The sequence below is a fragment of the Hydrogenophaga sp. ZJX-1 genome, from assembly GCF_048590325.1.
GTDB lineage: Bacteria > Pseudomonadota > Gammaproteobacteria > Burkholderiales > Burkholderiaceae_C > Hydrogenophaga.
The window spans coordinates 563,340-619,133 of sequence record NZ_JBMBRA010000004.1; the positions used below are offsets into that span (position 1 = coordinate 563,340).

Genomic DNA, 55,794 nt, shown 5'->3' on the forward strand with positions numbered 1-55,794 from the left:
CCGCGAGGCTGCGCCTCTTCGGACGGACCCCGCTCCGCACGCGGGCCACGAGGCGTCACGCCGGGGGGGATGGGAATCCCAAAGCGGCGGAAGAACTCCAGCATCTGCTCATCTGTTCCGGATGCCCCTTCTTCAGGGACACTGGCGCGCTCCAGCGTGCGGATGTTCACCACCGAGGGCCCGACCAGATCGACCAGATCGGTGAAATCAGGCAAGCCACGCACACTCGGCGCAGAGAAGACGCCCTGTGCTGACAACGGCACAGGCGACAGCAACGCCATGGCGCCGGCCAGCGCCACCATACCTGCGGTGGCCACGCTGACGAAGGAAGTGCGATTCGATTTACTGAATGTCATGATGATTTTGTTCAGACGGGCAAAACAGCTGAAAGCACAAGGACAAAGGGAACATACGGGGAACACTCCATCGGAGCAGCCGATACTTCAACGCGTTCGCTGAAGTGCCTGGGCAAACCGCTGAAGGGTGGCCGGTGGCACCTCGCCCAGGACGGTCAACCAATGGTTGCCAAGCCGCATGCCCAGAGAATGGGTGGCGCCCATCATGGCGCTGGTTTCAGCGCCATGCCGGCGGGCGTCGAGTGGCTCGACAAACAGGGAGACCGAAGCCAACCCGTCCGAAAAAATGCACTGCATCGGCACGGAAGAAACTTCGCTGCCCTCACTGGTGTCCCGGGTGTGGCAACTCATGCGCAGGAAGCCTGGAACCGTATCCTTGAATTGCCAGCCTTCGGCCTCGGGCGTGGTTTTTTTCACCACCGGTCGATACACCTCATAGCCGCGGGTGTCTTTCATCATCTTGCGCAGCTTGTCCATGCGCACAGGTGCATCCAGCTGGAGTTCGGAATAGGCGAGCTGCTCCAGCACGACATCCTTTTCACCCAAGGTCTGCAGCTTCACGACCAGACCGGTTTTCTGTTCAGACCAGATACGAAAGCCAAACCGCAAAGGGTCTCTGGGGAGAATCTCGACCACATCGGCCAGATGCCCGGCAACACGCTGCACCCCGGTTTCACGCACCTCGTAGTATTTGGGGATGGCGTTGGCGGGCGTGCGCAACAAATCGGGAAACAAACCCAGCGACTCGCGCTCCTCGATCCACGCGGTTTTGGCGTCGGGAACAAAGGTGATCACTTCGTTGTTGCGGCGGATGGTGGTCCGCGGTGCGCCGGTGAGCGTCTCGATGCGCTCCATCTGCTGCACGCCATCACAGACATGCCAGATGCGCGAGGCCGACATCACCGAGCCCGCCGACACCACCAAGGTGCCGGTGTAAGCCCTTTGCCGCGACGCTTCCTGCATTCGGGTGAGCCATTCATTGACACTGCGCGTCGGCACCGCGGCACCGCCCTGCGACTGTGCCTGCACCAAGGGCTGCCAGAGTCCCAGAACCAGCGCCACCAGGACCAGCCCGGACCAAGGTTGCAGCCGTGCGCCCGGGTAAGCGCCCCGACCTGAACGGGACCGGGTTGAGTCCACGCCACGCGACAGAAGCCGACCGAACGACAGATGAAGAGCCATGGGCATCAGCGCTGCGGGGCGGTATCGTAGGTGGCGTTGCGCAGGAAACCCGCCGGCATCTGCAGCGCAGACATGCCGCCATACTGCCGATGCTCCGCCAGCATCTGCTCAAGCCGCGCATCGCGAATCAAGATGCCCTGCCCGGTGCTCACCGCCACATTGGTTGACCCGGTATCTGAGGCGGCAACCACCGGTCTCGCCGGATCTGTGGACGGCGCGACCTGTGCCAGTTGGGGCGCTGCAACGGCTGGGACACCCGGAACCGACGCGCCCTGCATCACGTTCCAGCTCACCGCGACAACGGCCGCCAAAGAGGCCAGACCCGCAGCCATCTTCCAGCGCATTACCGGGTCGTTCGCCGCCGCTCCACGCACCTGCGCCATCACGCCCGGGCTCGCTGGCCGGCTCTGGGGCCGCTCGGCAAGCTGGAGTCGCGCACTGATACCGGCTACAAAGCTCTGCGGCGCGACGCTCGACACGGCAGGCGCCGTGCCACGCAGCACATCGCCAATCACTTGGTAGGCATGCCAGTCGGCGTGCAGCTCGGAACGGTGGTCGGCATCGGCCAGAAGGGCATCCAGCTCGCCCGCACCGATCTCACCATCCGTCAATGCAGACAGTGCACCCGCCAGATCGGTATCCGGAACGGAGTGAAATGGCGCACCAGGCCTTGCAGACTGGCGCACACTCATGTTGTCTTGTTCGGCATTCATGGTTGACATCCAAAAAAACTTGAGGGTTCAAGCCCCGTTCACACCGTGCCACATTCGGCGTCACCAGCGTTTGCCGGACTGTCGCTCCAACATCGGCTTGATGCGGCCCGATATCGCCTCGCGCGCCCGGAAGATGCGAGAGCGCACCGTACCGATAGGGCAATCCAGTGCCACCGCAATCTCTTCGTAGCTCAAACCGTCCATTTCCCGCAAGCTGATCGCCATGCGCAGCTCTTCAGGCAAAGCGTCCATGGCAGCGTTCACCGCCTCGGCAATTTCCTTGCTGGCCAACACCGCTTCGGGCGTCTCGTGATCAACCGCGTTGGAATTTAGTTCGCGTTCGGAGGAGGAAGTTTCATCATCCTCCGCTGATTTCATCTGGGACTGGAAGATCAGCGGGTCGCGCTTGAGTTCCAGCAGCTGTTTTTTCGCCGTATTGACCGCGATCCGGTAAAGCCAGGTGTAGAACTGGGCATCACCCCGAAACTGCGCCAGCGCCCGGTAGGCCCGGATGAAGGTCTCCTGGGCGATATCCTGCACCAGATCAACATCGCGCACCATGCGCCCGATCAGGCGCTCGACCCTTCTCTGGTATTTGATGACCAGCAGTTCGAACGCGCGCTGCTCCCCGGCAAGCGTGCGTTGCACCAGCATGACATCGCTGTCGGGCGGCGGGGGGGCGGTGTGATCTTCGGGTTGTGTCATGCGGCAGGAGCGGGCCGCAGAAATATACCCCAAGCCTGATGACGCCTGAGTGCACGGTCACGCGGGACAGGGAAGTCAAGGCGCCGGCAAGGTCTGAACGCGCAGCAATCCGTCATTGGATCGCACAGCCCTGCCGCTGGTGCGCCATCAACGCGCGACGAAACTCGTTCCAACGCAAAGGATCGCGAGCCCGCTCGACCCAGGCCCAGCTGCTGGCGGCGTCTGGATTGTGCAAACGCAGCAGCACACGGTCTTGCAGATCCAGCACGGTATCGACCCGACGCAAAGTCACACCGTCTTTGTATGCTTCGCTGTGCCAGACCCAGGCACCTGCAAGGGACGGTCCGGCCGCTGAATCGGCCAGCGCATCCCACCGCAACAAGCCATCCGGTGTTCGCTGCCAGCTCCAAATGGCGAAGCCCGTCCAGAGCAGCCACAAGACAACGCCCGTCGTGAGACCGCCCGCCTCCGCCGTGGTTCCGCTCACCCACCATCCGCCGGCCAGTGCCAACAAACCCAAGGCGCCCAGGCCCAGCAACCACCAGCCGTACAAAACACAACGCCCCACCGGATACCGAACCGATGGGGCGTTGCGCATGATCAGGCCGTCAGAGCCCTATGGCTGTCAGCAGACTCAAACGCGTTTGAAGACCAGCGTTCCGTTGGTGCCACCAAAACCAAAGTTGTTCTTCATGGCGAAGTCGATCTTCATGTCACGCGCGACGTTGGCGCAGTAATCGAGATCGCACTCAGGATCCTGATTGAAGATGTTGATGGTTGGTGGACTCTTCTGTTCTTTCAGCGCCAGGATGGTGAACACGCTCTCGATACCACCAGCACCCCCCAGGAGGTGCCCGGTCATGGATTTGGTCGAGTTCACCACCGTCTTCTTGGCGTGATCACCCAAAGCGGCCTTGATGGCGTTGGTCTCGTTCACGTCACCGAGCGGCGTGGATGTGCCATGGGCATTGAGATAGTCGACCTGATCGGCATTCACACCCGCGTTGCGCAAGGCATTGATCATGGCGCGGCGTGGGCCGTCCATGTTGGGCGCCGTCATGTGACCCGCGTCAGCGCTCATGCCGTAGCCGACCAGTTCGGCATAAATCTTGGCACCACGTGCTTTGGCGTGCTCGTACTCTTCCAGCACCACCACACCCGCACCTTCACCCAGCACAAAACCGTCACGGTCCTTGTCCCAAGGGCGGGACGCCGTGGCAGGATCGTCATTGCGGGTGGACAGCGCACGCATGGAGGCGAACCCGCCCACGCCCAGCGGCGAAACGGTGGCTTCTGAGCCGCCAGCCACGATCACGTCGGCGTCGCCGTACTCAATCTTGCGCGCGCCTTCACCGATGCAATGCAACCCGGTGGTACAGGCTGTGACGACCGCGAGGTTGGGGCCTTTGAAACCAAAGCGTATCGATACATGACCCGAGATCATGTTGATGATGGAGGCCGGCACAAAGAACGGCGAAATGCGGCGGGCGCCACGGTTCGTGAACTCGGTATGCGTCTCTTCGATCATCGGCAGACCGCCGATCCCGGAGCCAATGATGCATCCGATCCGGGTGGCTTCTTCCTCCCCCAGCGCATCGCCCGTGGGCAGACCGGCATCAGCAACCGCCTGAGAAGCAGCAGCAATACCGAAATGGATGAAGGTATCCATCGTGCGCGCTTCTTTCGAAGACATGTACGACTCGACACTGAAGCCCTTGACCTCGCCTGCGATCTGGCAGGCAAAGCTGGACGCGTCAAACTTGGTGATGCGGTCGATGCCGGACTTGCCGGCAAGAATGTTGGCCCAGGACTCAGACACCGTGTTTCCCACGGGGCTGATGCAACCCAGGCCGGTCACGACAACGCGACGACGACTCATTGAATTCCCCCACGCATCAGAGTGCGTGAAATGCGTTGCCCTCCCCGGGGATCCATGCCCCAAGGGAAGACCCTGCGTTGGACCATGAAGGATCAGGCCTTCTGGTGCGCCATGGCGTAGTCGATGGCGTTTTGCACCGTGGTGATCTTCTCTGCGTCTTCGTCCGGGATCTCGATACCGAATTCGTCTTCCAGGGCCATCACGAGTTCCACCGTGTCGAGCGAGTCAGCGCCCAAGTCGGCCACGAACGATTTTTCATGGGTGACCTGACCTTCTTCAACACCGAGTTGTTCGGCAATGATTTTCTTAACACGTGCTTCGATATCGCTCATAAGTCCCTCTGAGGGTGGTTGGATGACAGACCGTCATTTTAGCCGGGCTAGGGAGAGGCCCCTAGGCGGCCCGCCGGACGGCTTTGTCGGCGTCGAAAATGAAATGGGATGCCCTGCCCGTCAGGACATGAACATGCCACCGTTGACATGCAGTTCCTGACCGGTGACATATGCGGCCTGAGGGCTCGCAAGATACGCCACAGCGTGCGCAATGTCGGCCGGCTTGCCCAGATGCCCCAGCGGGATCTGGCCCAGCAGCGCCTTTTGCTGCTCTTCCGGCAACGTTGCCGTCATGTCGGTTTCGATGAACCCCGGCGCCACGCAGTTGACCGTGATGTTGCGGCTGCCGAGCTCACGGGCCAGCGCGCGCGTCATGCCCGCCACACCGGCCTTGGCCGCTGCGTAGTTGGCTTGCCCGGGGTTGCCCGATGCGCCGACCACGCTGGTGATACTGATGATGCGGCCATAGCGCTGCTTCATCATGGGACGGATCACGGCGCGGCTCATGCGGAACACGGCCTTCAGGTTGGTGTCGAGCACGGCATCCCAGTCATCGTCCTTGAGGCGCATGGCCAGCATGTCGCGCGTGATGCCGGCGTTGTTCACCAGCACCTGCAGTCCACCATGCGTCTTGGTGATGTCATCGATCAGCGCCTCTGCTGCAGCGACGTTGTTCACATCCAGCGTTGCGCCACGGCAGCCTGCAGCGGCTCCGGGCATACCCGCGAGCACCTGCGAGATCTTGGCTGCGCCTTCGTCGCTGGTGGCGGTTCCGATCACGATCAGTCCGCGCGCCACCAGTTCGGAAGCGATGGCCGCACCGATACCGCGCGTTGCACCTGTGACCAGGGCCACCTGGCCCGCAAATTTGATTTCAGACATGTCTTGGTTCTCCGAAAGTCAGGCCAGCAGGTTCTTCACCTCGGTCAGTGAAGCCGGATCGTAGAGCGCGGCACCTGTCAGACCCGCATCGATGCGCTTGACCATGCCGGCCAGCACCTTGCCGGGGCCGCATTCAACCAGTGTGGTGATGCCTCGATCCCGGATGGCGCTCACACATTCAACCCAACGAACCGGCCCGAAGGCTTGCCGGTACAGCGCATCGCGGATGCGATCCGCATCGGCTTCGACAGCGACGTCGATGTTGTTGACCAACGGAATCAGAGGCGCAGCAAAAGCTGTTGCAGCCAGCTGCTCTTTCAGCTTGTCCGCCGCAGGCTTCATGAGGCTGGAGTGGAACGGCGCAGAAACCGGCAGTGACAACGCGCGCTTGGCACCGTGGGCCTTGAGGACCTCGCAGGCCTTTTCGACCGCCGCCTTGCTGCCGGCAATGACGGTCTGGGCTGGATCGTTGAAGTTCACCGCCTCCACGACCTCCAGGCTGGCGCCACCGAACGTGGCCTGTGCCTCCGCACAACCCGCAATCACCTTCGCCGCATCCATGCCCAGGATGGCCGCCATCGCGCCGGTCCCCACAGGCACCGCTTCCTGCATCGCCGCCGCCCGGAAGCGAACCAGCGGGGTCGCCTGCGCCAGACTCAAGACACCCGAGGCCACGAGCGCCGAATACTCGCCCAGTGAATGCCCGGCAACCACCGCAGGGGCTGCACCACCTTCGGCGCACCAGACGCGCCAGGCGGCCACGCCCGCCACCAGCATCACCGGCTGGGTGTTGGTGGTCAGACCCAGCGCTTCCTTGGGGCCTTCATGGATCAGATGCGCCAAGTCCTCGCCCAAGGCATCCGATGCCTCCTGCAAGGTTTCGCGCACGGCAGGGTGGTCACCCCAGGCGTCCAGCATGCCCACGGATTGGGAACCCTGGCCCGGAAAGAGAAATGCAAAAGGAATCATGAAAATGCTGAACGGTAAATGAGGCGCCTGACCGGCTTGGCTGCAGACAGACCCAAAAATTCAAAGATCGAGCAACACGGCGCCCCATGTGAAGCCACCGCCAACGCCTTCAAGTAAAAGTGTGTCGCCCTTTTTCACCTGACCGGCACGCACCGCATGGTCGAGAGCCAGCGGGATCGAAGCCGCCGAGGTGTTGCCGTGCTCGTCCACCGTGACCACCACCTTGTCCATGGGCAGCTTCAGTTTCCGGGCCGTACTCTGCATGATCCGGATGTTGGCCTGGTGAGGAATCAACCAGTCGATATCGGCATCGCTGCGCCCCGCCTTGGTCAGAACAGCCCGCGCCGTGTCCTCCAGCACGCCCACCGCCAGCTTGAACACCGCCTGCCCATCCATCTTGAGCAGTGGGTCGCCGAGAACCTTGCCGCCAGACACATGCCCCGGCACACACAGGATGCTGGCGTGTTTTCCGTCTGCATGGATGTCGGTAGCCAGAATGCCGGGCACCTCGCTGGCCTCCAGCACGACCGCGCCCGCGCCGTCTCCGAACAGCACACAGGTGGTCCTGTCGCTGAAATCGAGCAAACGGGAAAACACTTCAGCACCGACCACCAGCGCCTTTTTCGCGGTGCCCGTGCGAATCATCGCGTCAGCCACCGTGAGTCCATAAATGAAGCCGCTGCAAACGGCCTGCACGTCGAACACAGGACACCCCGAGATGCCCAGTTTGTGTTGCAGGATGGCCGCCGTGGACGGGAACACCATGTCCGGTGTCGACGTAGCCACGATGATCAGATCGATTTCGTTGCCATCCACCCCCGCAGCATCCATGGCCTTTCGACAGGCCTCGGCGGCCATGTCGCTGGCAAAAACGCCGTCAGCGACGAAATGGCGCGCCCGGATACCGGTGCGCTCGACAATCCACTCGTCACTCGTCTCGACCCCGCCAGCGGCCAGTCGTCCGACCATGTCGGCATTGGTCAGACGCAGGGGCGGCAGGTAGCTGCCAGTGCCGGAAATGCGGGCGTAGCGTGTCATGCTGGTGAGGTGGGCGAATTAAAGGGTGGGAATGCTTCTGATCTCGCTGGGAACCCCGGCTGGCGACAGCAAGGGGGCAGCGTGGGCAATGCGTTCCTGCACACTGCTCAGCAAACCATTGTGGGCCGCATCATAAGCCCGCCCCAGCGCCTGCTCGAAAGCGAAGGCATCGGCCGATCCATGGCTCTTGAAAACAAGCCCGCGCAGGCCCAACAGCGCAGCACCATTGTATCGACGGTGATCCACCCGCTTTTTAAACGATGATAAGACCGGATAAGCAATGATCGCCGCCATTTTCGTCAGGATGCTCTTTGAGAACGCTTCACGAATGAGGCCGCTGATCATCGTGGCAAGACCTTCGCTGGCCTTGAGCGCCACATTGCCCACAAAACCATCGCAAACCACAATGTCCGCGCTGCCCTTGAAGATGTCATCGCCCTCCACGTTGCCAAAGAAATTCAGATCACCGGTGTTCGCCGCATTTCGCAACAGGACACCCGCTTTTTTGATGACATCGCTGCCTTTGATCACCTCTTCGCCGACGTTGAGCAAGCCCACGGAGGGTTCGGGCTTGCCCGTGATCGCGACCACCAGAGCCGATCCCATGACAGCAAACTGCAACAAATGCTCGGCCGTGCAATCCACGTTGGCGCCCAGATCCAGAACCGTGGTCGCACCACCGCGTGCATTGGGCAACTGGCTGGCAATCGCCGGCCGGTCAATGCCATCGAGGGTTTTGAGCAGGTAGCGGGAAATGGCCATGAGCGCACCCGTGTTGCCTGCCGATACCGCCGCCTGCGCAGCACCATCCTTGACCTGCTGGATCGCAACCCGCATGGAAGAATCTTTCTTCTTGCGCAGCGCAACTTCAATCGGATCGTCCATGGCGACCACCTCGCTGGCGGGCACCACGCGACAGCGCACGTTGTTGAGCAGCTGAGGCCGGGACTTCTTCAACACCTCGGGCTGACCCACGAGCAACAGATGGGCCTGCGGATGGCTGGCCAAAAAGGCCTCACAGGCCGGCAAGGTCACCCCTACGCCAACGTCTCCACCCATGCAATCCACAGCAACGGTGATCATTCAAACTTCTCAGTGGTGGCGCCCAAGGCGCCACAAGAATGAAAAAAGCCCGCATGGCACATGCGGGCCTGTTCAAGAACAGCAGCCACCACCCCGGACGCGGTATCGCGACGGGGTCGGTGACCCACCGTCACTTTAGGCTTCGGACTTGTTCTTCAGTACCTGGCGGCCACGGTAGAAACCGTTGGGACTGATGTGGTGACGCAGGTGCACTTCACCGGTGGTCGGCTCAACGGCAATGCCGGGCACGTTCAGCGCGTTGTGCGAGCGGTGCATGCCGCGCTTGGAAGGGGACTTTTTGTTTTGCTGGACGGCCATGGTGGGCTCCTGAATTCAATAGGGTCAATCGGGGTGCGCCTAGGGTTCGCCTACCACCATATTCGTGTACACCGTACACCTCACAGTGAAATAGATACCAGCGCAAAGCCAAGCATTATAGCCCGAAGATCCCCCTGCGTCATTTTTTCAGGCGGGACAATGCCGCAAACGGGTGTGGGCGCTGTTCTTCTGCAGGGCCGCCTGCGGCGACCACATTGCCGGACTGCATGGGCACCGGCACCGGACAAGCGTCGTGCATCGGCACCAGCGGCAACGCCATCAACAGTTCATCTTCCAGCAATTCGTACAGACTGGGACGCGGCTCCAGCGGCAACAGGTCTTCTTCGCAGTCATTGTCTTCTGCCGCGGCCGTGGCTTCGTCGGCCACGAACCGAAACCAGCGGTCCACCTGGAGCGGGGTTTCCACAGCCCCAAGACAACGCTGGCAGGTCAAGGGCGCCACAGCTTCCCCCAGCAGATGAAGCCACACCGCAGGCTCACCCCCCCCGGATGCCGCACGCAAAGCGCCATGGGCCTGCCAACGGACACCCGGCAGATCGGCCGCGTCGCGCTCGGGGTGCAACTCGTCTTTCAGGCGCTCAAACAGACCCATCGGGTCGTCCGCCTTCACACTGGCGCCGGCCTGGGCAAAAGCTCGCACGTCCAGCCGGGCCGGGTTCCAGGCAGTGTTCGGATTCGGTTTCATGGAAGGCAGTGTAAAAGAATGCTGGGACAATACCGGCATGCCCACCCTTGAAAACCACTCGAAGAAACGCCTGATTCTGGGCTCCACGTCGCCTTACCGACGCGAATTGCTGGCGCGACTGGGCATCGCCTTTGATATCGAACGTCCCGAAGTCGATGAAACCCCGCATCCGGGCGAAAAGCCCTTCGCACTGGCCATGCGTCTGGCGCTGGCCAAGGCGCGCGAGGTGGCCCGGCGCCACCCCGAAGCGGTGGTGATCGGTAGCGACCAGGTCGCCGACCTGGACGGCGAACCCCTGGGCAAACCCGGCAACCACGAGCGTGCGGTCGAGCAGCTTCGCCGCATGAGTGGCCAGACGGTGGTGTTCCAGACCGCGGTGGCCGTGGTGTGCCTGTCCAGCGGTTTTGAGCAGAGCGATCTGGCGGCCGTCCAGGTGGTATTTCGCACCCTGACCGAGGCGGAAATCGAGCTCTACCTGCGGACCGAGCAGCCATACGACTGTGCGGGCAGCGCCAAGAGTGAAGGCCTGGGCATCGCCTTGCTCGAACGCATTGAAAACGACGATCCGACCGCGCTGGTCGGCTTACCACTGATCCGCACCTGTCGAATGATCCGTGCTGCGGGAGTACCCGTTCTATGAAGCCGGCGCAGCCCACGCCCGGTACGCTGTATCTGGTGCCCACACCGTTGGACTTTGGCTGCCTGCCGGAAGGTGCGCAGCCCGCACCCATCACCGAGTGTCTGCCGGTCGAAACCGTGGCGGTCGCGGCGCGGCTGACCCACTGGATCAGCGAAAACGCCAAAAGCACACGAGCCTTTCTCAAGCGAGTGGAGGCGGTGAACGGGCTCGCCGCACCGCTGCAAGCTCAGGCCATCGTCGAACTCCCCCGGCAGGCGCACAAAAAAGGCGACCATACCCCGGCCGCAGAGGGCGACAGCCAGGCCAAGGCCTTGCTTGCACCGGCTTTGCTGGGCCACGACATTGGCCTGGTCAGTGAAGCCGGCATGCCCGCCATTGCCGATCCCGGCAGCTCTGTCGTGCGCGCGGCACACACCCTGGGCATGCCGGTGGTGCCCCTCGTCGGCCCGGTATCGCTGATGCTGGCCCTGGCGGCCAGCGGACTGAATGGACAGGGATTTGCTTTCGTGGGCTACGTGCCTCAGGAAGCCACCGAGCGCACCAAACGCCTGCGCGAACTGGAAGCGCTGGCCCTGAAAACCGGACAGACCCAGATCCTGATCGAAACGCCCTACCGCAACGCAGCCTTGCTGCAGGCCTTGCTGCAGACCCTGCACCCGCACACGCGGCTGGCCGTCAGTTGCGGCCTCATGTTGCCGCAACAGGTCACCCGCAGTGCCCTGGCGAACGATTGGAAGAGCCGATCACTTCAGCAGGGCATGCCTCTGGACGCACCGGCGGTCTTCCTCATCGGCCGTTGAGGAGCGCTCGGCACCTCCTTCCCAGTGTCAGCCCAGCGCCTTGACCATATGGGCACGGACCGCTTCGCGCAGCGACGGATCGGTCAGCGCCAGATCGATGGTGGCTTCAAGAAAGCCTACCTTGCTGCCGCAGTCGTAACGCTGCCCTTCGTAGCGGTAGGCATACACCTTCTCGGTGCCGATCAGCGCCGCAATGCCATCGGTGAGCTGGATCTCACCCCCCGCGCCACGGGGTTGGCGGCGGATGCTTTCGAACACGGCGGGCGTGAGGATGTAGCGCCCGGCCACAGCCAGGGTGGACGGCGCCACTTCGGGCACGGGTTTTTCCACCATGCCAAACACCTCGGCCAACGCGTCGTTGACGCCATGCACGTCGACCACGCCATAGCGGCGGGTGTCCTCCCGCGGCACGTCCTGCACCGCCAGCACCGTCCCCGGGCTTTTTTCGTAGGCTGCCACCATCTGCTGCAACACCGAAGGGCCACCCGCCCGACCCACCATCAGGTCGTCGGCGAGCAGCACAGCAAACGGGTCATTGCCAACCACGCGCTCAGCGCACAACACTGCGTGACCCAGGCCCAGCGGGCGCGGCTGGCGGATGAACACGCAATCCATGTCATCGGGCTTGATGTCGTGTACCAGCTTGAGCAGGTCGGCCTTGTTGCCTCGCTCCAGTTCGTGTTCCAGCTCGAAGGCCGCATCGTAGTGGTCGCCAATGGCCCGCTTGTGGCGCCCGGTGATGAAGATCATTTCGCGAATGCCCGCCGCGTAGGCCTCATCCACCGCGTACTGGATCAGCGGCTTGTCCACCACCGGCAGCATTTCCTTGGGGATGGCTTTGGTGGCCGGCAGGAATCGGGTGCCCAGGCCACCGACGGGAAAAACAGCTTTTTCAATTTTCATAATCACCCTGTTCACTGATTGGAGTTGAGTCAATAATTTATTTGAATTGCAATCCGCTGGAGCGGGCCGCCAGGTACATGCCCTCGCCGACGCTGGCACCCAGCTGCCGGGCCAGGCGCATCCCCAGATTCTCGCGCTGCGTGTAGTCCACCAGTTCTTCGGCCTTGACCACCTCACGCGCCACGTAATCGAGACTGCCCAGCCCATCGACGAGCCCCAGCGCGATCGCCTTCTGGCCGCTCCAGACCAGGCCGCTGAAGGTGTCCGGCGTTTCCTTGAGCCGGTCGCCACGCCCGGCCCGCACGACGGTGATGAACTGGCTGTGAATCTCGCCGAGCATGGACTGGATATAGGCGGTCTGCTCCGCATCCTGCGGACTGAAGGGATCGAGCATGGCCTTGTTGGCGCCCGCCGTCATCAGGCGGCGCTCGACGCCCAGCTTGTCCATCAAGCCAGTGAAGCCGAAACCATCCATCAGCACGCCGATGCTGCCCACCAGACTGGCCTTGTCCACATAGATGTTGTCAGCGGCGGCGGCAATGTAGTAGGCGGCCGAGGCGCAGGTTTCTTCCACCACCGCATAGACCTTCTTGTTGTGCAGCGCCTTGAGCCGGGTGATCTCGTCGTTGATGATGCCGGCCTGCACCGGACTGCCACCGGGCGAATCGATGAGCAAAACGACGGCTTGTGCGCCAGCGTCTTCAAACGCCGCATTCAGCGAAGTGACCACGTTGTCGGCACTGGCCTCGGCACCGGCCGCAATCTCGCCCCGAATCTCGATCAGTGCGGTGTGGGGCGTACTCACGGACGCAACGCCAGCGTCCGAGCGCAACACCATCCACAGCACCGCGCCGGCCAGCAGCAACCACATCAGCCGCCAGAAAACGGTCCAGCGTCGCGCCGCGCGCTGCTCCGCCAGGGCGGCAAACGCCAGTTTTTCCAGCGTCGCGCGCTCCCAGCCCACGTCGGAGCGGTACCCGGTAGCACCTGGAGATGGGGTTCCCACCAGATCGTCATTCATGTTTCGAAGCTCTCAAAATAAGGGCGGTTTCAACAGGTATTGTGACCGCCAGTGCACGACGCCATCGCACTCGACCAGTCCGATCTTGATCAGCCCGCCGCGGCAGGGACCGCTGCGACAGGCACCGGTGGCGGGTTCGTAGATGGCGCCGTGGCTGGCGCAGATCAGCCAGCGGCCACTGTCGTCAAAAAAACGGTCCTGTTGCCAGTCCATCTCCATCGCCACATGAGCGCACCGGTTGAGGTAGGCGTGTGCTTCGCCCTGGTACCGGATGGCAAAAGCCCGACAGGTCTGTCCGGCGTAAACCACATCGAACGACACCGCCAAACCCGAATCCACGAGGTCGCGGCTGTTGCACAACGGATAGAGAGGGTCCTGTTCCGACGATTCCATGCGCGGCAACGGTTTCAGGCGTTGGCTGCGAGCCAGTCGCGCAGTTCTTTCACCGAATGCGCCACGTGCAAGGGTGAAAACTCGGCAAAGGTGCCCGGTTCATGGGCCCCGTAGCTGACGCCCACGCTCGCGCAGCCGGCGTTGAGCGCCATCTGGAGGTCGTGCGTGGTGTCGCCAATCATCAGCGTGCGCGCGGGATCGACCCCGAACTCTTGCATCAGCTCCTGCAACATGAGCGGGCTGGGTTTGCCTGCGGTTTCGTCCGCTGTGCGCGAGCCGTCAAAGACACCGTGCAATTCCACCGTTCGCAGGGCGGTGTCCAACCCCTGGCGGCTCTTGCCGGTTGCCACCGTCAACCAATGGTGCCTCTGCTTGAGCTCGGCCAAAAGCGGCAGGACGCCTTCAAAGAGGCTGATGTCGTCTTGGTGTTGCTGATAGTGGTGCCGATAGCGCTCGCCCAGCAAAGGATATTGAGAGGGCGGCACATCGGGTGCAGCGTGAGCCAGCGCCTGCATCAGACCCATGCCGATCACATAGCTGGCCGCCTGATCGGTGGGCAGGCGACCACCCACGTCCGTCACCGCAGCCTGGATGCACCGCACGATGAGGGCAGTGGAGTCAAAAAGCGTGCCATCCCAGTCGAAGGCAATCAGGTCAAATTGGCGCGGGCGCATGCGGCTGAAAAAAGTTTGAGACGGGTGTGCATTATCGATGCCACGCATGACGACACGATGGCGTCGGGTCACCGCTTTGCACGCGCCAGGGCGACACAAAGAACAAAGGCACCCGAAGGTGCCTTTGCCAAAACCGTATCCGGATGATCAGATGCGGAAGTCCTCGATGCTTTTGCCCGATGCCAGCACGGCGCGCACCCACTCGGGCTTGCGGCCCGGCCCCCCCGCCCAGAGCTCTCCCTGAGGGCCACGGAATTTTGCCACGGCGGTGGATTTGGATTTGGCAGGCTTCTTGCCGCCCGATGCACCGCCCAGATCGGCCACCGTGATGCCAAATTGTTTCATTTTGGCTTTGATGTCGGCAATCGTCGAAGCGAGTTCGCTTTTGCGGGCTTCCTCTGCCTGGGCCATCAAAGCCTGTGCCTGCGCCATGAGTTCTGCGTAATTTGCCATTGATCGTCCTTTTGAGCTTGCGGATTGTCTTGGTATGGATTCTGCATCCCAACGATGCGGAATCCATTGTATAGGATTATGACGCCGGATGCAGCGTATCGGGCAACCAGTTTTTCAATTCCGGCGGCAATTCCGAATGCAACTCGACATTTTCACCGCTAATCGGGTGCGTCAGTCGCAACCGCCAAGCGTGCAAAAACATGCGCTTGAGACCCACGCGGCTCAATTGCCGATTGATTTCGAAGTCACCGTATTTGTCATCCCCTGCAATCGGATGACCGGCATGCGCCAGGTGAACACGAATCTGATGGGTGCGTCCAGTCTTGATGGTCACCTCCAGGAGGCTGAATCCGTCGGGGCATGTGGTCGCCAGGGCCGCAGGCGCAGGCATGCGCCCGACGACCTTGATCAGCGAGACCGAACGCATGCCATCGGGATCATCGGGGCTCACCACCTTCACCCGCCGCTCGCCATCGGGCAACAGGTATTTGTGCAGCGGCTGGTCCAGCACCTTGAGGCGCGCCGGCCAGACCCCTTTGACCAAGGCCAGATAGGTTTTCCCGGTTTCCCGCTCCCGGAATTGATCCTGCAGGCCTTTGAGGGCCGATTTCTTCTTGGCAATCAGCAGCAAGCCGCTGGTTTCCCGATCCAGCCGGTGCACCAATTCGAGCAAACGCGCGGCGGGACGCGCCTGCCGCATTTGTTCGATCACGCCAAAGCTCACCCCGCTGCCACCGTGCACCGCCACCCCGGCTGGCTTGTCAATGGCCATGAACGCGTCATCTTCATAGATCACGGGGAATTCGCGGGCGGGCGCCGGATTGGCCGCTTTTTCTTCCACACGCTCAGACAACCGGATCGGCGGAATACGCAACACATCGCCCGCAACCACGCGGTCATCGGCCCCGACGCGCCCCTTGTTTCGCCGCACCTCACCCGAACGGATGATGCGGTAGATGTGCGTTTTCGGCACACCCTTGAGCAATCGAATGAGAAAATTGTCCAGCCGCTGGCCGGCCGATTCTTCGTCAACTGTAAGGAATTGGACCGCCGCTGCGGTCTGGACAGATGGCTTGGCGTTCAAGGAAAACCCGCTGGAAATACCGGCCCCATGGACAGTGGGAGCACACTATAATGCGCTGTGCCAGTCGTGTGCCGTAAGTGATTGATTTCCTTGAGTTTAAGGCAGTCACCGTAGGCAGGCTCCTCCTGCCCTAGAGGCCGGGGACCCGATTGGCCACAAGTTGCCTCCCGTTGCACCCTGCGCTGGCGCCCGCTCCCGAAGCCCTCTCTGAAGAGGCTGGAGCCGCACCGGTCAGATTGAAGCAGCGGGCGAATCCGTGAGAAAAACTGCGAACCCGAAAACGGAATACCCCAATCGGCCAGCCACGTTCCCGAGAAGCCAACGGCACTCGGTGGATTGGCTGGTTGAGGATGAAGTGAAGCCAGAGACATCACCGGCAAGATCCATGTCATCGACAGCCATCAAGCCTTTCCTGCTCACCCAAGTCCACGCGCCTACGCCCTGACCCGGCTGTTCAACGAGGCACACACAGCGTGCCCCGTTCCGAACGCTCCCGATCACCTGGCCAAAACCGGGTGGGTACCGGGTCGGTGGCTCTCCGGCAGTTCCTCCCCCCGTTCGCGCTTTTCCGCTGGTTCACGGCAGGTCGGCGCCTGGGTTCAACCCGGCGCCATGTCAGTGTCAGACCGAAGGAAACGCATCATGAAACGCATGCTGATCAACGCCACGCAGGCCGAAGAGCGCCGCCTGGCGATCGTGGACGGGCAGAAACTGCTCGACTACGAAATCGAAATCGAAGGGCGCGAACAGCGCAAGGGCAACATCTACAAGGCCGTCGTCACGCGCGTCGAGCCGTCGCTTGAAGCCTGCTTCGTCGACTACGGCGAAGACCGCCACGGCTTCCTGCCGTTCAAGGAAATTTCGCGCCAGTATTTTGCCGCCGGCGTGCCGGTCAACCAGGCCCGCATCAACGACGTGATCCGCGAAGGCCAGGAACTGCTGGTCCAGGTTGAAAAGGAAGAGCGCGGCAACAAGGGTGCGGCCCTCACAACCTTCGTCAGCCTCGCGGGCCGCTACGTGGTGCTGATGCCCAACAACCCGCGCGGCGGTGGCGTGAGCCGTCGCATCGAGGGCGAAGACCGCCAGGAGCTCAAGCAGGCACTCGACCAGCTCGAGTACCCCAATGGCATGAGCATCATCGCGCGCACCGCCGGCATCGGCCGTGAAGCGCCCGAACTGCAGTGGGACCTGAACTACCTGCTGAAATTGTGGACCGCCATCGACGGCGCAGCCCAAGGCGGCAAGGGTGCCTACCTGATCTACCAGGAATCCAGCCTGGTGATCCGCGCCATCCGCGACTATTTCAACAGCGACATCGGCGAGATCCTGATCGACACCGACGACATCTTTGAACAGGCGCACCAGTTCATGAGCCACGTGATGCCCGAGCATGGGCACCGCGTGAAGCGCTACCGCGACGACGCACCGCTGTTCAGCCGCTTCCAGATCGAACACCAGATCGAGACCGCCTACAGCCGCACGGTGAACCTGCCATCGGGCGGTGCCATCGTGATCGACCAGACCGAAGCGCTGGTGGCGGTGGACGTGAACTCGGCGCGCGCCATCAAGGGCGGCGACATCGAGGAAACCGCGACCCGCACCAACCTGGAAGCTGCCGACGAAGTGGCGCGCCAGGCCCGCCTGCGCGATCTGGGCGGTCTGATCGTGATCGACTTCATCGACATGGACGAGTCGAAGAACCGCCGCGAAGTCGAGAACCGCCTGCGCGATGCGTTGCGCCAAGACCGTGCCCGCGTGCAGTTCGGCGCCATCAGCAAGTTCGGCCTGCTCGAAATGAGCCGCCAGCGCCTGAAGCCCATGCTGAGCGAAGGCTCGTCCATCCCCTGCCCGCGCTGCGGTGGTTCCGGCCACATCCGCGACACGGAGAGCTCGGCGCTGCAGATCCTGCGCATCATCCAGGAAGAGTCGCTCAAGGACAGCACGGCCGCCGTGCTGGTGCAGGTGCCGGTCGAAGTGGCCAGTTTCCTGCTGAACGAGAAGCGCACCGAGATCACCAAGATCGAACTCAAGCAGCGCATCAACGTGCTGCTGGTACCCAACAAGTCGCTGGACACGCCGAACTACAAGCTGGAACGCCTGAAGCACGACGACCCACGCCTGGACAACCTCGACGCCAGCTACAAGCTCGCCGACGAACCCGACGAAGCCACCGGCTTCACGCGCCGCAGCCAGGAGCGCACCAACAAGCAGGAACCGGTGATCAAGGGCGTGCTGCCCGACGGTCCGGCGCCTGTGGCCGCACCCAAGCCGGAAGCGCCTGTTGCGGCTCCGGTGGTCGCACCAGTTGTTGCCGCGCCTGTGGCCAAGGTGGCTGCACCGGCTGAAAAGGGCTTCTTCGGCTGGCTCAAGAGCCTGTTTGGTGGTGGTGATGCGCCCGTGGTCTCGGCACCGCCTGTGGCTGCACCGGACACCAAGACCGCAGACCGCAGCGAGCAGCGCCCCGACGGGCGCCGCGAAGGCGGTCGCGACAGCCGGGGCCGTGGTGGTCGCAATGGCAACGAAGGCCGTGCGCCGCGCGAAGGCCGCGAAGGTCGCGAAGCCGGCCGCAACACGCGGGGTGGCGAAGGCCGCAACGTGGAAGGCCGCCCAGAAGGCCGCGAAAACCGTGAGGGCCGTGAAGGCGCCCGTCGCAACGAAGGTCGGGTGGACGGTCGCGGCGAGGCACGTGGCGAACCGCGTGGTGAATCGCGTAATGGCGGTCGTCGTGACAACCGCCGTGATGCGGCCCCGCTGGACCAGACCCAGGGCACCGAAGTGTTGCTGAATGCCGCGCCGGCGGCGACCGGCGAGACGCCCGACATGGCCGAAGGCCAGCGCCGCGAGCGCCGTCCGCGCAACGACAACCGCCGCCGCCCCCAGGGTGCGGAAGGCGTTGAGGTCGCGCAGCAGGGTGGCACGGACGACGCAGCGCCGCGCCTGGAACCGGACGCCCGTGCCAGCGGCGCAGAAATGCCCGCGGCCGAAGGTGATGCCGACAACGGTGGCCAACGCGCACCCCGCGAACGCCGCAGCCGCGACCGCTATGGCCGTGACCGTCGCGAGCGCGCTCCGCGCGATGCGGCCGAGCAGGGCTCCGGGACCGAAGCCGCACCAGCGATGTCTGTGGCACCGGTGGATGAGGTGGCTATCGAAGCACCCGTTCGCAGCAGCTACTTCAGCCTGCCGGTGGAGAGCAGCCCGGTCGCGATCGAGGAAGTGGTGGCCGAAGTCGCACCACCTGTCGTGATCGAACCCGTACCGGTGCTGGCCACGCCAGCTCCCCGGCCCGTGGCAGCGCCCGCCGTGCAGAAGAGCGTGCCCGCAGCGGCACCCGCAACCCGCGGTCTGCCCAAGGTAGAGCCCTACACGGTGTCGATCGACGAGTTGAACCAGGTGGCGGCAGCCAGTGGCCTGGAGTGGGTCAATTCCGATACCGACAAGGTGGCCCAGGTGCAGGCCGCGATCGCCGCCGAACCCAAACCCATCCACGTGCCGCGCGAGATCAAACCCGCGGTGGTCCTGGACGAAGGCCCGCTGGTGCTGGTGGAAACGCGCAAAGACCTGCGCAGCATGCCCCTGCCGTTTGAGACCCAGTGAGCGGGGTGAATGGCCGCGGGTAACCGCGGTCTGAATCCGACAGGAACGCCGGCTTCAAGCCGGCGTTCCTGTTTCTGACTGAGGGTCTGTCTCTGGTGGTGGCCGTAGCGGACAGCCCACCACGTCAACCTGGGTGGCACCGCCACCCGAGCCCTTTAGTCCAGCAAGGCGGCCTTTTTCCAGGCCGACTGCGCGGCCACCACGTCGCCGCGCTCTTCGGCCAGGGCCGCGAGTGAGCGCCAGGTTCGCCGCAGCAGGGCCGGCTCGGCCAGGCTGTGGCTGGCCTGCCCGAGCAACTGGGCGGCCTTGCCCCAGAGCTGGCGCTGCATGAAAGCCTGACCGGTCAGGTACTGGAGGTAAGCGTTGTTGGGTTGCTGGCGCTGTGCCTGCTCCAGCCGCGCGAGCCAGGTGGCATCAAGCTGGGCCAGTGCGGGCTCCATCGTCCGTACCAGCTGGCGCTGCTGCGCGGCATCCAGTTCGGCGAACTTGTTCCACACCGGCTCCAGCCAGCTGAGCACCAGCGTTGTGGTGGCCTCCCGGTTCTCGTCCACAGGTTCGCCGGGTTGCACGCCCAAATGGTTGGCACGCTGGGCCGCCGCCAGAGCCAGCTCTGGCATGGCGCGCTCGCCGGCATCCAGACGGCTCCAGAGCGTCTGCAGCTGCGAGAGATCGTGCGACTCGCCCAAGGCATCGAGTGCCAGCCCGCGCACGATGCTGCGCGAAGCATCCGGGGAAAACGCGCGGTGCTTGGCCAGCACCCGGGCCGTTTCCAGCGCCTCACTGGTGGCCCCACCAAGGCGGGCAATGCGCAACTTCAGACGCAGCGCCTGGATGCGGCGCGCCGCACCTTGCGGCAGTTCAGCCAGGCGGCTTCGTGCGGCGTCGGCGTCACGGTCTTCGACCGCCCAGCGAACCGCGCGCAGCAACGCGCCTTCGTGGGCCTCGGGTGCGCTCCTGGCGAGCCTGGGATGCAGTGCCGATTGCAGGTGCTCGTCTCTGGCCTTGCGGTTTTGCAGCGACTGTGCACTCTCGGCAACCAGCAAATGGGCCAGCAACAGCAACTGGTGCCGCCGGGGCCACTGGGCCGATGGCAGGGCATTGAGCTGTTCAAGCGCAGCCAGTCCCGCGGCCTGCGAACGCACAAAACGGCCCGACAGCTGATACGACAAAGCGTCCAGCACCGACCCGACGGCCGCACGCTCCACCTGCTGTGCCCGCCAGCGCTGGGCCTGCGCCGGCAACTCACGCAGCACATTGATGGCCCTGAGCGCGAGGTACACCAGCACAAAGCCGGCGATCAGGCAGAACACCACAAAGTTGAACGAGACATCAAAACGGTATGGCGGCCAGAACAGCGTGACCATGGCCTGGTTGTGGCCCACCAGCAGCGCCAGCGCCACCGCCAGCGCACCGAGTCCCAGCAGCCAGAACACGCTGCGCATGGCACCACCCTGCTTGTGATCGGTCATCACCGGCCTCCCGCGGCCGCGGCCAGGGCCGCGAGGCTTTCGTCGGGTCGTGGCAGCTCAACCATCGACAACTCGGTCCGCAGCTGGCCCAAGGTCTTCTGCGCCGCCATCACCTGCGGCGCCGTGGTGTCAAAGTACCGCCCCAGCGCCACTTCGGTGGATTTCAGGTCGGCCTCGACGGCATTGAGCTGGCGGCTCAGCAAACCAAGCCGCGCATTGAGCAACCGGAGCTTGATGTTCTCCCGCAGGAAGAAGGCCTGCTCGGGGGCAAGCAGCGCGGCCTCCGGTCTGTCAATGCGGCTGACGCGCACCAGTTCACGACCGCTCCGGGTCACATCGGTCCAGACGCGCTGCCAGAACGATGACCAAACCTCGGTAGCACGCGACCAGCCGCTGTCTTGCACGGGCTGGGAGGGTTCCGCCAGATCCGGTGCGCCGGCTTTCGCAGCAGGCGGCTGCACGGCCGCCTTGCCGGGCGCTGCAACCTGCGCCGGTCGGGCTTTGTTGCTGGACTTCTTCACACCGACGTCGTTCTGCACCGGCCAATCGTCCACCTGGCGGGCCAGCTCATCCACCCGCAACACCAGCGTGGGCACATCGGTCAGCGCGGCACCCCGAATGCGTTCGATATCGCGCTGGATGGCGCGCTGCACCGGATTCAGGCGCGGCTGCGCTGCCCTGGCGATGCGCTGATCGGCGGCCTGCAACGCCGACACCAGGGGCTGCACGCTGCCCGTGAGCTGGGTCTGCTGAAACCCGAGTCGCAGAGCCGATTCAATGTCCTGCACCAGGTTGTCATCGCGCGAACGCGAAAGCGCCAGCATGAGTTCTTCGAGCTGGCTGCGCTGCAAGGTCACTTCGGACAATTTGATCTCGGCCACCGCCAGGCGCGCCTGCAGCTCCTGCGTGAGGGCCTCCGCCTGTTTCGCCACGGTGCGCACCTCCACCGCCTGCTCCGTGCTGTCCTGGCTTCGCCGCGCCAGCTCTTGCTGCGTGAACCCGAGTTTCTGCCAGATCAGGCCGGCCAGCACCAGCGAGAGCGCGGCCACCACAAGCGCCAGCACCGACATCCAAGACACCGGGTGGCGGGCGTGCACCACCGGTGGCGCAAACACGGGCGCAACTCCCCCCACCGCCGCGGCGGACGCTTCTTTGACTGGGCTTGGGGGACTGTCGGGGGTATCTGGGTTCATGCGGGACTCCAGTTCGATTCTAGGGCCCGCAACACGTCTGGCAAGGCGGGCCGGGTTTCGATCACGCGACCAAAACCGGCGGCCTTTGCGCTGGCAGCGATACGGGGATGGGTCGCGATGGCCCAGGCCTGCGACCAATCGGTGTTGGGCACAGCGGTTGACAGGTGGTTCACCGCCTCCGAACTGCTGAACAGCCAGGCGCTGCCGGCCAATGCCGCGGCACGGGCCATCGCCGCCTGCGCGGGCGTCCAACGAGGAGCCGACCTCTCGTAGGCCACGCAACTCTCTACGCTGGCGCCCACGGCTTCGCATTGCTGGATCAGCCAGTCGCGGCCACTACCGGCGTGACGGCCTTGAGGTGCAGGCGATCCCGCCACGGCAGCCCCACCCGGCGACGCGCCACGAACCACCAGGATGCGTTGGCCGGATCGAACCTGCGATACCACCACCGGCCACAGCGCTTCGGAATCAAATTGACCAGCATCAGCCGGTGGGGCGTCGATGCGCGCAGCGTCCAGTCCCAGTCCGGCCAGCGCGTGGGCCAGCGCCCGCGCCGTGCCCGGACCGGGCGCCCAGAACCGGGTGCCGCCGTCGAGCCGCGAAGGTGGTTGCACGTCTCGTGCAAAAAAATGGCTGACCGCGGCCCCGCTCACAAAGAGCAACGCGTCCATGTCCAGCCAGTGGGCGCGCCAATGCCGGAGTCCATCCAGGGTGGCAACGTCGTTTGGTTCCGAGATATCGATCAGCGGCAGCGCCTGCGCTGGCCAGCCCTGCGCCTGCAAGGCTTGCACCCAACTCGCCGCTTCGGCCGCGGGACGGGTCACGATGAGCCGCTCCAGCGGGCTCAAAACGGGCGCCGTGCCGGGCACACCAGACAAGGCGTCAAGCCCCCGCCGCTGGCGGCCGGGCGCCGGCTGCGCGCAGGGCCTGCGCCACGCGCTGCCCCAGGGCTTCGGCCTGCTCCAGCGTCTGCACATCGGCCCGATCACTCACCTGCACCAAGGACAACGCACCTTCCGGGTCCCCCCAGGCCGCGCGCAACACCAGCTGGCCGGCGCCATCTCCAGTCCACTCGGCGTAGGCCGCCAGCGGCATCGAGCAGCTGCCACCCATGGCGCGCGACACCGTGCGCTCAGCGGCCACACGCAACCAGGTGGGCATGTGCACCAGCGGCTTCAGGGCTTCCACCAGATCGCTGCGATCCGCGCGCACTTCGATGCCCAACGCCCCCTGGCCGGCCGCAGGCAATGAGTCGGCGGGTTCAAAAATGTGGCGGATGCGCTCGCCCAGACCCAGACGTTTCAGACCGGCAGAAGCCAGCACGATCGCGTGGTACTGGCCCTCGTCCAGTTTGCGCAGGCGTGTGTCCAGATTGCCCCGCAGCGGCTCGATGCGCACGTCGCCGCGGCCCAGCGCGTCCAGCGCAGCGCGCAACAGCACCAGCCGGCGCAGGCTGGAGGTGCCGACTACAGCCCCTGCGGGCAGTTCGGCCAGCGTCGCGCAGCGGGGCGACACCCAGGCGTCGCGCGGGTCTTCGCGCTCCATCACGCAGGCCAGCGCAAACCCCGCCGGCAGGTCCATGGGCACATCCTTGAGCGAATGCACGGCGATGTCGGCGCGGCCCTCATCGAGCGCCACCTCAAGCTCCTTCACGAACAGACCCTTGCCCCCCACCTTGGAGAGACTGCGGTCCAGGATCTGGTCACCCAGCGTCGTCATGCCCAGCAGCTCGACGCTGTGGCCCAAGTCTTGCAAGAGGGTTTTGACGTGTTCGGCCTGCCACAACGCCAGACGGCTTTCGCGCGTGGCGATGGTGATGGACAGCGCGGAGGATGGGTTTGAAATGGCCACGATGAAGGTTCAAAAAAAGATCAAGCCCTCAGCCTGCGCCGGGAGCATTTTCGTACCCGCTTGGTAACGGGAAAAGCAACTTTGGATGCTAGCATGACCCCTGCCCAAAAAATCAGCAACCCAAGCCTCAGCGCACCCCTGCCCACCATGAGCCGAACGCCTGCCCGACCCGATGCCCCGTCCAACCGCTCAGGTGCCGGACGTGCCAAATCCGGACCCGACAAAGACCAGCCCCTGATCGACGACATCCGCCTGCTGGGTCGTGTGCTGGGTGACGTGATCCGGGAACAGGAAGGCCAGGCCGCCTACGACCTGATCGAGCAGATCCGCCAGCTCTCGGTGGCCTTCCGCCGCCACGCCGACCAGGCCGCCGACAAGGCGCTGAAAAAACTGCTCAAGGGTCTTTCGGGCCAGCAGACGGTGAGCGTGATCCGCGCCTTCACCTATTTCAGCCACCTCGCCAATCTGGCCGAAGACCGCCACCACATCCGCCGCCGCGCGGTGCACGACCGCGCCGGCGACCTGCAGGAGGGCAGCCTGGCCATGACGCTGCAGCGCCTGAAAAAAGCCGGCATCGCGCCGTCCGACGTGGTGCGCACGCTGGCCGCGGCCCACATCTCGCCCGTGCTCACCGCGCACCCCACCGAGGTGCAGCGCAAGAGCATCCTGGATGCCGAGCGCGCCATCGCCCACCTGCTGGCCGAACGAGAACAGTTGCTGCCGCGCGATCACGCCGACTTCGAGGCGCAACTGCGTGCCCGGGTGACGCAGCTCTGGCAAACGCGCCTGCTGCGTTTCACCAAACTCACCGTGGCCGACGAGATTGAGAACGCGCTGAGCTACTACCAGGCCACCTTCCTGACGCAGATCCCACGCATCTACCGCGATCTCGAAGAAGGCCTGGACGACCAGGACGTGGCGCCTTTCCTGCGCATGGGCCAGTGGATCGGTGGCGACCGCGACGGCAACCCCAACGTGACCGCGCAGACGCTGGAACTCGCCTTGCACAGCCAGGCTGACATGGTGCTGCGTCATCACCTCACGCAACTGCACCACCTCGGCGCCGAGCTCTCGGTGTCGGCCATGCTGGCGAGCGTCAGCCCGGCCATGAAGGCGCTGGCCGAACGCTCGCCCGACCAGAACGCCCACCGCCAGGACGAACCCTACCGCCGCGCGCTCACCGGCATGTATGCGCGCCTGGCCGCCACGCTGCACGCGCTGACCGGCGGTGAAGCCGCGCGCCACGCGGTCGCACCGCAAGACGCGTACACCAGCGCCGCCGAACTCCTCGCCGATCTGCGCACCATTGAGGCCTCGCTGGTGACGAACCACGGCGCGGCGCTCACCCGCTCCCGCCTGCGGCCCCTGATCCGCGCGGTGCAGGTGTTTGGCTTCCACCTGGCCACCATCGACCTGCGCCAGAGCTCCGACAAACACGAGGAAGTGGTGGCCGAATTGCTGGCCACGGCGCGCATCGAGGCGGGCTACAGCGCCCTCGATGAAATGGGCAAACGCGCCGTGCTGCTGCGCCAGCTGAACGACGCGCGGCCCCTGCGCGTGCCCGGCACGCCCTATTCGGCCCACACCATGGACGAGCTGGCCATCTTCGACACCGCGCGCAGCGGCCGCGAACGCTTTGGCGCCCAGGCCATCCGCCACGCCATCATCAGCCACACCGAAACCGTGAGCGACCTGCTCGAAGTGTTGCTGCTGCAGAAGGAAGCAGGACTGATGCGTGGCCTGCTCGCCGAAGACGCGGTGGCCGACCTGATCGTTGTGCCGCTGTTCGAGACCATCGAAGACCTGCGCAACGCCGCGCCCATCATGCGCGATTACTACGCCCTGCCCGGCGTGCGCGCCATGGTGCACCGCGGCGCGCACGATGGCTATTGCGAGCAGGACATCATGCTCGGCTATTCCGACAGCAACAAGGACGGTGGCATCTTCACCAGCAACTGGGAGCTGTACCGCGCCGAGATCGCGCTCGTGGAGCTGTTCGACTCGCTCAACAAGGACCACGAGAAATCGATCCAGCTGCGCATGTTCCACGGACGCGGTGGCACGGTGGGCCGTGGGGGCGGCCCGAGCTACCAGGCCATCCTCGCCCAGCCACCCGGCACGGTGCGCGGCCAGATCCGCCTGACCGAACAGGGTGAGGTGATCGGCTCCAAATACGCCAACCCCGAGATCGGCCGTCGCAACCTGGAAACCCTGGTCGCCGCCACGCTGGAGGCCACCCTGCTGCAGGCCACGCGCAACGCCCCCAAAGCCTTCCTCGACACTGCGGCCGAGCTCTCCACGGCGAGCATGGCCGCCTACCGCGCCCTGGTGTACGACACCCCGCGCTTTGCCGAATATTTCTTCGCCGCCACGCCGATCCGTGAAATCGCCGAACTCAACATCGGCTCGCGTCCGGCCTCGCGCAAGGCCACGCAGAAGATCGAGGACCTGCGCGCCATCCCCTGGGGCTTCAGCTGGGGCCAGTGCCGCCTGACACTGCCGGGCTGGTACGGCTTTGGTTCGGCGGTGCACACCTTCCTGCACAAGGACGGCCCCAAGGGTGTGGCCAGGCAAAAGGCGCAGCTGCAGAAGATGGTGAAGCAATGGCCGTTTTTCAGCACCCTGCTCTCCAACATGGACATGGTGATGGCCAAGAGCGATCTCGCGCTGGCCACGCGCTACGCCGAGCTGGTGGAAGACAAGCGCCTGCGCACCAAGGTGTTCACCGCCATAGAAACCGAATGGCACCGCACAGCGGATGCGCTGGCACTGATCACAGGCGAGAAGCAACGCCTGGTCAACAACGCCGCACTGCAGCGCTCCATGCGCCACCGCTTCCCCTACATCGACCCGCTGCACCACCTGCAGGTCGAACTGGTGCGCCGCTACCGGGCGGGTGAAAACCACGCGGACCGCGACGAAAAGGTGCGCCGCGGCATCCACATTTCGATCAACGGTATTGCGGCCGGTCTGCGAAACACGGGGTAACTCCCCGCGAGCGATTGGCTCCCCCCGCGCCGCCAACGGCGTCACCCCCGGGGGGGCAACACCTGCGGCCTGGCAAAGCCCGTTCCGCGGTGTTCTGGGTTGGCACTGCTTCGTTTCTGACGCATCTTCACCTTGCGTCAGCGCGATCAATCGGTCAAACCTAAAATGAAGCCGTGACCCACATCCTCAACGCCGATCTCCATTGCCATTCCGTCGTCTCTGACGGCACCCTCCACCCTGAGGAGCTGGCGCAGCGCGCCAAAGCCAACGGAGTTGAACTCTGGTCGCTGACCGACCACGACGAGATCGGTGGCCAGGACCAGGCCATCGCCGCCGCGCGACAGGCAGGGTTGCCCTACCTCACCGGTGCAGAAGTGTCCGTGACCTTCGCCAACGTCACCGTGCACATCCTGGGCCTGGGTTTTGACCACGCCAATCCGGCGCTGGTCGAAGGCCTGCGCCAGACGCGTGGCGGACGCGAGCAGCGCGCGCGCGCCATGAGCGACGACCTGGCGCGCGTGGGCATCCCGGGCGTCTACGAAGGCGCGCTCAAATACGTCGGCAACCCGGAACTGATCTCACGCTCGCACTTCGCGCGCTACATCGTGGAGGCAGGCTACAGCACCGACACCAATGCCGTGTTCCGGAAATACCTGGCGGAGGGAAAGCCGGGCTATGTACCGCACCGCTGGGCCACCCTGCGCGACGCCGTGGGCTGGATCACGGGTGCCGGAGGCGTGGCCGTGATCGCCCACCCCGGCCGCTACAACCTCACCGCCAACGAAGAGTTCGCGCTGTTCTCCGAATTCAAGGCCCACGGCGGTCAGGGCGTGGAAGTGGTGACCGGTGCCCACGGGCCGGCCGACTATGCCAAATACGCGGGGTTCTGCAGCGAGTTCGACCTGCTCGCCTCACGCGGCAGCGACTTCCACAGCCCGACCGAAAGCCACACCGATCTGGGCAAGCTGCCCGACCTGCCGGGCAGCGTCACCCCCGTGTGGGAGCAGCTCGCAGCGCGTTTCCACTGATGAGCGCCGCCGTTGCCCGACCCGGCGCGCAGGCCGCGCTGGGCATCACGTTCCTGGTGATGGCGGTGGCCTGCTTCGCGGTGCTGGACACCGCGGTCAAGTACGTCGGTGCCTTCGTGCCCATCCTGGTGGCGGTCTGGTTCCGCTACGTGTTCCAGGCCGTGGCCGTCAGCACCGTCATGCTCCCCATGCGCGGACGCAGCCTGCTGCTCACCCGGCACCCGCGCTTCCAGGTGCTGCGCGGCTGTCTGCTGCTGATGGTCAGCGTGCTGTCGTTCATCAGCGTGCAATACATGCCCGTGGGCGAATTCACCGCCTTTGTCATGACCACGCCGCTGGTGATCACCCTGCTGGCGGCGCTGTTCCTGAAAGAGCGCGTCGCACCCATGCGCTGGGCCCTGGTGGGTGGCGGTTTCGTGGGCGCCCTGCTGGTGGTCCAGCCGGGTTGTGACGTGATCGGCTGGGCCAGCCTGTTGCCGCTGCTGATGGTGGTCACCTACGCCTGGTTCCAGATCCTCACCAGCCAGATGGCGCGCACCGAAGACCCGATGACCATGCACTTCTACACGGGCTGTGTGGGCGCACTGGTGAGCACTGCGATTCTGCCTCTGGTCTGGCAAACCATCCCGGACACCAACACCTTCGCCCTGCTCTGCCTGGTGGGCCTCATGGGAACGGTCGGCCACTTCCTGCTCATCCTCGCGTTCGCGCGCGCGCCAGCATCCACACTCACGCCTTTCCTGTACACCCAGATCGGTTTTGCCATGCTGTGCGGCTGGCTGGTGTTCAATCACATTCCGGGTTGGCTGGAACTGACCGGCATCGTGCTCATCGTGGTCTGCGGCGCCACCGCCAGCTGGCTCACCGCGCGCGAACACCGCCTGCCCGTGGAACCACCCGAGGCCTGAACCAGCGGTGCCGTGGTTGTGCCCACGGGCCGCGCACAATACGCACCATGTCCCAGTATTTCGAAGTCCATCCCGAGAACCCGCAACCCCGGCTGCTCAAGCAGGCGGTGCAGCTGCTCGAACGGGGCGGCGTGCTGGCGGTACCCACCGACTCCAGCTACGCGCTGGTCTGCCACATTGACGACAAGGCTGCGGCCGACCGGCTGCGCCGCATCCGCCAGGTCGACGACAAACACCACCTCACACTGCTTTGCCGCGACCTGAGCGAGCTCGCCAGCTACGCCAAGGTGGACAACCGCCAGTACCGCCTGCTCAAGCAGGCCACGCCGGGCCCATACACCTTCATCCTCGAAGCCAGCAAAGAGGTGCCGCGCCGACTGAGCCACCCCTCGCGCAAGACGATTGGCCTGCGCGTGCCGGGCCACAACGCCCTGCTGGCCTTGCTGGACCTGCACAACGGCCCCTTGCTGGCCACCACGCTGATCCCACCCGGCGAGGTGCATCCTCTCAACGATGCGCAGGAGATCCGCGACCGTTTTGAACACGATCTCGCTGGCGTCATCGATGCCGGAGCCTGTCCGCTCGAACCCACGACGGTCGTCGACCTCACGCCCATGGGCACGGGCGGCGAACCCGAGCTGGTGCGCGAGGGGCGCGGGTCGCTGGCCACACTGGGCCTGTAAACCCGATTCCCTGCGCCGCGGGGCCCTGCAGCCGCGGGCACCGCACCCCATCTGGGACAATAGGCCTTTTCCCGCCCAACGCCCCACATGGATTTCGCCCAGATCATTCAAACCGTTGCCCTGTACGCACTGCCGGTGCTGTTTGCCATCACGGTGCACGAAGCCGCTCACGGTTATGCGGCACGGCACTTCGGCGACAACACCGCCCACATGCTGGGCCGCATCACGCTCAACCCGCTCAAACACATCGACCCGGTTGGCACGATCGCGATGCCGCTGTTGCTGTACTTCGCCACCTCGGGCGCCTTCCTGTTTGGTTACGCCAAGCCGGTCCCGGTGAATTTCGGGCGCTTGCGCAACCCGAAACGCGACATGGTCTGGGTCGCCCTGGCCGGCCCGGGCGCCAATCTGGTGCAGGCGGTGATGTGGACCGTGGGCCTGTACCTGCTGGTGGCCGCCGGGGTGGAAGAACGTTTCTTCCTGGAAATGTGCCGCGCCGGCGTGCTGGTGAATCTGGTGATGTTTGCCTTCAACCTGTTTCCGCTGCCACCGCTGGACGGCGGTCGCATTCTGGTGGGCCTGCTGCCCAACCACCTCGCTTACCCGGTCTCGCGCGTCGAACCCTGGGGCTTCTTCATCGTGATGGCCCTGGTCATCACCGGCGTCGTGGGCAACCTCTGGCTGCGCCCGCTCATGATGCTCACCGGTGGCGCGATCGAGCTGCTGCTGACGCCGCTGCGCTTCCTGCTTTTCTAATTTCTGATCTTCCTGTTCATGAGCACCCAACGCGTCCTCACCGGCATCACCACTTCGGGCACACCGCACCTGGGCAACTACGTGGGCGCCGTCCGCCCCACGGTGCGCGCCAGCCGCCTGGCTGCGGTCGAGAGCTTCTACTTCCTGGCCGACTACCATGCGCTGATCAAGGTCGGTGACCCGGCGCGCGTGCAGCGCTCAACGCTGGAAATCGCCGCCACCTGGCTGGCCTGCGGGCTGGACCCGGAGAAAGTCACTTTCTACCGTCAGTCCGACATCCCCGAAATCCCCGAACTCACCTGGCTGCTCACCTGCGTGACCGGCAAGGGCCTGCTCAACCGGGCACACGCCTACAAAGCCTCGGTCGACAAGAACACCGCCAGCGGCGACGAACCCGACAACGGGGTCACCGCCGGCCTCTTCATGTACCCGGTGCTGATGGCGGCCGACATCCTGATGTTCAACGCCCACCAGGTGCCGGTGGGCCGCGACCAGATCCAGCACATCGAGATGGCGCGCGACATCGCGTCGAGCTTCAACCACCTCTACGGCGAACATTTCACCCTGCCCGAAGCGGCGATTGAAGATCATGTGGCCACCCTGCCCGGGCTCGACGGCCGCAAGATGAGCAAGAGCTACGACAACACCATTCCGCTGTTTGCCCCCAAGGAACAGTTGCGCAAGCTCATCATGGGCATCGTCACCGACTCGCGCACCCCCGGCGAGCCCAAGGACACCCAGGGCTCCGCCCTTTTCCAGCTCTACCAGGCCTTTGCCAGCGCCGACGAAACCGCCGTTCTGGCCAAGGCCTACGCCGACGGCATTGCCTGGGGCGATGCCAAGCAGTTGCTGTTCGAACGCCTGGACGCGGAAATCGCGCCCATGCGCGCCATCTACGACGAACTGATCCAGGACCCGGCAAAAATCGAACGTACGCTGCAAGCCGGCGCTCACAAGGCGCGCGCCATCGCCACGCCGTTCACTGCGCGGCTGCGCCATGCGGTGGGCCTTCGCCCTCTGGACAGCCGGCCGACTGCGGCCAAGGTGTCCAAAGCCGCCCGGGCGGCCGCGCCCAGCTTCAAGCAATACCGGGAACAGGATGGCCTGTTCTATTTCAAGCTGCTCGACGCCCAGGGCCAGCTGCTGCTGCAAAGCACCGGTTTTGCGTCACCGCGGGAAGCGGCACAGACCGTCACCCGTTTGCAACAGCAAGGCGCAGGCGCCATCGCCGAGCTGCAAAGCCAGCTGATCGTGGCGGCCGATCCGCAGATGCTGGCACAAGCCCTCGGTTGGTTTTCAACGCCTGCTGACTGACGCAGCCGACCGGATTTCACATTCCCGAACCTGCGACAATATCAGTTGGAGCGAATGCCCACCAGGCACTACCCCAACAAGGCAGCACACCGCGGTGTTTACCGAGTTCCCAACTTCACAGAACCTGGACATCAAAAACTAAAAACAAGGTGTACAAAAGCGCGCTTTTTGCTATCGCCAAAAGCTGCCAATGCCGATATGCTGTCATTCTGAATACAAAACTTAAACAGCAAATCCTGCCATGAGTATCTTTGTCATTGACGATCATCCGCTGATGCGTGAGGCTGTCGTCATGCTTCTGCGTCGTCTCCGATCTTCCACCCAGGTGGTTGAACTGGAGCGACTGGCCACCGTGAGCAAGGCGATCGCTGAACACGGGGAGCCTGAGCTGGTCTGCCTCGACCTGAAGCTGCCCGACACGCACGGCGTCTCTGGTGTGCGCGAAGTGCGCCAGATGCTGCCCGACACGTCGCTGATCGTGCTGTCTGCGTCGCCAGCCTCTGACTACGAAGACCTGGCCCGGGAAGCGGGTGCCGATGCCTACGTCGAAAAATCGGCCGGTGCTGCCCAGATCGGCAAGGTGTTGCGCGAATTCCTGACCGAAGAACCCGAAGACGAAAACGCACCCACCATTCCTGAGAAGCTGTCCAAACGGCAGAAGCAGTTGCTCGTCATGCTGGACCGCGGACTGTCCAACCGCGACATCGCGGAACAACTGCAGATCAGCGAACACACCGTCAAGGTGCACCTGTGGCGCCTGTTCCGCCGCCTCAACGTCAAGAGCCGCTCTCAGGCCAGCCATCTGGCACGCACCGCAGGCCTGCTTGACCTCTGAGCTTCGCCTGTATTTCCTGAAGCAGGTTGTTGCTTCAGCTGGGGGTCTGTGCTGCCGACCGCGGCACCGTGATATCCGTCGCTGTCGCTGATTTCTGCGTGTATGCGGGCAGCAGCACGCGGAACACACTGCCCCGTTCTGCTTCGGAGGACAGCGCCAGCTGGTACCCCATCAGCGTGGTCAGCTTGGAAACGATGGTCAGCCCCAGCCCCAGGCTGTCTTCGGTTCCCTGGTGTTGCGACACCCTGAAGAACTCCTGAAAAATCGCCTGCTGGTGTTCGCGCGCAATCCCCACGCCTGTGTCCCAGACTTCAAAAACCAGCACGTCCTCCCGGCGCCTCAGGCCCAGCAACACGCCACCGCGCCGCGTGTGACGAAACGCATTCGACAACAGGTTGCCCAGAATCCGGCGCAACACCACCGGATCGGCCCACAGGGTCGTGGGCTTGGCATAGGTCTTGAACTTGAGCGACTTGCCCGCCGCAACGGGCTCAAACTGCGTGGCCAGCTCGGCGAAGAGCTGCAGCACGTCGACGTTCTGCAAGCGCACCTTGTAGTTGCCGGCATCGATGCGTGTCAGGTCAAACAGCGAGTCAAACAGCTCGTTGATGGCCCGGGTCGATTGCAGTATCCGCGGCGAGATATCGCGCGCCATCTCCGGCTCGGTGGCCAGCCAGTCTGCGTACAGGCTCAAGGCATGCACCGGCTGACGCAGGTCGTGAGCAGCCGAAGCCAGAAACCTGTTCTTGGTCGCCACGGCCCGGATCGAAGCCCGCGTCTGCTGGGTCAGCGAGTCGATCAGCTCCTGGTTGGAAAACTGCAGTTCGAAACTGGCGCGGTAGATCTGATGCAGACGCTTCCCCGCCACCAGCAAAAGCCACCAGAACACCATCAGCAAAACCATCAAAGCCAGGCTCTGCTCCACCACGGGCGCTGCGTCGGTGGCCCGCAGGGTGTTGAACGCAAGGCCCAGAAAGACCGAGAGCACGAGGGCATGCACGTACCGGCGAAACACCGGCAAATAGGCACTGAAGGCCGTCAGGGTGAGCAGGCCCTGCCCCAGCACCACGATGCCGCAGACGAACTGCGTCGCCGGACTGGCTTTCAGATAGCTCAGCAGCACCCCGCCACCCCAGAGGAAGCCCATGACTCCCCAGGTCCACCGATAGCGCTCGACAAACGCCATGCGCTGCGGCCCTTCGGAGCTGTCGTAGCGCAACTGGTAGATCCCGATCAGACGGTAGCGGTAGACCAGCATGGTCACCAAGAGGCCCGTCCAGATCAGCAAGGAAACAAAGTCCACCTCACCGGCCATCATGAAAATCAGAACCGGCAGCGCCAATGTTGCCGCCAGCAGCGATGGGACCATGTTGTCCATCAGGACGCCAATCAACTGGGCGTTCACCCACTGGTCTCGCACCTCGGGCGAAGCGGGCAGATGCTGGTGGGTCGCGGGTTGGGTGTCGACAAGCATGAATAACCACGAACAGACGGTGGGCCATTGTCACACCGGAAAGCTTGAAAAATGCAGCGCCCGCCTCCTGCTAGAATACTGAGCTTCGACGCGGAGAGGTGGCAGAGTGGTCGAATGCACCGGATTCGAAATCCGGCGTACAGTTTCAACTGTACCGAGGGTTCGAATCCCTCCTTCTCCGCCACAGACTGGTTCTCGGACTTCCCAAGAAGTCCACAAAACCACACACAAGCCCCGTACTCCGGGGCTTTTGTGTTTCTGGATGTCCCCACGGTGCCCGTTCAGCCAACGCTTTCCTGGAGACATATCGGGGGCGCAAACAAAAGAAAATCCCCTTCACAGCCGCGCCGCGAGGGGATTTTTTGCTTGTGACTCAGCGCCCCACGGGTGCTCAGCTGTCGTTGGCCAGCAGGCGGAAGCCTTTGCCACGCATGCAGTGCGCCACCATGAGTTCCTGTTCCGATTTGGCAACCTTGTTCAGGCCCACTTGAAAGCGGCACTCTGACAACTGGGTGTAGGTGTCATCCGAGGAGACGTTGGGCTTGGCCCAAAAGGGTTTTGAAGATGCACAACCCGCGAGCACCAGCACCGCGATCAGCATCCCTGCGTTCTTGATCATCAAAAATTCCTTGGAGAGTAAACAGGCGGGGGGAGCATATCAAACGCGCCATCCGCCTGTTCACGCCAGGGGCAAATCGATCAGGCGGCAATGCCTGGATTGCCCTGCATGCCTTCCACTTTGGGGGTATTGAGCTTGCGCGTGGTGATGGTCTTGTGGCTCTTGAAATAGGTCTCCATCACGTCCCAGATCGGCTCGCCCTTGACACCCTCGGCCACCGGCGCCCAGCCCGCCACCTTGTAGGTCTTGCCGGCTTCGATGGTCTTGCCCTTGAGCATCATGTTGCTGATGCGCTTGCCCGAGCCGGCCTTGGGGTCGCAGGTGTAGGCCAGGCCGCCCACGCGCACCATGTCGCCGCCCTGCTGGTAGTACGGGTCGGGGTTGAACAGGTTGTCGCACACGTCTTCCAGCACGGTCTTGATGGTCTCGCCACTCATTTCGGTGAGCGTGCTTGTCGGGTAGGTGATCGCCACCTGGTCCATCATGAGCTCGCGCGTGATGGCTTGGCCCGGCAGGATGGTGGTGCCCCAGCGGAAGCCGGGCGAGAAAGCCATGTCGGCGCCCTTCACCTCCATCAGCGCGTCCACGATGAGCTGGTCCCACGAGCCGTTGAAGTTGCCGCGGCGGTACAGCAGGCCTTCGGAAACTGCGAGCTTTTCGTCCAGTTTGGCCTTGTAGGGAGCGCGCACCTTGTCGATGTAGGTCTGCATCTCGGCATCGGCCGGCAGCAGGTTGGCGAACACGGGCAGCAGCTTGTAGCGGAAGTCCTGCACCTTGCCACCGCGCACGTCGAAGTCGAGCACGCCGAGGAACTTGCTGTTGGAGCCGGCGTTGGTCACCAGGGTCTGGCCCTTGGCATTTTTTACCACGATGGGCGCGGGCATGCCGTCGTGCGTGTGGCCGCCGAGGATGGCGTCGATGCCGGTCACGCGCGAGGCCATCTTGATGTCCACGTCCATGCCGTTGTGCGAGATGACGACCACGGCCTGCGCGCCCTTGGAACGTGCCTCGTCCACCATCTTCTGCATGTTCTCGTCCTGGATACCGAAGGTCCAGTTCGACACCATGTAGCCAGGGTTGGCGATGGGCGTATAGGGGAAAGCCTGGCCGATCACGGCCACCGGCACGCCGTTCATTTCCTTGATGACGTAGGGCTTGAACACCGGGTCACCGAAGTCGTTGGTCTTGACGTTCTGCGCCAGGAAATCGAGCTTGCCGCCGAAATCTTTCTCGACGATTTCCTGAACACGCTTCTCACCCAGCGTGAATTCCCAGTGCGGGCACATGGCGTTCACGCCCAGCAGCTTGCAGGCGTCGACCATGTCCTGGCCATTGGTCCAGAGCGCGGTGGCGCTGCCCTGCCAGGTGTCACCACCGTCAAGCAGCATGGCGTAGGGGCGGCTGGCGCGCATCTGCTTGATCAGCGTGGCCAGGTGCGCAAAGCCACCGACCTTGCCGTAGGTCTTGGCAGCGCTTTCGAAGTTGAGGTAGGTGAAGGCATGGGCCTCGGGGGTCCCGGGGCGGATCTTGAAGTGCTTGAGCAGGCTCTCGCCCACGATGTGCGGCGGGCGGCCCACGGCCTCGGCCACGCCCAGGTTCACGTTGGGCTCGCGGAAGTAGATCGGCATCAACTGTGCATGGCAGTCGGTGAAGTGCAGGAAGCTGACGTTGCCAAACTTGGGCAGGTCGTACATCGCCTGGCCCGCACCCGGCTTGCCGGCCAGCACATCCTTGTGATCCAGAGCCATGCCGCCCGCGCTGGCCACGGCGAGCACCTGCATGAATTCACGACGACTGAAGCTCATAAACATTCCTTAACAATTGATTGCTGATATTTGCGTCAAAATTTTTTGCCAAAAACCTGCCCCGGTTCGACACCGGGAGCAGGTCGCACCACAGGTCAGGCGTCCTGTGGGCGTGTCTTCGTCACTGGTTCACTGGCGATGCAGGATCCAGCAACAAGGCCATGACATCTCTGATGTTGCTTTCGCTCAGAATGCCTTTGTGACCGGCGCGGGGCATTTGCGAGCAGGCGTTGTAGGCACGCGCGTTCCACAACTTGCCCCAGGTGTACTCCACGATGGCTTTGGATGCCGGGCTGTTGGGGTCTGTCACACCACGGATCTTGCCGTAGTTGTACAGGCTCGGGCCCAGGTTGCCAAAGGAGATTTCCTTCTTGTCCATCTGATGGCAGTTGTAGCAGTTGCCGCCATTGACAGTATCTGCCTTGTCGCTCCAGGTCAGGCCACGACCACTCTGGGCAATTTTCTCGCCGGCCTTCCAGTCGCCCAGGAATTTTCCGTCGCTGGGCATCTTGATGGTCTTGAGCTCTGCCGCTTCAATGGCTTTGGCGGTCTTTTCGTCCAGCGGTTTGCCGGCTACGTCGGCCGCGCTGCAAAGGCGGTTGGCCTCGTCCTGCTTCAAGTAGTCCAGCGTGGCAATGCCCTTGGCACGGAACGAGGTCTTGACGACATCGGCGTGGGTCTTGTCGTAGTCGGCTCCGCCCGCACCGGTGGTGCAAGCGCTCAAGACCAGAGCGGCAAAGGGAATGAGGGCGATAGCAATGGTTTTTTTCATGTTCTCGTCTCCGGTTCAGCGCTTGATGGCGGGTACGATGGACTCGGCACCCTTGGCGTTCACGCCCATGTACACCCCGAGGGCGATGGTGGCGTCGCTGCCGAACTGGGGTTCGGGGAAGCGCTGCTGGCGGTAGCAGTCGTTCAGGCGCTTCTGCATGGTCCACATCTGAGAGTTGGACACGCGGTACGCTGGCCAGGCCGCAAAGCCGATGCCGTCGCCCGGATTCTTGGTCAGGTTGGGCAGGTCCTGCAGGCGAATGCGCCCACCGTCGGTGCCGTGGCAGGTGGTGCAGGCGAAGTCGTGCGGGCCACCACGCTGGAAGAACAGGCGCTTGCCCACTTCGTACATGGTTTTTTCCTTCTCGTGAGCCTGCGAGAGGTTGAAACGCATGCCCTTGGATTGAGTGGCCACGTAGGTGGTGATGGCCACCAGGTTGGCGCCTTCGCCTTTGCCGATGGTGGGCGCGGCCTTGTACAGATCGGCCTCGTTGAAGCCTTGCTGGGTCACCATGCAGTGGATCAATCGGGTTTCCAGATCCATCACCTTTCCGGTGTCCTTGAAGAAGCGCGGCAACTCGGTGAACGCGCCCGCTAGCACGCCAGGCCCCTTGCCCAGGTCGCATTGCTCCAGAGTCACGTTTTTCGGACCACGCTTTTGCTTCCAGAGCTCCTCGCCTTTCATCTCGAAAAGTTCGGCGGGGTTGCCGTCCTGGAGCATTTCACGGTACTTGGCGATGGCGTCAGTCGCCGAATTGCCCTGGGCGGACACGGCGCTCGAAGCCAGAACCAGCGAAGCGGCGGCCAGCAGGCGGCGGTGAACCACTGCATGTTTCATCTGGAAATCTCCTACTTTGTATAGCTATTGAAAAGCCAAAAACGGCCAGCGACTTGCGTGGCTGGCCGCGCTTCACCACAACCCGATCAAGCGATGGCAGCTTCGTCGGTGCGGGAGTCGCCCTTGCTGTCGGTCCACTTCACCACGACCTTGTCGCCCTTGGCGCCGCCCTTGAACTTGAAGGACAGGAAGGGATTCTGCGACACCGAGCCACTGAACATGGCCTTGAGCACGGTCTTGCCGGCGCTGGTGGCTTCCACATCCTTGATGAAGTGGGCGGGGATGAGGGCACCGGCCGCGTCTTTGCGGGTACCGGGTTCCATGGGGTGGGACATGAGCACGCGAACGGTGGTTTCGTCGCCAGCGAGGGCGGCACGGATGCGCATCGGATCAGCCATGATGGACTCCTATCGATTCAAAAAAATATGGTTTGCGGGATTGCGTGGTGTGAGCTCGTGGCGATCAGCCGCCGCAGCCACCCAGCGTCACTTTGGTTTCTTTGGAAGCCGAGAACAGCTTGCCATCGGCCTTGACCACAGCCACCACGTTGGTGCTCTGGCCCATCTTCAGACGGGTCTGCACATCGGCAACGGTGCCGGCGGGGATCATGAAAGCGCACGACAGCGGGGTCGGGTTCTTCTCGACGATGAGGTACATCTCGGTCGTGTTGGGCAGCTTGCTGGTGGCGCCCACGGGCACGACAGCACCGTTCTCAGCGATGTCGGGCGACACCACGGAAACCTGGTCGCTGGCGGCAGCGGTACCACCGATGGCCTTGAGGGCATCTTCCAGGGTCTTGACCTGGAAGCTGGCGTGATCCACGGCGGCCTGGGCCTGGCTCTGGGTCACGAGGCCCAGGGCGATCAGGGAGGCGAACGCGCCAGTGGACTTGATGGCTGTGCGACGGGAACTGTTCATGGGGAACTCCTGAAAAAAAGTGGGGGTGAGTTTACTTATCGGGGGCACCGGCCAGCACCCAGGCGGCGAGCAGCTTGAGCTCGTCGTCTTTCAGTGCCGGCTGGGGCGGCATGGGCACGGGACCGTACATGCCGGAACCGCCGGACTTGATGCGCGCGGCGACTTTGGCTTCTGCATCGGCCTGACCTTTGTGTTTGGCGGCCACCTCCATATAGGCGGGGCCCACCAGCTTCTTGTCCGCAGCATGGCAGGCCAGGCAAGCGCTCTTGGAAGCGAGCGCCTTGGCTGCGGCGGCGTCCACGGCATAGGCACCTGCGGTGACGAGCAGGGCCGAAGCGGCGAGGACAACCTGTTTGAAATCCATCTTCATAGCTTAGGGTCTCCTTTGTAAAAAACGTATGGGGTTAACGATTAAATGCGCATATTTGGAGGAATGAGCGGAGCGGTCACCTCCGCGGTAAACGCAGGTAGGTTGATTTCGGTTTATTTCGCACCCTCCACGATCCACTTGGCAAGGGTCTTGGCGTCGGCCGCCGAAAGCTGGTCCTGGGCCGGCATGGGCACGGCCCCCCAGACACCCGAACCACCCGACTTGATCTTGCCTTCCAGGTAGGTCTCGGCGTCGGCCTTGCCCTTGTATTTGGCGGAGATTTCGTTGAAGCCAGGGCCGACGATCTTGCTCTTCAACCCATGGCAGGCGGTGCAGGCATTGGTGTTGAGCATGCCTTTGGCATCCGCGCCGCCCGAGGCCGTCCGGGCGGCCAGCACCACGGGTGCCGGAGCAGTCGAACCCACGGGGCCCTTGGGTGCTGGCTTGGTGGTATCGGTACCCCGTACCGGACCGATCACGCGGTTCTGCTCCTGGATGTTGCCGTGGGCGTCGCGGGCAAAGTCCGGCAGGAAAGAGTGCACTTTGGGATCGACCGAACAGTCCTTCATGCAGGCCACGTTCTTCACATCACCCTTGCCGTTAGCCTTCCACAGCGGCTCGTAGAACACCATGCCGTTGCGGTTGGGCATGCGTTTCTGCACCTCGGCGATGTTCTTGTCGGTCAAGGTGAAGTCCGCCGGAACGATCTCGGCCAGGCTCAGCAGGTAGGCCGTCACACCATAGACCTCGTTGGTGGTGAGCGTCTTGGGCGCGTTCCAGGGCATGGCGCGGTTGATGTAGTCCCAGATCGTGGAGACCGTGGCCACCTTCATGATGGTGGTCTTCTGGGGCGTGATGCTCTTGCCCTCCTCCAGACCCTTCACGCGACCGGTCTTGATGTCGTCCTTGGTGGTGCCGCCGATGATGGGCGTGAACACTTCGTTGGACTCGCCAAAGCTGCCGTGGCAAGACGCACACTTGACTTCCCAGACCGCTTCACCCTGCGAGACGCTGCCCGCACCAGCCGGCAGGCCTTTGAAGTCCGGGCGCACATCGATGTCCCAGGCCTTCACCTCGGCGGCGGTGGCATCACGGCCCATGTTGTGCCACGGTGCGGTCTGCGCAAAGGCAGAACCCAGCGAGAGCGCAGCCGCCAAGACAACGGCCTTCTTCGAAATTTTAAAAATGGATTTCATCAGTACACCTGCACGTTGGAGACTTCACCGTTTTCGGACACCAGCCAGCTCTGGATGGCGTTCTGGTGGTAGACGGACTTGGTGCCGCGCACGGCACGCAGCTGGTTGATCTTGGGCTGCACATAGCCCGTGCTGTCGACGGCACGGGCCTGCAAAATGGCGGGCTTGCCGTCCCAGACCCAGTCAATGTTGAAACGCGTCATGGCCTTGGGCAGGATCGGCCCTTCCAGGCGCGCGGTGCGCCAGTTGCGGCCACCGTCCACGCTCACGTCCACGCGCTTGATCGCGCCGCGACCCGACCAGGCCAGACCGGTCACGTTGTAGTAGCCCTTGTCCAGCAGGGTCTGGCCAGCCGAGGGCGTGGTAATGACCGACTTGCACTCCTGGATGCCGGTGTACTGGCGGTGCGTGCCATCGGGCATGTGATCGATGTAGTGCACGGCCTCGTCTTTGGTGGCGTACTTCTGGTCGCCCACTTCGATGCGGCGCAGGTACTTGACCCAGCTCACGCCCTGGATGCCCGGCACCACGAGGCGCAGCGGGTAGCCGTTTTCGGGGCGCAGCATTTCACCGTTCATGGCCCAGGCCACGATGCAGTCGTCCATGGCGCGCTCGATGTCGATGGTGCGGGTCATGGACGAACCGTCGGCGCCTTCGGCCAGCACGTACTTGGCGGCTTTCTTGTCGTAACCGCACATTTCCAGCAGGGTCGACAGCAACACGCCGGTGAACTCCGAGCAGCTCACCATGCCGTGCGTGTATTGCACGGTGGGAACGGCCACGTTGCCCCACTCGGTGGCGGAGTTGGCACCGCACTCGATGAAGTGGATGCGCGACACGCTGGGCAGGCGCATCAGGTCGTCCATGGTGAAGACGCGCTGGCGCTTCACAAGGCCGTTGATCATCAGGCGGTGCTTGGAGGGATCGATGTCCCACCATCCCTGGTGGTGGCGTTCGAAGTGCAGGCCGCTGGGCGTGATGATGCCGAACAGGCCCTGCAGCGGCGTGAAGCTCACCGAAGCCTGGTCCACACGGGTCAGACCCGGGCTCTGGCGACGACGCAGGTTGGTTTCCCACTTGCTGGGTTTGCCATAGCCATCTTCCATGGCCACCGCCTGGCCCAGCCCTGTGCTGTGCTCGGGCAGCTTCAGGATCGCTTCTTCGCCTTCAGCCGCCATGGCCCGGGTGGCCGCACCCGCCGACGCGGCGACGCCGGCGCCCATGGCCAGTGCTTTGCCCATGAAGCTGCGGCGCGCCTTGCGCGCCTGTTCGAGCTTCTCGGGACTCAGAAAATTTTCGGGCGCGGGGATCACGCGTCCAATCACTTCGCTCAGGTCTTTAGACACTTGCTTTTTCCTTCTGGTTGGCGGGGGGATTGCGTTTGGCCCTGGTTTTGACCTTGGGGCTTTGGCGCGGGGTCATGTCTTCAACAAAATGGTTGAAACTCTCACGGGAAACGGATGCGCTGTCGGCTCGACCAGCCACCTGGTTCGACACCGTGCGACACAGCTCGATGTACATGGGGTCGGCCACCTTGTAAAAAATCTGGGTACCCTCGCGGCGGCGCGACAGCATGCCGGCCTGGTACATCAGGCCGAGATGACGGGACACATTGGCCTGCGCCAGCGCGGTCACCTTGATGATCTCGTTGACACACTTCTCCTGCTGGCACAGCGCATGCAGGATGCGCAGCCGCGTAGGCTCGCCGAGCACGCTGAAATAGCGCGCCACGGACTCAAAAACCTCGTGCATGTCATCCACCGGTTGGTCTCCAGACTTGTTTGACTTCGGTCAATCAACTATATGATTGAATGCCTATATACAGATTAGTGTAAACCCGAATCCTCGCACTTTTCTGACAAGTGGCGCCCCACACCGGGTTCCAAAGCACGCGCCCGGTCAAGAGCCTCGCTGGCCAAAAAACCCTTACGGGGCACTGACTTATCGGTCCAGATGCGGACCAAATCTGATAGGGTTTTTACGGTTTGGAGGGTTTGATCACGGTGCTAGGATCAACCATCTAAATATGCGGAAGTACTGATTTTTCGCGCCCAAAGCCCCTCCGCTACAGTTTTAGATGGTGTTTTTCCCAACCACTCTTCTGGAGGTGACGATGATCAAAACAATGAAATGGCTGGCTGTGGGTGCGCTGAGTGCAGCGGCTTTGGGGGCGCAGGCCGAAGTGAGTCAGGTGCGCGTGTGGGCCGCGGCCTGCGCCAACTGCCACGGCACCATGGGCAAGGCCGAGACGGGCAATGAGTCGCTGGCCGGCAAGGACAAGGACGAGCTGATCCAGAAGATGATGGATTTCAAGACCGGCCGCAAGCCCGCCACCATCATGCACCAGCTGACCAAAGGCTACTCCGACGAGCAGCTCCAGCAATTGGCCACCTACTTCGCCAGCCTGAAAAAATAAGGAGCTCCAGCATGCAACGTCGTCAATTTGTACAAACGCTGGGCGCCGGTTCGGCGGTGGCCGGCCTGGGCCTGCTGGGTGGCTGTGCTGCCGGGGGCGCCAGTGGCGCGAAGGTGATCGTCGTCGGGGGTGGCTACGGTGGCGCCACCGCCGCCAAATATGTGCGCCTGTTCTCGGGCTATGGCATCAACGTCACGCTGATCGAGCCGAATCCGGCCTTCGTCTCCTGCCCGATTTCCAACCTCGTGATCCAGGGCAGCAAGACCATCGCCGACATCACCACCCCCTACGACAACCTGGAGAGGCGCCACGGCGTGAAAGTCGTGCGCGACATGGTCGCCAGCATCGACGCCGAAAAGCGCATGGTGAAACTCGCCAGCGGCGGCGAACTGCCTTATGACCGCCTGATCCTCTCCCCCGGCATCGACTTCATGTGGGACACCCTGCCCGGCATGGCCAAGCCCGGCGCGCAGGACAAGGTGCTGCACGCCTGGAAGGCTGGCGCCCAGACCGTGGCGTTGCGCAAACAGCTCGAAGCCATGCCCGACGGTGGCGTGTACGCGCTCTCGATCCCGCTCGCGCCGTACCGCTGCCCGCCCGGCCCCTACGAGCGCGCCTGCATGGTCGCCAACTACTTCAAGAAGGCCAAGCCCAAGAGCAAGGTCGTGATCTTCGACGCCAACGACGACATCCAGTCGAAGAAGGGCCTGTTCATGAAGGCCTGGAAAGACCACTACGACGGCATGATCGAGTACCGCCCCAAGCACAAGGTGGTCGACGTGGACGCAGCCACCAACACGCTGAAGTTCGAATTCAACGACGACTTCAAGGCCGGTGTCGCCAACGTGGTGCCCAGCATGCGCGCTGGCGCCATTGCCGTCACCACCGGCCTGGCCACCGCCAACAACCGCTGGTGCGAGGTTGACTTCCTCACCTTCGAATCGAAGGCCAGGAAGAACATCCACGTGCTGGGCGACTCGATCCAGATCGCGCCCGGCATGCCCAAGTCGGGCCACATGGCCAACCAGCATGGCAAGACCTGTGCCGCGGCCGTGGTGGCCCTGCTGGAAGGCAAGGAGCCGCTCTCGCTGCCGATCTACGCCAACACCTGCTACAGCTTCGTGACCGACGAAGACGTGGTGCACGTGGCCAGCGTGCACCGCTACGATGCCGAGAAGAAGACCATGCTCACGGTGCCTGGCTCGGGCGGTGTGTCGGTGGCGGCCAGCGAACTCGAAGGCCGCTACGCCCACGCCTGGGCGCGCAACATCTGGGCCGACACACTGGCTTGAATTGGACCACCCCCGCGCCGCCTGCGGCGTCACCCCCTCAAGGGGGCAGCATCTGCGGCCCGGCGAAGCCGGTTCCGCGATGCTCTGGGTGGCGCTGCTTCGTGCGTCGGGGACCGCGGTCCGGTTCTGTGGAGCAAAGGAAATCAAACGAATGAATGGCCTCAAATCATGGACTGGCGTCGCCTTGGGGGCGGCCCTTTTGCTCGGCGCCTCGGGCACTTGGGCGCAGGCTGACGAGGCCCGCGCGAAAAAGATCGCGGGCGGTTCCTGCTTCCTGTGCCATGGGGCGCAGGGTGAGTCCACCAGCGAGGTATTTCCCCGTCTGGCCGGGCAACACGCCGAGTACATCGCCAAGCAGCTCACGGCTTTCAAGAGCGGCCAACGCAAGAGCACCGCCATGGTCGAGATGGTGAGCAAGCTCACACCCGACGAAATGCTGGCGCTGGGCAAGTACTACGAAAAATTCAGCATCCCGCGCGAGGAGGCCAAAGATCCGCAACTCGCGGCGATGGGCCGGTACATCTACCACAACGGCAACAAGTTCAGCGGTGTTCCCGCCTGTGTGAACTGCCACGGAACCAACGCCGAAGGTGCGGCCAACCTGCCCCGGCTGGCGACACAGTTCTCAGGCTACATCCACACCCAGCTGAAGTCGTTCAACAAGCGCGACCGCACCAACGACAACGCGGTGATGCATGTGGTGGCGGCGAAGATGACGGAGCTGGAGATGGCGGCTGTTGCCGAGTACGTCAGCAGCAAGTAGAGGTTCCCCCCTGCGCCGCTGCGCGGCTTCCCCCCAGGGAGACCACGCCATGGGACCGGCAAAGCCGGATCCTCGGCGTGTGCTGGTTGACCTCCCCTCGTTGGCAGACAGATTCACCCTCCCCCCGCGCCGCGCTTTCAGCGCGTCACCCCCCAGGGGGCGATGCGTGTGGCCCGGCGGAGCCGGTTCCACCGCATACTGGGTTGGGACATTTCGCGCCGGAGGGGCTGTCGCTGTTCCCTCGCGATTGGCTCAGGCCACCTTGGCGGCGAGCTCGCCTTTGTCGTAGCGTTTCTGCATGGTCTCCAGGCTGTGCACCTGGGTGATCTTGCTGGCCATGCCCGCGGCGCCGAAGGCCTCGTAGCGGGCTGCGCAGATCGCCTGCATCGCCTTGGTGGCTTCCTTGTAGAACTTGCGCGGATCGAAGTTTTTGCGGTCTTCGGCCAGGTGCTTGCGGATCGCACCGGTGCTGGCCATGCGCAGGTCGGTGTCGATGTTGACCTTGCGCACGCCGTTCTTGATGCCTTCGACGATCTCTTCCACCGGCACGCCATAGGTCTGGCCCATGTCGCCGCCGTACTGGTTGATGATGGCCAGCCAGTCTTCCGGCACGCTGGACGAACCGTGCATCACCAGGTGCACGTTGGGAATGCGCTGGTGGATCTCTTTCACGCGGTCGATGCGCAGCACCTTGCCACTGGGCTTGCTGCTGAACTTGTAGGCGCCGTGGCTGGTGCCAATGGCGATGGCCAGCGCGTCCACCTGGGTCTTGCTCACGAAGTCGGCCGCTTCATCGGGGTCGGTCAGCAACATGGAGTGGTCCATCTCGCCTTCGGCGCCGTGGCCGTCTTCTTCGCCGGCCTTGCCGGTTTCCAGCGAGCCCAGGCAACCGAGTTCACCTTCCACCGACACGCCGCAGGCGTGGGCCAGGTCCACCACCTGCTTGGTGGTGTTGACGTTGTACTCGTAGCTCGACGGCGTCTTGCCGTCGGCCAGCAGGCTGCCGTCCATCATCACCGAGCTGAAGCCCGACTGGATGGAGCGGAAACAGATGGCGGGCGCGGCGCCGTGGTCCTGGTGCATGCAGACGGGGATGTGGGGGTACATCTCGATCGCGGCCGAGATCAGGTGGCGCAGGAAGGGCTCGCCCGCATACGAGCGCGCACCGGCCGAACCCTGCAGGATGACCGGGCTGTTCACCTGGTCGGCCGCCTGCATGATGGCCTGCACCTGCTCCATGTTGTTGACGTTGAAGGCCGGCAGGCCGTAGTTGTGTTCTGCCGCGTGGTCGAGCAGCTGGCGAAGGGAGATGAGGGCCATGGGGGATGTCCTTGGAAAGATGAGTTGAAGTCGGAAATCAGGGGGTCTCGGCTCTGCGCGCCAACACCTCGAAGGCCGGTAGCGTCTTGCCTTCCAGCACTTCGAGGAAAGCGCCGCCGCCGGTGGAGATGTAGCCCACGTCCTTTTCGATGCCGTACTTGGCGATCGCGGCCAGGGTGTCGCCACCGCCCGCGATGCTGAAGGCGCTGCTCTCGGCAATCGCCTGCGCGATCACCTTGGTGCCGTTCTCGAAGGCCGCAAACTCGAACACGCCCACCGGGCCGTTCCAGACGATGGTGCCGGCCTTCTTCAGCTGCTCGGCCAGCAGCTGCGCGGTCTGCGGGCCGATGTCCAGGATCAGGTCGTCGTCGGCCACATCGGTGGCGGCTTTCACCGTGGCCACGGCGTCGGGGCTGAAGCTCTTGGCGCAGACGACGTCGGTGGGGATCGGCACCGCCGCGCCGCGCGCTTGCATGGCGTCGATCACGGCCTTGGCTTCGCCGACCAGGTCGGGCTCGGCCAGGCTCTTGCCGATCTTCAGACCGGCAGCGAGCATGAAGGTGTTGGCGATGCCGCCGCCCACGATCAGGCCGTCCACGTTCTTGGCCAGGGCCTGCAGGATGGTGAGCTTGGTGCTGACCTTGCTGCCGGCGACGATGGCCACCAGCGGGCGCTTCGGGTTGGCCAGGGCCTTGCCGATGGCGTCCATCTCGGCCGCCAGCAGCGGACCGGCGGTGGCGATGGGGGCGGTCTCGGCGATGCCGTAGGTGCTGCCTTCGGCGCGGTGCGCGGTGCCGAAGGCGTCGTGCACGAAGATGTCGCAGAGCTTGCCGAGCTTGGCGGCGAGTTCGGGACTGTTCTTCTTCTCGCCTTTGTTGAGACGGCAGTTCTCCAGCATCACCAGTTCGCCGGGGGCCACCGAGAACTCGCCATCGACCCAGCGGGGCACCACAGGGATGCTGCGGCCCATGAGTTCCCCCATGCGCGCAGCCACGGGAGCCAGCGAGTCTTCGGGCTTGAATTCACCTTCGGTGGGGCGGCCGAGGTGCGAGGTCACCATGACGGCGGCACCCGCGTCCAGCGCCATCTGGATGGCGGGGATGCTGGCGCGGATGCGCGTGTCTTCGGTGATGTTGCCCGCGTCGTCCTGCGGCACGTTGAGGTCGGCGCGGATAAAGACACGTTTGCCACGGGCGAAACCGCTCGCGCACACGTCGCTGAATCGGAGGAATTTCATGGCGGCCATCCAGATCAGTTGCGGCCAACGTGCTGCACGAAACGCATCATGTTGCAGGTGTAGCCGTACTCGTTGTCGTACCAGGCCACGACCTTGACGAAGGTGCTGTCCAGCGCGAGTCCGGCTTCGGCGTCAAAGATGGAGGGCATGGAGCAACCGCGGAAGTCGGTGGAAACGACCTTGTCGCTGGTGTAGCCCAGCACACCCTTGAGTGCGCCTTCCGAGGCCGTCTTCATGGCCTTGCAGATGTCGTCGTAGCTGGCTTCCTGGTTCAGCTCCACCGTCAGGTCCACCACCGACACGTCGGAGGTGGGCACGCGGAAGGCCATGCCGGTGAGCTTCTTGTTCAGCTCGGGCAGCACCACACCCACGGCCTTGGCGGCGCCGGTAGACGATGGAATGATGTTTTCCAGAATGCCGCGGCCGCCGCGCCAGTCTTTTGACGAAGGGCCGTCCACGGTCTTCTGCGTCGCGGTGGCGGCGTGCACGGTGGTCATCAGGCCACGCTTGATGCCGAAATTGTCGTTCAGCACTTTGGCCACGGGGGCCAGGCAGTTGGTGGTGCAGGACGCAGCGGACACGATGGCCTCGCCTGCGTACTTGGCGTGGTTCACGCCGTAGACGAACATCGGTGTCGCATCCTTCGATGGCGCGGACTGCACGACCTTTTTCGCACCCGCGTCGATGTGCTTCTGGCAGGTATCGCCGGTCAGGAAGAAGCCGGTGGATTCGACGACGACGTCGGCACCGATGTCGTTCCACTTCAGGTTGGCCGGGTCCTTTTCGGCGGTCAGGCGGATTTTCCTGCCGTTGACGACGAGGTGGTTGCCCTCGACGGCCACGGTGCCCTTGAAGCGACCGTGCACGCTGTCGTACTGCAGCATGTAGGCGAGGTATTCGGGCTCCAGCAGGTCGTTGATGCCGACGATCTCGATGTCCTTGAACTCGGCTTCCTGCGTGACAGCGCGGAACACCATGCGCCCGATGCGCCCGAAGCCGTTGATACCGATCTTGATGGTCATGGGAAATCTACCTTTGAAGTGAGGAATAAAGAAATGGCGTTCAGCGGCGGGCTGTGGAGTGTCAACCCGCCTACTGGGTGGTCAACGCCGAAAAGTCGGGGATCACGCGGTCAGGGTTGCAGGCCTCGATGGGTTCACCCATGTTGTAGCCATAGGGCAGCGCCCAGACGGCGATGCCCGCGTTGCGCGCCGTGGCCACGTCGATGCTGGAGTCGCCCACGAACAGCGCACGATCGCTGCTCATGCCGAATTGCTTCAGGCAATCGGTGATACCGGCCGGGTTGGGCTTCTTCACCGGCAAGGTGTCGCCGCTGATGACGCGGTCGAACAGGGGCACCATCTGGTGCGCATCGAGCACGGTCTGGGTGTAGCGCCCTTCCTTGTTGGTCATCACCACCAGCTTCACGCCCGCTGCACGCAACGCCTCCAGGGTTTCGCGCACGTGCGGGTAGAGGTGGCTGCGCGTGCCGCAGCGCTGCTGGTAATGTTTGCCGAACTCGTGCTCGATGAGCTTGAAGCTGTCGGAGTGGCGCACCGTGTCGGCCGTGGTGTCGCCGGTGAACGCCAACGCCTGGATCAGCAGTTCGCGCGTGCCATGGCCGATCCAGTCGTTCACCTGCTGCTGCGTCACCGGCGGTAGCTGAAACTGGGTGAGCGTGTCGTTGACCGCGTCGGCGATCTCGGGGGCTGTCTCGATCAGCGTGCCGTCCAGGTCGAAGAGGATCAGGTCGTAGGGGTAGGACATGACGATCTCAGTGGGAGCCGGGGACGATGTGCTCGGGCAGCGCTTCTTCGCGGCGGTGCGCGGCGCGGTGCACCAGGGTGCGCACGGCATCGCACACGCGGGCGCTGGTGATGCCGAAGTGCTGGTACAGGTCTTTCGCCGGAGCGGATTCGCCAAACGTCGCAATACCCACCACCACACCGGTACGACCCACGTACTTGCGCCAGAAGTCCGGGTGCGCAGCCTCCACCGCCACCGTCGGCAGGGCCAGCGGCAGCACCATGTCCTGGTAGGCCTCGGACTGGCGGTCAAACACGTTGCTGCTGGGCATGGACACCACGCGCGTGCTGATGCCTTCGGCAGCGAGCGCTGCATGGGCTTCCATCGCCAGCGAGGTCTCGGAACCCGTGGCCAGGATCACCGCCTTCGGATGCTGGCCCTCGGCCAGCACGTAGCCACCCTTGCGGATCTTCGCGACCATGGACACGTCGCTCAGGCGCGGCAGGTTCTGGCGCGAGAGGCACAGGGCGCTCGGGCCGTCACGGCGCTCGATCGCGCAGGCCCAGGCCACGGCGGTTTCCAGCCCATCGGCCGGGCGCCACACGTCCAGGCCCGGGATGATGCGCAGGCTGGGCACGTGCTCCACGCTCTGGTGCGTTGGCCCGTCTTCACCGAGGCCGATGGAGTCGTGCGTGAACACGTGGATCACGCGTTGCTTCATCAGCGCGGCCATGCGGATCGCGTTGCGGCTGTAGTCGCTGAACGTGAGGAAGGTGCCGCCGTAGGGGATGTAACCACCGTGCAGCGCGATGCCGTTCATGATCGCGGCCATGCCGAACTCGCGCACGCCATAGCTCAGGTGGTTGCCCCAAGCGTCGCGTCCGGCCTTCACGCAACCTTTGAAGTTGGTGAGGTTGGAGCCGGTCAGGTCGGCACTGCCGCCGAAGAACTCGGGCACCAGCGGTGCCAGCACGTCGAGGGCGTTCTGGCTGGACTTGCGGGTGGCGAACGCATCGGCCTTGGCGGCGATGGCTTCCAGCACTTCGGGCAGCTTGTCGGCGAATGCGGGCAGCAGATCACCGGCCATGCGGCGCTCGAATTCGGCCGCTTCCAGCGGGTACTGCGCGCGGTAGGCCTCGAAGCGTTCGCGCCAGGCGCGTTCGGCCGCAGCGCCGCGCTCGGTGGCGTTCCAGGCGGTGGCGATCTCGGTCGGGATTTCGAACGGTGGCGCGGTCCAGCCCAGCTGTTCGCGCGTGGCCTGCACCTCGGCAGCACCCAGCGCGGCACCGTGCACGTCGTGTGTGCCGGCCTTGTTGGGCGAGCCCATGCCGATCACCGTTTTGCAGCAGATCAGCGTGGGTTTGCCGTGTGGCAGCGCGCCCTGCTTCTTCGCTTCCAGCAGCGCGGCTTCGATGGCGGCCGGGTTGTGGCCGTCCACGTTGGGGATCACGTGCCAGCCGTAGGCGTCAAAGCGCTTGGGCGTGTCGTCGGTGAACCAGCCTTCGACGTGGCCGTCGATGGAGATGCCATTGTCGTCGTAGAACGCCACCAACTTCGAGAGGCGCAGGGTGCCGGCGAGTGCGCAGGCCTCGTGGCTGATGCCTTCCATCATGCAGCCGTCACCGAGGAACGCGTAGGTGTGGTGGTCAACGATGTTGTGCGTGACCTCTTCGTCTTCGCGGTTGAATTCCTGCGCGAGCAGCTTCTCGGCCAGCGCCATGCCCACGGCGTTGGTGATGCCCTGGCCCAGCGGGCCGGTGGTGGTTTCCACGCCGGGGGTGATGCCCACCTCGGGGTGGCCTGCGGTCTTGCTGTGCAGCTGGCGGAAGTTCTTCAGCTCGCTCATCGGCAGGTCGTAGCCGGTGAGGTGCAGCAGCGCGTAGATCAGCATCGAGCCGTGGCCGTTGGACAGCACGAAACGGTCGCGGTCGGGCCAGTGCGGGTTGGCCGGGTTGTGCTTGAGGTGCCGGTTCCACAGCACCTCGGCGATGTCGGCCATGCCCATGGGCGCGCCGGGGTGGCCGCTCTTGGCTTTCTCGACGGCATCGACAGCGAGCATGCGGATGGCGTTCGCCATCTGGCGGGCGAGCTCGGGGGAAGGGTTGTTCATGGTGCGTCCTTGTGACTGCGTTTTGTCTCGTGGCTCTAGCGTTGACGGAGCGAAGTGCCTCTCACCTAGAACGCGGTGGAACCGGCTCTGCCGGGCCACTCGCGTTGCCCCCTGGGGGGGGTGACGCGCCCTCAGGCGCGGCGCGGGGGGGTCAATTCATGACGCGCTTCTTGCGCTCGACCATGCGCCAGATGAACGGCGTGAAGATCAGCTGCATCGCCAGCTCCATCTTCCCGCCCGGCACCACGATGGTGTTGGCGCGGCTCATCATGGAGCCGTTGATCATGTTGAGCAGGTACTGGAAGTCGATGCCCTTGGGCTGGGCGAAACGGATCACCACCATGCTCTCGTCGGCGGTGGGCACGTCGCGTGCCACGAAGGGGTTGCTCGTGTCCACGATCGGCACGCGCTGGAAGTTCACGTGCGTGTGCTGGAACTGCGGAGTGATGTAGTTCACGTAGTCGGGCATGCGGCGCAGGATGGTGTCGGTCACCGCGTCGGCGCTGTAGCCGCGCATGTTCTTGTCGCGGTAGAGCTTCTGGATCCACTCCAGGTTGATGACGGGCACCACGCCGACCAGCAGGTCCGGGTACTGCGCCACGTTGTGCTCGGGCGTGACCACGGCGCCGTGAAGGCCTTCGTAGAACAGCATGTCGGTGCCCTGGGGCAGGTCTTCCCAGGCGGTGAAGGTGCCCGGGTCCTGCTTGTAGGGTGCTGCCTCTTCGGCGTTGTGCAGGTATTTGCGGCACTTGCCCTGTCCGGTTTCGCTGTAGGTGCGGAACAGGTTCTCGATCTCGCCAAACAGGTTGGCCTCGGCGCCGAAGTGGCTGAAGTTGTTGTTGCCCGCCTTCTCGGCCTCGGCCGCCTTGACCTTCATTTCCTTGCGGTCGTAGCGGTGGAAGCTGTCGCCTTCGATGATGCCGGCCGTCACGTTCTCGCGGCGGAAGATGTTCTGGAAGGTGCGGGTGACGGTGGACGTACCTGCGCCGCTCGAACCGGTGATGGCAATGATGGGATGGCGTTCTGACATTTGTGTCTCCAAAGTTAAAAATCGCCCCCGCGCCGCCTTCGGCATCCCCCCTTCAGGGGCAACACCTGCCGTCCGGCAAAGCCGGCCCGGCGGTGTTCTGGTCAAGGCACTTCGCGCGCCGCGGGTCTGTTTCGAATAGGGGTCTGCTCGGGCCTCAGTCCCTGAAAAGTGACCGTTCGGCGAACAGCGGGTTCGCGTCGTCCTTGTAGGCGCCCGGCTCGCGGTGGTAGCGCTCGATGCGCTCCACTTCGTTTTTGCTGCCGAACACCAGGCCGATGCGCTGGTGCAGCGCGGTGGGCTGCACGGTCAGCATGGGCTCGCGGCCGGTGCTGGCGCGGCCGCCAGCCTGTTCGATGATCATGCCCACCGGGTTGGCTTCGTAGAGCAGCCGCAGGCGGCCGTTCTTGCTCGGGTCCTTGGTGTCGCGCGGGTACATGAAAATCCCGCCGCGCATGAGGATGCGGTGTGCTTCGGCCACCATGCTGGCGATCCAGCGCATGTTGAAGTCCTTGCCGCGCGCGCCGGTCTTGCCGGCCAGGCACTCGTCCACATAACGCTTGACCGGCGCTTCCCAGAAACGGCTGTTGGACGCGTTGATGGCGAACTCATGCGTGTCCTCGGGGATCTGCATGTTCGGGTGGGTGAGCATGAACTGGCCCAGGTTCGGGTCCAGCGTGAAGCCGGCCACGCCGTTGCCCACGGTGAGCACCAGCATGGTGGTGGGGCCGTAGAGCGCATAGCCTGCGGCGAGCTGCTCGGTACCGGGCTGCAGGAAGTCGGCCTCGACCACGTCACGCCCGCTGTCGATCACGTCCTGCGGCGCGCGCAGCACGCTGAAGATGCTGCCGACCGTGACGTTCACGTCGATGTTGCTGGAGCCGTCGAGCGGGTCGAACACCAGCATGTATTTGCCGCGCTGCATGGTGGCCGGGATCTGGTACGGGTGGTCCATCTCTTCCGAGGCCATGCCCGCGAGGTGACCGCCCCACTCGGTCATCTGCGTGAAGTACTCGTTGCTGATGACGTCAAGCTTCTTCTGCTCTTCACCCTGCACGTTGACGCTGGTCGTGACGTCGGGCGCGGGCTGGCCGAGCATGCTGCCGAGGTCACCGAAGGCCACCGTGCGCGCGATGGCCTTGCAGGCCAGCGCCACGTCGAGCAGCAGCGCGTTGAAGTCACCACTGGCGCTGGGAAAGCGGCGGCGTTGTTCGATCAGGTATTGCGTGAGGGTGAAGCGGCGGCGCGTGGTCATGGAGGGCTTTCGGGAAGTTGCTGAATTCGTTGGGAGGTGGCGCTGTGTCTCAGGCGCTGGCGTTCTTGCGGAGCTGCTTCATGACGGTGTGGTAGCCACCGTTGTTGTCGGGCGCGCCAAACACGGCGCTGCCAGCCACCAGGGTGTCGGCCCCGGCGGCCACGATCTGCGCGATGTTGTCCACCTTCACGCCGCCGTCCACTTCGAGCCAGATGGTCTGGCCACCGTTGGCCATGTGGGTGTCGATGCGCTGGCGGGCTTCAAGCAGTTTCGGCAAGGTGCCGGGGATGAACTTCTGCCCGCCAAAACCGGGGTTCACGCTCATGAGCAGCACCACGTCGAGCTTGTCCATCACGTGGTCCATCAGCGACAACGGCGTGGCCGGGTTGAACACCAGGCCGGCCTTGCAGCCGTGGTCGTGGATCAGCTGCAGCGTGCGGTCCACATGGCGGCTGGCCTCGGGGTGGAAGGTGATGATGTTGGCGCCGGCCTTGGCAAACAGCGGGATCAGCGCGTCCACCGGCTCCACCATCAGGTGCACGTCGATCCCGATCTTCACGTGCGGGCGGATCGCCTCACAGACCAGCGGCCCGATGGTGAGGTTGGGCACGTAATGGTTGTCCATCACGTCGAAGTGCACCAGATCGGCTCCGGCGGCCTCGATGGCGCGCACCTCTTCGCCCAGACGGGCGAAGTCGGCAGACAGGATGGAAGGAGCGATGCGGATGGTCATGGGAAGCCTGGAAAGTGAAGAGAAAGATCGCGGGGGCGTTCAGCGGTTGTGCCATTCCCTGAGCCGCGCCACATTGACCTGGCTCAGGTCGGGCACGACGCGCAACGCGCCCTTGAAATCGTGATGGGCGGTGAAGCTGTTGGGTGTGATGACCGTGTCGAGCCCGGCGGCGGTGGCCGCGCGCAGGCCATTGGCTGAATCTTCGAACGCCACGCATTCCGGAGCGCTCATGCCCATGTCGGCCAGCACCTTGAGGTAGACCTGCGGGTGCGGCTTCTTGATCGGTGCATTGCTCGCGTCGCCAACGGCCAGGAAATGCGAGCGCCAGTCCAGACCGATGGCCGAGCGCATGAGCGCGGCGATGTTGACCGGCGAGGTGGTGGTGGCAATGGCCAGTTGCAGGCCCTGGCCACGTGCTTCGTTCATGAGCGCCAGCACACCCGGGCGCAGCGTCACGGCGCCGCTGTTGACAGCGTTTTCGTAATATGCGGTCTTGATCTCGTGCAGGCGGTTGATGGTGTCGGTGAGCGCGCCGGCGTCCACCTCTTTCATGTCGGGATCCACCGCGCGCCAGTGGTGCAGCATGCGCTCCTTGCCACCCGAGATGTCGAGCAGCTGGGTGTACTGTTCGGTGCTCCAGTGCCAGTCCAGACCCTCTTGCCGGAAGGCGTGGTTGAACGCTTCCAGGTGCACGCTTTCCGTGTCGGCCAAGGTGCCATCGACATCAAAAATCAGGGCGTTCAGCATGGATTCACCTGTTCAGAAACCCCGAAAACACGGGGTGATGAACGGACTATAGGGATTGACTTAAATAAGGTAAATTCATGATTGTTTGCATTTTAGTTAAGCAATCACTTAATGAAGAACGCCACCTTCCGCCAACTCAGGGTTTTCACTGAGGTCGCCAAACACCTGAGTTTTGCCCGGGCCGCCGAGGTTTTGCACCTCACGCCACCGGCCGTGACCATGCAGGTCAAGGAACTGGAGGGCCATGTGGGCCTGCCCCTGTTCGAGCGCAACGGGCGCCAGGTGGCCCTGACCACGGCGGGCGAATACATGCTGGTCTACGCGCGCAAGGTGATCGCCACCCTCAAGGATGCCGAAGACGCGGCCGCGCGGCTGCAGCGGCTGGAGGTGGGCACGCTGACCAT

The 55,794-nt window shown here is 63.8% G+C and carries 57 protein-coding genes and 1 tRNA gene (2 of these 58 running past the window's edge); 15 read left to right on the forward strand and 43 right to left on the reverse strand.

Going from position 1 to position 55,794, the window contains the following annotated elements; translation table 11 throughout:
- From ACN5W5_RS14575 to ACN5W5_RS14635, 13 genes are all read right to left on the reverse strand, one after another.
- Positions 1-302, reverse strand: partial view of a DegQ family serine endoprotease gene (locus ACN5W5_RS14575; protein ID WP_420049200.1) — the beginning only. Its footprint begins 1,141 nt before the window's first position; the window shows 302 of its 1,443 coding nt (coding positions 1-302); the start codon lies at positions 300-302; its stop codon lies off the left edge, out of view.
- Between the two features lie 141 nt (positions 303-443).
- Positions 444-1,418: a MucB/RseB C-terminal domain-containing protein gene (locus tag ACN5W5_RS14580; RefSeq protein WP_420049201.1), complete on the reverse strand. Its 975-nt coding sequence runs from the start codon at positions 1,416-1,418 to the stop codon at positions 444-446.
- A gap of 125 nt (positions 1,419-1,543) precedes the next feature.
- Positions 1,544-2,251 (reverse strand): sigma-E factor negative regulatory protein, encoded by a 708-nt coding sequence (locus ACN5W5_RS14585; protein WP_420049202.1) that lies wholly within the window; start codon positions 2,249-2,251, stop codon positions 1,544-1,546.
- Between the two features lie 60 nt (positions 2,252-2,311).
- Entirely contained in the window at positions 2,312-2,956 is a 645-nt protein-coding gene (rpoE, locus tag ACN5W5_RS14590) for an RNA polymerase sigma factor RpoE (protein ID WP_420049203.1), read from the reverse strand.
- 112 nt (positions 2,957-3,068) lie between these two features.
- Positions 3,069-3,554 carry a hypothetical protein gene (locus tag ACN5W5_RS14595; protein ID WP_420049204.1) on the reverse strand — a complete coding sequence of 162 codons (486 nt, stop codon included), beginning with the start codon at positions 3,552-3,554 and terminating at the stop codon, positions 3,069-3,071.
- A gap of 36 nt (positions 3,555-3,590) precedes the next feature.
- Complete coding sequence (gene fabF / locus ACN5W5_RS14600) at positions 3,591-4,835, reverse strand: beta-ketoacyl-ACP synthase II (protein ID WP_420049205.1); 1,245 nt, start codon at positions 4,833-4,835, stop codon at positions 3,591-3,593.
- Between the two features lie 92 nt (positions 4,836-4,927).
- Complete coding sequence (gene acpP, locus ACN5W5_RS14605) at positions 4,928-5,167, reverse strand: acyl carrier protein (RefSeq protein ID WP_177135589.1); 240 nt, start codon at positions 5,165-5,167, stop codon at positions 4,928-4,930.
- Between the two features lie 120 nt (positions 5,168-5,287).
- On the reverse strand, positions 5,288-6,049 hold the full coding sequence (fabG, locus tag ACN5W5_RS14610) for a 3-oxoacyl-ACP reductase FabG (RefSeq protein WP_420049206.1): 762 nt from the start codon (positions 6,047-6,049) through the stop codon (positions 5,288-5,290).
- Between the two features lie 18 nt (positions 6,050-6,067).
- Positions 6,068-7,018 (reverse strand): ACP S-malonyltransferase, encoded by a 951-nt coding sequence (gene fabD, locus ACN5W5_RS14615; protein WP_420049207.1) that lies wholly within the window; start codon positions 7,016-7,018, stop codon positions 6,068-6,070.
- A gap of 60 nt (positions 7,019-7,078) precedes the next feature.
- The gene (locus ACN5W5_RS14620; protein ID WP_420049208.1) at positions 7,079-8,056 is read right to left on the reverse strand and encodes a beta-ketoacyl-ACP synthase III; all 978 of its coding nucleotides are present in this window, start codon (positions 8,054-8,056) and stop codon (positions 7,079-7,081) included.
- Positions 8,057-8,074: 18 nt separating this feature from the next.
- Positions 8,075-9,139, reverse strand: a complete 1,065-nt coding sequence (plsX, locus tag ACN5W5_RS14625) for a phosphate acyltransferase PlsX (protein ID WP_420049209.1) — start codon at positions 9,137-9,139, stop codon at positions 8,075-8,077.
- A gap of 135 nt (positions 9,140-9,274) precedes the next feature.
- Positions 9,275-9,457 carry a 50S ribosomal protein L32 gene (gene rpmF / locus ACN5W5_RS14630; protein WP_066086119.1) on the reverse strand — a complete coding sequence of 61 codons (183 nt, stop codon included), beginning with the start codon at positions 9,455-9,457 and terminating at the stop codon, positions 9,275-9,277.
- A 139-nt stretch (positions 9,458-9,596) separates the two neighbouring features.
- Complete coding sequence (locus tag ACN5W5_RS14635) at positions 9,597-10,163, reverse strand: YceD family protein (protein WP_420049210.1); 567 nt, start codon at positions 10,161-10,163, stop codon at positions 9,597-9,599.
- A gap of 37 nt (positions 10,164-10,200) precedes the next feature.
- Here ACN5W5_RS14635 and ACN5W5_RS14640 point away from each other — a divergent pair, with 37 nt between their 5' ends.
- Both ACN5W5_RS14640 and ACN5W5_RS14645 read left to right on the forward strand, forming a co-directional pair.
- Complete coding sequence (locus ACN5W5_RS14640; RefSeq protein WP_420049211.1) at positions 10,201-10,803, forward strand: Maf family protein; 603 nt, start codon at positions 10,201-10,203, stop codon at positions 10,801-10,803.
- The gene (locus tag ACN5W5_RS14645; protein ID WP_420049212.1) at positions 10,800-11,603 is read left to right on the forward strand and encodes an SAM-dependent methyltransferase; all 804 of its coding nucleotides are present in this window, start codon (positions 10,800-10,802) and stop codon (positions 11,601-11,603) included. Before ACN5W5_RS14640 ends, ACN5W5_RS14645 begins: the two co-directional genes overlap by 4 nt.
- A gap of 27 nt (positions 11,604-11,630) precedes the next feature.
- Here ACN5W5_RS14645 and galU read toward each other — a convergent pair whose 3' ends face one another.
- The 6 genes from galU to ACN5W5_RS14675 all read right to left on the reverse strand — a co-directional run bounded on the left by galU (position 11,631) and on the right by ACN5W5_RS14675 (position 16,149).
- On the reverse strand, positions 11,631-12,506 hold the full coding sequence (gene galU / locus ACN5W5_RS14650) for a UTP--glucose-1-phosphate uridylyltransferase GalU (protein ID WP_420049213.1): 876 nt from the start codon (positions 12,504-12,506) through the stop codon (positions 11,631-11,633).
- Positions 12,507-12,543: 37 nt separating this feature from the next.
- A complete protein-coding gene (locus ACN5W5_RS14655) occupies positions 12,544-13,527 on the reverse strand; it encodes a S49 family peptidase (protein WP_420049214.1) in 984 nt (327 codons plus the stop codon).
- 12 nt (positions 13,528-13,539) lie between these two features.
- The gene (locus ACN5W5_RS14660) at positions 13,540-13,920 is read right to left on the reverse strand and encodes a Rieske (2Fe-2S) protein (protein ID WP_420049215.1); all 381 of its coding nucleotides are present in this window, start codon (positions 13,918-13,920) and stop codon (positions 13,540-13,542) included.
- 14 nt (positions 13,921-13,934) lie between these two features.
- Positions 13,935-14,594 carry an HAD family hydrolase gene (locus ACN5W5_RS14665; protein WP_420049278.1) on the reverse strand — a complete coding sequence of 220 codons (660 nt, stop codon included), beginning with the start codon at positions 14,592-14,594 and terminating at the stop codon, positions 13,935-13,937.
- Between the two features lie 147 nt (positions 14,595-14,741).
- Positions 14,742-15,026, reverse strand: a complete 285-nt coding sequence (locus ACN5W5_RS14670; RefSeq protein WP_264186294.1) for an H-NS histone family protein — start codon at positions 15,024-15,026, stop codon at positions 14,742-14,744.
- 97 nt (positions 15,027-15,123) lie between these two features.
- Positions 15,124-16,149, reverse strand: coding sequence for an RluA family pseudouridine synthase (locus ACN5W5_RS14675; protein WP_420049279.1), 1,026 nt, complete (start codon positions 16,147-16,149; stop codon positions 15,124-15,126).
- Between the two features lie 624 nt (positions 16,150-16,773).
- On the opposite strand from ACN5W5_RS14675, the gene ACN5W5_RS14680 reads away from it, so the two are divergent.
- Positions 16,774-19,728, forward strand: coding sequence for an Rne/Rng family ribonuclease (locus ACN5W5_RS14680; protein WP_420049216.1), 2,955 nt, complete (start codon positions 16,774-16,776; stop codon positions 19,726-19,728).
- A gap of 155 nt (positions 19,729-19,883) precedes the next feature.
- On the opposite strand, the gene ACN5W5_RS14685 is transcribed toward ACN5W5_RS14680, so the two are convergent.
- Genes ACN5W5_RS14685 through hemC form a run of 4 tightly spaced genes read right to left on the reverse strand, consistent with a single transcriptional unit; the run spans position 19,884 to position 24,235 of the window.
- Positions 19,884-21,170, reverse strand: coding sequence for a heme biosynthesis HemY N-terminal domain-containing protein (locus ACN5W5_RS14685; RefSeq protein WP_420049280.1), 1,287 nt, complete (start codon positions 21,168-21,170; stop codon positions 19,884-19,886).
- A 26-nt stretch (positions 21,171-21,196) separates the two neighbouring features.
- A complete protein-coding gene (locus tag ACN5W5_RS14690) occupies positions 21,197-22,390 on the reverse strand; it encodes a uroporphyrinogen-III C-methyltransferase (RefSeq protein ID WP_420049217.1) in 1,194 nt (397 codons plus the stop codon).
- Positions 22,387-23,214, reverse strand: a complete 828-nt coding sequence (locus tag ACN5W5_RS14695; protein ID WP_420049218.1) for a uroporphyrinogen-III synthase — start codon at positions 23,212-23,214, stop codon at positions 22,387-22,389. Before ACN5W5_RS14695 ends, ACN5W5_RS14690 begins: the two co-directional genes overlap by 4 nt.
- A 58-nt stretch (positions 23,215-23,272) precedes the next feature.
- Complete coding sequence (gene hemC, locus ACN5W5_RS14700; protein ID WP_420049281.1) at positions 23,273-24,235, reverse strand: hydroxymethylbilane synthase; 963 nt, start codon at positions 24,233-24,235, stop codon at positions 23,273-23,275.
- A 99-nt stretch (positions 24,236-24,334) separates the two neighbouring features.
- Between hemC and ppc the strand changes: the two genes are divergently transcribed.
- The 7 genes from ppc (at position 24,335) to ACN5W5_RS14735 (ending at position 32,753) form a co-directional block, all read left to right on the forward strand.
- Complete coding sequence (gene ppc / locus ACN5W5_RS14705) at positions 24,335-27,229, forward strand: phosphoenolpyruvate carboxylase (protein WP_420049219.1); 2,895 nt, start codon at positions 24,335-24,337, stop codon at positions 27,227-27,229.
- 173 nt (positions 27,230-27,402) lie between these two features.
- A complete protein-coding gene (locus tag ACN5W5_RS14710; RefSeq protein ID WP_420049220.1) occupies positions 27,403-28,257 on the forward strand; it encodes a 3',5'-nucleoside bisphosphate phosphatase in 855 nt (284 codons plus the stop codon).
- Positions 28,257-29,165 (forward strand): DMT family transporter, encoded by a 909-nt coding sequence (locus ACN5W5_RS14715; protein ID WP_420049221.1) that lies wholly within the window; start codon positions 28,257-28,259, stop codon positions 29,163-29,165. The genes ACN5W5_RS14710 and ACN5W5_RS14715 overlap by 1 nt, the downstream gene beginning before the upstream one ends.
- A 47-nt stretch (positions 29,166-29,212) precedes the next feature.
- Entirely contained in the window at positions 29,213-29,848 is a 636-nt protein-coding gene (locus ACN5W5_RS14720) for an L-threonylcarbamoyladenylate synthase (RefSeq protein ID WP_420049222.1), read from the forward strand.
- 87 nt (positions 29,849-29,935) lie between these two features.
- Positions 29,936-30,604 carry a site-2 protease family protein gene (locus tag ACN5W5_RS14725; protein WP_420049223.1) on the forward strand — a complete coding sequence of 223 codons (669 nt, stop codon included), beginning with the start codon at positions 29,936-29,938 and terminating at the stop codon, positions 30,602-30,604.
- 18 nt (positions 30,605-30,622) lie between these two features.
- Positions 30,623-31,918 (forward strand): tryptophan--tRNA ligase, encoded by a 1,296-nt coding sequence (locus ACN5W5_RS14730; protein ID WP_420049224.1) that lies wholly within the window; start codon positions 30,623-30,625, stop codon positions 31,916-31,918.
- A 241-nt stretch (positions 31,919-32,159) separates the two neighbouring features.
- Entirely contained in the window at positions 32,160-32,753 is a 594-nt protein-coding gene (locus ACN5W5_RS14735) for a LuxR C-terminal-related transcriptional regulator (protein WP_177135568.1), read from the forward strand.
- A 34-nt stretch (positions 32,754-32,787) separates the two neighbouring features.
- On the opposite strand, the gene ACN5W5_RS14740 is transcribed toward ACN5W5_RS14735, so the two are convergent.
- Entirely contained in the window at positions 32,788-34,227 is a 1,440-nt protein-coding gene (locus tag ACN5W5_RS14740; RefSeq protein ID WP_420049225.1) for a sensor histidine kinase, read from the reverse strand.
- Positions 34,228-34,319: 92 nt separating this feature from the next.
- Between ACN5W5_RS14740 and ACN5W5_RS14745 the strand changes: the two genes are divergently transcribed.
- A tRNA-Ser gene (locus ACN5W5_RS14745) sits at positions 34,320-34,411 on the forward strand.
- A 207-nt stretch (positions 34,412-34,618) separates the two neighbouring features.
- Here ACN5W5_RS14745 and ACN5W5_RS14750 read toward each other — a convergent pair.
- The 10 genes from ACN5W5_RS14750 to ACN5W5_RS14795 all read right to left on the reverse strand — a co-directional run bounded on the left by ACN5W5_RS14750 (position 34,619) and on the right by ACN5W5_RS14795 (position 42,496).
- Complete coding sequence (locus ACN5W5_RS14750) at positions 34,619-34,846, reverse strand: hypothetical protein (protein ID WP_177135566.1); 228 nt, start codon at positions 34,844-34,846, stop codon at positions 34,619-34,621.
- Positions 34,847-34,926: 80 nt separating this feature from the next.
- On the reverse strand, positions 34,927-36,651 hold the full coding sequence (gene soxB, locus ACN5W5_RS14755) for a thiosulfohydrolase SoxB (RefSeq protein WP_420049226.1): 1,725 nt from the start codon (positions 36,649-36,651) through the stop codon (positions 34,927-34,929).
- 121 nt (positions 36,652-36,772) lie between these two features.
- Positions 36,773-37,423: a sulfur oxidation c-type cytochrome SoxX gene (gene soxX / locus ACN5W5_RS14760; protein WP_420049227.1), complete on the reverse strand. Its 651-nt coding sequence runs from the start codon at positions 37,421-37,423 to the stop codon at positions 36,773-36,775.
- A 15-nt stretch (positions 37,424-37,438) separates the two neighbouring features.
- Positions 37,439-38,260: a sulfur oxidation c-type cytochrome SoxA gene (gene soxA, locus ACN5W5_RS14765; protein WP_420049228.1), complete on the reverse strand. Its 822-nt coding sequence runs from the start codon at positions 38,258-38,260 to the stop codon at positions 37,439-37,441.
- A gap of 86 nt (positions 38,261-38,346) precedes the next feature.
- Positions 38,347-38,658 carry a thiosulfate oxidation carrier complex protein SoxZ gene (soxZ, locus tag ACN5W5_RS14770; protein ID WP_177135562.1) on the reverse strand — a complete coding sequence of 104 codons (312 nt, stop codon included), beginning with the start codon at positions 38,656-38,658 and terminating at the stop codon, positions 38,347-38,349.
- A gap of 64 nt (positions 38,659-38,722) precedes the next feature.
- Entirely contained in the window at positions 38,723-39,178 is a 456-nt protein-coding gene (soxY, locus tag ACN5W5_RS14775; protein ID WP_420049229.1) for a thiosulfate oxidation carrier protein SoxY, read from the reverse strand.
- Positions 39,179-39,209: 31 nt separating this feature from the next.
- The gene (locus tag ACN5W5_RS14780; protein ID WP_420049230.1) at positions 39,210-39,548 is read right to left on the reverse strand and encodes a c-type cytochrome; all 339 of its coding nucleotides are present in this window, start codon (positions 39,546-39,548) and stop codon (positions 39,210-39,212) included.
- Between the two features lie 113 nt (positions 39,549-39,661).
- A complete protein-coding gene (locus ACN5W5_RS14785; RefSeq protein WP_420049231.1) occupies positions 39,662-40,744 on the reverse strand; it encodes a c-type cytochrome in 1,083 nt (360 codons plus the stop codon).
- The gene (gene soxC / locus ACN5W5_RS14790; RefSeq protein WP_420049232.1) at positions 40,744-42,090 is read right to left on the reverse strand and encodes a sulfite dehydrogenase; all 1,347 of its coding nucleotides are present in this window, start codon (positions 42,088-42,090) and stop codon (positions 40,744-40,746) included. Before soxC ends, ACN5W5_RS14785 begins: the two co-directional genes overlap by 1 nt.
- Positions 42,083-42,496, reverse strand: a complete 414-nt coding sequence (locus ACN5W5_RS14795; protein WP_420049282.1) for an ArsR/SmtB family transcription factor — start codon at positions 42,494-42,496, stop codon at positions 42,083-42,085. The genes soxC and ACN5W5_RS14795 overlap by 8 nt, the downstream gene beginning before the upstream one ends.
- Positions 42,497-42,857: 361 nt before the next feature.
- Between ACN5W5_RS14795 and ACN5W5_RS14800 the strand changes: the two genes are divergently transcribed.
- The 3 genes from ACN5W5_RS14800 to ACN5W5_RS14810 all read left to right on the forward strand — a co-directional run bounded on the left by ACN5W5_RS14800 (position 42,858) and on the right by ACN5W5_RS14810 (position 45,215).
- The gene (locus tag ACN5W5_RS14800) at positions 42,858-43,160 is read left to right on the forward strand and encodes a c-type cytochrome (RefSeq protein WP_420049233.1); all 303 of its coding nucleotides are present in this window, start codon (positions 42,858-42,860) and stop codon (positions 43,158-43,160) included.
- An 11-nt stretch (positions 43,161-43,171) separates the two neighbouring features.
- The gene (locus ACN5W5_RS14805) at positions 43,172-44,452 is read left to right on the forward strand and encodes an FCSD flavin-binding domain-containing protein (protein ID WP_420049234.1); all 1,281 of its coding nucleotides are present in this window, start codon (positions 43,172-43,174) and stop codon (positions 44,450-44,452) included.
- 151 nt (positions 44,453-44,603) lie between these two features.
- Entirely contained in the window at positions 44,604-45,215 is a 612-nt protein-coding gene (locus ACN5W5_RS14810; RefSeq protein ID WP_420049235.1) for a c-type cytochrome, read from the forward strand.
- A gap of 252 nt (positions 45,216-45,467) precedes the next feature.
- On the opposite strand, the gene fba is transcribed toward ACN5W5_RS14810, so the two are convergent.
- The 9 genes from fba to ACN5W5_RS14855 form a co-directional block, all read right to left on the reverse strand.
- A complete protein-coding gene (fba, locus tag ACN5W5_RS14815; RefSeq protein ID WP_420049236.1) occupies positions 45,468-46,535 on the reverse strand; it encodes a class II fructose-bisphosphate aldolase in 1,068 nt (355 codons plus the stop codon).
- Between the two features lie 37 nt (positions 46,536-46,572).
- Positions 46,573-47,772: a phosphoglycerate kinase gene (locus ACN5W5_RS14820; protein ID WP_420049237.1), complete on the reverse strand. Its 1,200-nt coding sequence runs from the start codon at positions 47,770-47,772 to the stop codon at positions 46,573-46,575.
- A gap of 14 nt (positions 47,773-47,786) precedes the next feature.
- Entirely contained in the window at positions 47,787-48,794 is a 1,008-nt protein-coding gene (gene gap / locus ACN5W5_RS14825) for a type I glyceraldehyde-3-phosphate dehydrogenase (RefSeq protein WP_420049238.1), read from the reverse strand.
- Between the two features lie 70 nt (positions 48,795-48,864).
- Positions 48,865-49,539 carry a phosphoglycolate phosphatase gene (locus tag ACN5W5_RS14830; RefSeq protein WP_420049239.1) on the reverse strand — a complete coding sequence of 225 codons (675 nt, stop codon included), beginning with the start codon at positions 49,537-49,539 and terminating at the stop codon, positions 48,865-48,867.
- Between the two features lie 7 nt (positions 49,540-49,546).
- Complete coding sequence (tkt, locus tag ACN5W5_RS14835; protein WP_420049240.1) at positions 49,547-51,628, reverse strand: transketolase; 2,082 nt, start codon at positions 51,626-51,628, stop codon at positions 49,547-49,549.
- A 151-nt stretch (positions 51,629-51,779) separates the two neighbouring features.
- Positions 51,780-52,658: a phosphoribulokinase gene (locus ACN5W5_RS14840; RefSeq protein ID WP_420049241.1), complete on the reverse strand. Its 879-nt coding sequence runs from the start codon at positions 52,656-52,658 to the stop codon at positions 51,780-51,782.
- 154 nt (positions 52,659-52,812) lie between these two features.
- Positions 52,813-53,910 carry a class 1 fructose-bisphosphatase gene (locus tag ACN5W5_RS14845; protein ID WP_420049242.1) on the reverse strand — a complete coding sequence of 366 codons (1,098 nt, stop codon included), beginning with the start codon at positions 53,908-53,910 and terminating at the stop codon, positions 52,813-52,815.
- A 49-nt stretch (positions 53,911-53,959) separates the two neighbouring features.
- Complete coding sequence (gene rpe / locus ACN5W5_RS14850; RefSeq protein WP_420049243.1) at positions 53,960-54,643, reverse strand: ribulose-phosphate 3-epimerase; 684 nt, start codon at positions 54,641-54,643, stop codon at positions 53,960-53,962.
- A 39-nt stretch (positions 54,644-54,682) separates the two neighbouring features.
- Complete coding sequence (locus tag ACN5W5_RS14855) at positions 54,683-55,387, reverse strand: HAD-IA family hydrolase (RefSeq protein ID WP_420049283.1); 705 nt, start codon at positions 55,385-55,387, stop codon at positions 54,683-54,685.
- 114 nt (positions 55,388-55,501) lie between these two features.
- Here ACN5W5_RS14855 and ACN5W5_RS14860 point away from each other — a divergent pair, with 114 nt between their 5' ends.
- Positions 55,502-55,794 carry the start of a LysR substrate-binding domain-containing protein gene (locus ACN5W5_RS14860; RefSeq protein ID WP_420049244.1) on the forward strand. It continues 658 nt past the right edge of the window, so only the first 293 of its 951 coding nucleotides appear in the window; its start codon is at positions 55,502-55,504; the stop codon falls past the right edge of the window.

Coding starts and splice junctions, on each gene's coding strand:
- ACN5W5_RS14685 (WP_420049280.1), bottom strand. CDS start 21,170: ATGCGCAGCGTGTTCTGGCTGCTGGGACTCGGTGCGCTGGCGGTGGCG.
- ACN5W5_RS14655 (WP_420049214.1), bottom strand. CDS start 13,527: ATGAATGACGATCTGGTGGGAACCCCATCTCCAGGTGCTACCGGGTAC.
- ACN5W5_RS14690 (WP_420049217.1), bottom strand. CDS start 22,390: ATGAACCCAGATACCCCCGACAGTCCCCCAAGCCCAGTCAAAGAAGCG.
- fabF (WP_420049205.1), bottom strand. CDS start 4,835: ATGAGTCGTCGTCGCGTTGTCGTGACCGGCCTGGGTTGCATCAGCCCC.
- ACN5W5_RS14715 (WP_420049221.1), top strand. CDS start 28,257: ATGAGCGCCGCCGTTGCCCGACCCGGCGCGCAGGCCGCGCTGGGCATC.
- acpP (WP_177135589.1), bottom strand. CDS start 5,167: ATGAGCGATATCGAAGCACGTGTTAAGAAAATCATTGCCGAACAACTC.
- ACN5W5_RS14670 (WP_264186294.1), bottom strand. CDS start 15,026: ATGGCGCAGGCACAGGCTTTGATGGCCCAGGCAGAGGAAGCCCGCAAA.
- ACN5W5_RS14595 (WP_420049204.1), bottom strand. CDS start 3,554: ATGCGCAACGCCCCATCGGTTCGGTATCCGGTGGGGCGTTGTGTTTTG.
- rpmF (WP_066086119.1), bottom strand. CDS start 9,457: ATGGCCGTCCAGCAAAACAAAAAGTCCCCTTCCAAGCGCGGCATGCAC.
- soxA (WP_420049228.1), bottom strand. CDS start 38,260: ATGAAACATGCAGTGGTTCACCGCCGCCTGCTGGCCGCCGCTTCGCTG.
- soxZ (WP_177135562.1), bottom strand. CDS start 38,658: ATGGCTGATCCGATGCGCATCCGTGCCGCCCTCGCTGGCGACGAAACC.
- ACN5W5_RS14780 (WP_420049230.1), bottom strand. CDS start 39,548: ATGAAGATGGATTTCAAACAGGTTGTCCTCGCCGCTTCGGCCCTGCTC.
- ACN5W5_RS14845 (WP_420049242.1), bottom strand. CDS start 53,910: ATGACCACGCGCCGCCGCTTCACCCTCACGCAATACCTGATCGAACAA.
- ACN5W5_RS14585 (WP_420049202.1), bottom strand. CDS start 2,251: ATGAATGCCGAACAAGACAACATGAGTGTGCGCCAGTCTGCAAGGCCT.
- ACN5W5_RS14720 (WP_420049222.1), top strand. CDS start 29,213: ATGTCCCAGTATTTCGAAGTCCATCCCGAGAACCCGCAACCCCGGCTG.
- tkt (WP_420049240.1), bottom strand. CDS start 51,628: ATGAACAACCCTTCCCCCGAGCTCGCCCGCCAGATGGCGAACGCCATC.
- ACN5W5_RS14740 (WP_420049225.1), bottom strand. CDS start 34,227: ATGCTTGTCGACACCCAACCCGCGACCCACCAGCATCTGCCCGCTTCG.
- fabG (WP_420049206.1), bottom strand. CDS start 6,049: ATGTCTGAAATCAAATTTGCGGGCCAGGTGGCCCTGGTCACAGGTGCA.
- soxB (WP_420049226.1), bottom strand. CDS start 36,651: ATGAGCTTCAGTCGTCGTGAATTCATGCAGGTGCTCGCCGTGGCCAGC.
- ACN5W5_RS14635 (WP_420049210.1), bottom strand. CDS start 10,163: ATGAAACCGAATCCGAACACTGCCTGGAACCCGGCCCGGCTGGACGTG.
- fba (WP_420049236.1), bottom strand. CDS start 46,535: ATGGCCCTCATCTCCCTTCGCCAGCTGCTCGACCACGCGGCAGAACAC.
- ACN5W5_RS14800 (WP_420049233.1), top strand. CDS start 42,858: ATGATCAAAACAATGAAATGGCTGGCTGTGGGTGCGCTGAGTGCAGCG.
- ACN5W5_RS14665 (WP_420049278.1), bottom strand. CDS start 14,594: ATGCGCCCGCGCCAATTTGACCTGATTGCCTTCGACTGGGATGGCACG.
- ACN5W5_RS14660 (WP_420049215.1), bottom strand. CDS start 13,920: ATGGAATCGTCGGAACAGGACCCTCTCTATCCGTTGTGCAACAGCCGC.
- soxX (WP_420049227.1), bottom strand. CDS start 37,423: ATGAAAAAAACCATTGCTATCGCCCTCATTCCCTTTGCCGCTCTGGTC.
- plsX (WP_420049209.1), bottom strand. CDS start 9,139: ATGATCACCGTTGCTGTGGATTGCATGGGTGGAGACGTTGGCGTAGGG.
- ACN5W5_RS14840 (WP_420049241.1), bottom strand. CDS start 52,658: ATGTCAGAACGCCATCCCATCATTGCCATCACCGGTTCGAGCGGCGCA.
- gap (WP_420049238.1), bottom strand. CDS start 48,794: ATGACCATCAAGATCGGTATCAACGGCTTCGGGCGCATCGGGCGCATG.
- ppc (WP_420049219.1), top strand. CDS start 24,335: ATGACCCCTGCCCAAAAAATCAGCAACCCAAGCCTCAGCGCACCCCTG.
- rpoE (WP_420049203.1), bottom strand. CDS start 2,956: ATGACACAACCCGAAGATCACACCGCCCCCCCGCCGCCCGACAGCGAT.
- ACN5W5_RS14735 (WP_177135568.1), top strand. CDS start 32,160: ATGAGTATCTTTGTCATTGACGATCATCCGCTGATGCGTGAGGCTGTC.
- rpe (WP_420049243.1), bottom strand. CDS start 54,643: ATGACCATCCGCATCGCTCCTTCCATCCTGTCTGCCGACTTCGCCCGT.
- ACN5W5_RS14820 (WP_420049237.1), bottom strand. CDS start 47,772: ATGAAATTCCTCCGATTCAGCGACGTGTGCGCGAGCGGTTTCGCCCGT.
- ACN5W5_RS14680 (WP_420049216.1), top strand. CDS start 16,774: ATGAAACGCATGCTGATCAACGCCACGCAGGCCGAAGAGCGCCGCCTG.
- ACN5W5_RS14795 (WP_420049282.1), bottom strand. CDS start 42,496: ATGCACGAGGTTTTTGAGTCCGTGGCGCGCTATTTCAGCGTGCTCGGC.
- ACN5W5_RS14810 (WP_420049235.1), top strand. CDS start 44,604: ATGAATGGCCTCAAATCATGGACTGGCGTCGCCTTGGGGGCGGCCCTT.
- ACN5W5_RS14725 (WP_420049223.1), top strand. CDS start 29,936: ATGGATTTCGCCCAGATCATTCAAACCGTTGCCCTGTACGCACTGCCG.
- ACN5W5_RS14785 (WP_420049231.1), bottom strand. CDS start 40,744: ATGAAATCCATTTTTAAAATTTCGAAGAAGGCCGTTGTCTTGGCGGCT.
- fabD (WP_420049207.1), bottom strand. CDS start 7,018: ATGATTCCTTTTGCATTTCTCTTTCCGGGCCAGGGTTCCCAATCCGTG.
- ACN5W5_RS14750 (WP_177135566.1), bottom strand. CDS start 34,846: ATGATCAAGAACGCAGGGATGCTGATCGCGGTGCTGGTGCTCGCGGGT.
- ACN5W5_RS14640 (WP_420049211.1), top strand. CDS start 10,201: ATGCCCACCCTTGAAAACCACTCGAAGAAACGCCTGATTCTGGGCTCC.
- ACN5W5_RS14830 (WP_420049239.1), bottom strand. CDS start 49,539: ATGTCCTACCCCTACGACCTGATCCTCTTCGACCTGGACGGCACGCTG.
- soxY (WP_420049229.1), bottom strand. CDS start 39,178: ATGAACAGTTCCCGTCGCACAGCCATCAAGTCCACTGGCGCGTTCGCC.
- ACN5W5_RS14645 (WP_420049212.1), top strand. CDS start 10,800: ATGAAGCCGGCGCAGCCCACGCCCGGTACGCTGTATCTGGTGCCCACA.
- ACN5W5_RS14805 (WP_420049234.1), top strand. CDS start 43,172: ATGCAACGTCGTCAATTTGTACAAACGCTGGGCGCCGGTTCGGCGGTG.
- ACN5W5_RS14730 (WP_420049224.1), top strand. CDS start 30,623: ATGAGCACCCAACGCGTCCTCACCGGCATCACCACTTCGGGCACACCG.
- galU (WP_420049213.1), bottom strand. CDS start 12,506: ATGAAAATTGAAAAAGCTGTTTTTCCCGTCGGTGGCCTGGGCACCCGA.
- ACN5W5_RS14620 (WP_420049208.1), bottom strand. CDS start 8,056: ATGACACGCTACGCCCGCATTTCCGGCACTGGCAGCTACCTGCCGCCC.